We start from the raw sequence: 54,637 nt of genomic DNA, 5'->3' as shown, positions 1-54,637 counted from the left end.
AGCTGCGGGCCCTGCTGAGCTTCGTGCCGTGGGGCGAGAAGGGCCTTTCGCTCGACCTGATGCGCCGCGACCGGGACTCCGAGAACGGCCTGGTCGAGTTCATGGTGATCGAACTACTGGAGAAGGGCCGCAAGGAACTCCAGTTGGAGCGGGTTTCGCTGAACTTCGCGATGTTCCGCTCGGTTTTCGAGCGCGGTTCCCGACTCGGCGCCGGCCCGGTGCTGCGGTTGTGGCGCTCGATTCTCGGATTCTTCTCCCGGTGGTGGCAGATCGAGTCGCTCTACCGGGCGAACGCCAAGTACCGGCCGATCTGGGAGCCGCGCTACCTGCTCTTCGAGAAGAGCAGCGAGCTGCCCCGGATCGGCATCGCCAACGCCCGTGCGGAGGGCTTCATCACCGCACCCAGCCTCCCAGCGCTCTTCCGTCGCCGGCATCGGCGGCCCGCCGTCCAGGCGCCGCCGTCGGCGCCCGCGGCGGAAGGCGACGGGAAGGGGTAGCCCTCCGCCGGGGGGCGGAGGGGGACCGCGACAGCCGGTCCCTAGGGGGGAACCCGGGTTTGCCCCGTCCCGGAGCAGGGCAATGCCCCGACCTTTGAATGTGCGCCATCCCACCTGAGGATGACGCCCGACTCGGTATGGAGAGCGATTCGCTCGTTGTTGGAACTGCCTAGGCTTGAAAACGGCTCCAACTGAGCGGCACAGGATCGGGACCGGGCTCGATCCGACCACGATTCGTGAACAGAACAGAGAGGTCGTCGTGAATCAGAAGGCCCACGCGGGGGACGTGCGGCAGGGGCGGTCGGGGTTGGTCCGACGCGCCGTTGTCGCCGAGTGGGGAACCCTCTTCGGCACCGTCCGGGAGTCGCTGCGCACCAAGCGGCTCGCCGCCGTTCCGCTGGCGATCGGTGCGACGCTGCTCATCCTGCTCTTCGACGTCGCCCAGCACCTGCCGCACGGTCAGCACGTGGTGAACCAGCTCGGCGGGGTCAAGGCCGGGCAGCCGCTGGACCTGTCGCTGCTGCGCACCCCGCTGTCGCTCTTCGTGCCGGCGCTCGACCTGCCGGTGTGGGGCGCGCTGGTCCAGGTGCTGGTGGTGTTCGGGATCGCCGAAATCGTGCTGGGCCGCCGGGCCACCCTGGTGATCGCCTACGCCTGCACCCTGGCCGGCACCCTCTTCGCCCGGATCGGGGTCGCGCTCGGCCGCGACCACCTGCCGGGCCTGTCGCCGGCGATCGCGCACGTGCGGGACACCGGCCCGTCGGCCGCCGTGGTGGCGCTCATCCTCTGCGCGGCCTGGCGGACCCGGGCCCGGGCCACCGCGGTCGGAGTGTTCGCGGTGATGGCCGTCGAGGTGATCGCGATACCCAACCTGGCGGGCATGGAGCACATCGTGGCGCTCTGCACCGCGCTGCTGCTGGCCGTCGCGGGCGAGCTGACCGGCAACTACTGGTCCCGGGTGTGGAACGGCGTGGGCGCGGCCAACCTGTTCGCCGAGCAGCGGGCTGCCTGAGCCCGGCGCCGCCGGCCTGAGCCCGGTGCCGCCGACCGGCCGACCGCCGGCTGCACCGACCGGGCCGGCCGACCGCCGGCGGCACCGACCGGACCGGCTGCCGGCCGGTCAGTCGCGCGGCAGCGCCTGGTAGCCGCGCGGCAGCGACTGCTCGAACCAGACCACCTTGCCCACCGCCTTTCGGGCCGTGCCCCAGCGCTCGGCCAGCTGGCTCACCAGGTTGAGGCCCCGGCCGTTCTCGTCCATCGACTCGGCCGGCACCAGCGAGGGCAGGTTGTAGTTGTCGTCGCTGACCTCCACCAGCAGCTTGTCCACCCGGATGAGCTGCAGCTGCACGTAGTCCCTGGCCACCCGGACGGCGTTCGTCACCAGCTCGCTGACCAGCAGCTCGGTGGTGTCCCCGAGCGCGCCCAGCCCCCAGGCGGCCAGCCGCTCGCGGACCAGCAGCCGGGCCCGGCCCACCTCGGCGGTGTCCACGGCCAGTGTCCAGGTCGCCACCTCGGTCTCCGCCACCCCGTCGAACCGGGCCACCAGCAGCGCCACGTCGTCCTTGCGGTCGTCGCTGTGCAGCCGGTCCAGCACCGTGTCGCAGGCCTCCTCCGGGCTGCGCCGGGGATCGATCAGGTTGCCGCAGAGCGCGGCCAGCCCGGCTCCTATGTCGCCACCGCGCACCTCGACCAGCCCGTCGGTGCACATCACCAGCATCGAACCGTCGCTGACGTCGATCTTCTTGGCCACGAACGGCACCCCGCCGACGCCGATCGGCGCACCGGCCGGGATCTCCAGCAGCTCACCGGTGCCGTCCGGGTGCACCAGCACCGGCGGCACGTGCCCGGCGCTGGCCAGCTCGCAGGTGCGGTTGATCGGGTCGTAGACCGCGTAGAGGCAGGTCGCCAGGTGGTCGTCGCCCAGCTTGTGGGCCAGGTTGTCCAGGTGGCGCAGCAACTGCCCGGGCGGCAGGTCGAGCGCGGCCAGGGTCTGCATCGCGGTGCGGAACCGGCCCATCGCGGCGGCCGAGTGCAGCCCGTGCCCCATCACGTCGCCGACGACCAGCGCCACCCGGCTGCCGGGCAGCTGGATCGCGTCGAACCAGTCGCCGCCCACCTCGGCCCGGCGGTCGCCCGGCATGTAGCGGTGGGCGATCTGCACCCCGGGGATCTGCGGCGGCCGGCTCGGGATCATCGAGCGCTGCAGGGTGGTGGCCACCTTCGACTCGGCCCGGTGCAGTCGGGCGTTGTCCAGCGACAGCGCGGCCCGGGCGGCCAGCTCCAGCAGGGTGGCGGCGTCCGACTCGTCGAAGGGCGTGCGGTCCGGCAGCCGCAGCAGTTTGAGGATGCCCAGCACGGTGCCGCGCGCGGACAGCGGCAGCACCAGCATCGAGCGGCCGGAGACCACCGGTACCAGGCCCGGCCCGCCGCCCAGTGCCGCCGCGTAGTCCACCGCGATGTCCGCGCCGACCACCGGCACCAGCACCGCCTGGTTCTTCTGCAGGGCCATCCCGGGCGGGGTGGAGCGCGGCATCGCCAGCAGCGCGCCCTCGTCCAGCACGTGCCCCCACTGGTCGCCGGCCCGGTGGAAGCTGCGGGCCACCCGGCGCAGCATGGTGTCGTCGTCCGGCTGCTCCTCGGGCAGTTCGGCGTCCGAGATCAACCGGTCCAGCAGGTCCACGCAGGCGAAGTCGGCGACCCGGGGCACCAGCACCTGGCAGAGCTCGCGGGCGGTGGTGTCCAGGTCCAGGGTGGTGCCGACCTTGGAGCCGACCTCGTTCAGCAGGGTCAGCTGATCTCCCGCCTGACCGTTCGTCAGCAGCTGGGAGAGCTGCTCGGCGCCGGCCCGCGGGTGGCCGTTGGCGTCGGCCGGTGCCGCAGCGCCGCGCGGGGCCGGCACCGGCGAGGCCGGGTCGGGCCGGGGCTCGCCGCCCGGTTCCGGTACCACCCGCAGGGCGGGCGGGCCGCCCGCCGCGCTGACCCGCTGCTGCGGGGTCGGGTAGCGCCGGCCCAGCCCGGCGGCCAGCGCGGCCACCCCGGCGGTCTGCGGCTCGTAGGGGACCACCGGCAGCCGGGTGCCGGCGTCCACCCAGAGCGCGGGCACCCCGGCGGCGGCCACCTGGCGCAGCAGCAGCTGCTGCCGGGCGGGGCTGATCCGCGGCAGCAGCGGGGCGAGCGGCCCGGCACCGCCCGGGGTGGCCGGGCCCAGGGTGGCCGAGATCCAGTGGAAGGCTCCGCCGGCCTCCGACCGGGTGGCACCCCACTGGCCGCCCTCGGCGGCGGCGTAGGGCATCAGCTTCCGGCCGATCGCGATCCGCGGCCCGCGGGCCCGCAGCGGCCGGGCGTCGGCGGCGAGCACCAGCAGGCTGCGGCCGTCCGGCTCGACCAGTGGATAGGCCCACCAGAGCACCGAGCGGGCCCGGTCCTCCCGGTCGGTCACCGGCATCAGGCCGGCCCAGGCACCCGTTCCGGTCAGGTCGTCCAGGGTGTCGAAGGCGTCGCAGCGGCGGGCGGCCGGCAGCGGCGGCTCGCTCGCGATCCGCGGTTCGACGGCCGGCAGCAGGCCGCGGGCGGGAAGGCCCTGCACCGCCCCGGTGCGATGGCCGAAGAGCTCCTCGGCCGCCCGGGTCCAGAGCGCGATCCGGCCGTCCGGATCGATGAGCACGGCTGCCAGCCGCACCATGGCCACCACGCCGGCCGGCTGCTGCCCGGCCGCGCTCGACTCCGCGGTGGCTGGCGCCAACGCGCCCACGGCACCGGGGAGTTCGCTGGGTGTGTCCACTGTGGAGTTCGGGTCATCCGCCATGGGACTGCTATCGCTCCCGCCTGTCCGACCGCGCTGGGGCCGCCACCTGTGCGGCTGTCAGGTCTCCGCGTCGCTGTTGCCGCTCCCAGCGAAGCACGGACGGACCGGAGACCGGTACCGAAACCGCCAGATTGCTCAGTATCAGTTGCGTGTCACCCAGCGTGCGCCGTCTCGCACGGTCTGTCCATCGGTTCATGACCTGAAATCGCTGTACTCGGCGTCCCGCGCGCCCCCGGGTAGGCTCGGCCGGGTGGATGAGCGAGGCGCCGTGAGCGAGCGGTGGGGGTCCCCCCGGCCGGAGGCCGGGGGAGGGGCCGCCCCCGAGGGGTGCGCGTGGGCGGATGCCCCCGCCGAGCCGGGCCGGCGAAGCGTGGTCGCCGCCGGGGTGGGCGCATGAGTACTCCGGCGCAGTGGTTCGACCCCGAGCTGGCGCTCCTGGAGGAGCGCGTCGCGGCCACCGAACTGGCCTGGCTGACCCTGGACGTGGACGTGGCCACGCTGCGGGTGGAGATCGACAACTTCGCGTTGATCCACCACGAGCGGCTCGGCCCCCTCTACGCCCGGCTGGACGAGCTGGAGGCCCTGGTCGCGGAGGCCCGGGCGGCCCGCACCGGCGATCCGGAGGACCTCCGCCGGGCGGCCGAGGCCCGCCAGGTGGTGGACGAGCTGCCCGATCTGGACGCGCTGTTCGCCGACATCCGGGAGGCCGAGGCGGCCCGCTCCGAGCAGCGCCCGCCGGGCGGGCCGCAGTCCGGCGAGCCGCCCAGGGAGGACCCCCGGGCCGGCGAGCCGCCCAGGGAGGTCCCCGGGGCCGCCGGCTGGGGAAGGGTCCGCCCCGGCAAGGAGGCGCAGCGGCTCTACCGGGAGCTGGCCCGCGCCGCCCACCCCGACCTGAGCACCGACCCGGCCGAGCAGCGGCGCCGCTCGGAGTTCATCGCGCGGGCCAACGAGGCCTACGGCCGCGGCGACACCGAGGCGCTGCGGGTGCTCGCCGAGGAGTGGTCGACGGCACCCGAGGCCGCCCCGCACCCGCAGGCGCCGGAGCGCGGCCAGTGGCTGCGCCAGCGCCTGGAGTGGCTGGGCGCCCGGATCGGCGAACTGGCCGCCGAGCGGGTGCGGCTGGAGTCCAGCCCGATGGGCGCCCTGCTGGCGCTGGCCCCGGGCGAGCCGGAGCGGCTGCTCACCGAGCTGGCCGACCAGCTGCTGGCCACCGCCGCGGAACGGCAGCGCGAGCTGGAGCGGCTGCTCGGCGAAGCCGCCCCGGCCGGCGGTCACGCCAGGCACAATGGGCCCTTCCCCGACTTCCGTCCGGGTGGTCCCACATCGGCTCACCGGCCACCGTCACCACAGGAGACTCCGAGCATGTTCCAGCAGATCCCCACCGTCGTGGTCGAGACCGTTCCCGCCGGGGCGGCGCTGATCGACGTGCGCGAGCAGGACGAGTGGGACGCCGGGCACGCCGAGGGCGCGCTGCACCTGCCGATGAGCCAGTTCACCGCCCGGCTCGACGAGCTGCCGGACGGTCCGCTGTACGTGGTGTGCCGGGTCGGCGGCCGCTCTGCCCAGGTGGTGCAGTACCTGGTGGCGCAGGGCCGGGAGGCGTTCAACGTCGACGGCGGGATGTTCGCCTGGGAGCAGGCCGGCCGCCCGCTGGTGTCCGGCTCGGGCGACCAGGCGTACGTGCTCTGACCGGCCCGCGCGGGGCCGCAGCCGACCAGACCGGAGGGGGAGTCGATGGCGGAGCGGGGCGAGGTGCCGGAACCGGAATCGGAGCCCGAGCCGGAGCCCGAGCCGGGGCCCGGGCGCGGGGCCGGGGGCGAGTCGGGGCCCGGGGCTGGGCCGCGGGTCTGGTCGCTGCCCGCGCTGGTGGTGCTGTCCGCCGCCGCGATGGCGCTGCTGTCGGCCACCGCGGTGCTGCTGGGCGCGCTGCTGCTGACCAACGCGCCGCCGAACTCGCTCTCGCAGCGCTACCAGAGCCAGCTGAACGGGCTGGTCTATCCGGAGTTCGAGCAGAATTGGCGGCTGTTCGCGCCGGATCCGCTGCAGGACAACATCAACGTGCGGGTCAGGGCGCGTAGCGCGGCCGGCGACGGCGGCTGGGTCGACCTGACGGCGCAGGACATCGCCGCGATCCGCGGCAATCCGTTCCCCAGCCACGCCGAGCAGAACGAGCTGCGCCGGGCCTGGGACTTCTACGACACCACCCACGACGACCGGGAGATGCCGACCGCCGGGGTGCGCAGCTCGCTGGCCGACGAGTACCTCAAGCGGATCGCGCTGCAGCGGCTCGGCCGGACCTCGGGCGGGGCGCCGATCACCGGTGTCGAGCTGCGGGCCGACACCGTGCCGGTGGCCCCGCCGCCGTGGACCGCGGCGCCCCGGCCGGCCGCCGCCGGGCCGCAGTCGCGCGAGCTGCCCTGGTGGTCGGTGTCCGACCAGGATTACGCGGGGTTGTGATGAGCAGTCAGGAAGTCAGCCGCCAGGACACGGACGAGCGCCAGGAGCCGCTGTCCGGCACCCCGCGCCGGCCCGCCCAGGCCGGGCCACCCGCCGTGCCCGCACTCGCCATCGAGCCCCCCGCCGCCGTGCCCGCCACTGCTGCCGTGCCCCCCGCCCAGGCCGGGCCCCCCGCCACAGCCCTGCTCCCCGCCGCCGCCGGGCCCGCCACCGCTGCCCGGCCCGCCCCCGCCGCCGGACCGCCGCCGTTGTCCGCGGCAGCCCGGCCCGGGGTGGCCGCGCAGGCCGGCCAGGCCGCGGCGGCCGCCTTCGCCGCCTTCACCGGCCGCCCGATGGCCCGCTACCAGGCCGCCGTGGTGCGGATCGGCTTCGCCCTGGTGGTCCTGGTCCAACTGCTGCGCGAGTGGCCCGGGAGCCGCGAGCTGTACGGCGACCGGTCGCCCTGGAGCCTCGACATGGCCCGCCGGCTGGCGCAGCAGACCCATGCCTTCTCGGTGCTGGAGTGGCAGGACGGGTGCTGGTGGTTCGAGGCCTGTTACGCGCTGACCGTGCTGGCCGCGGTGCTGATGCTGCTCGGCTGGCGCACCAGGTTCAGCTCGGTCGCCTTCCTGGTGGGGGTGCTGTCGGTGCAGAACCGCGGCGTGCTGGTCGGCGACGGCGGCGACAACCTGGTCCATCTGATGGCGATCTACCTGGCCTTCACCCGGTGCGCCGAGGTCTGGTCGCTGGACGCCCGCCGCCGGGACCGGGGCGCGGCTCCCGGGGTGGGCGGGGTGCTGCTCTGGGGCGTGGCGGCGGGTCTGCTGGGCTGGGCGCAGTTGACCGGCCGGATCTCCTGGGCGTCGGCGGGCGGCTGGTCCGGCCCCGGGTGGGCCGCGCTGTTCTGGACGCTCTGGGCGGTGGCCGGCCTCTGGTGGGTCGTCAACCGCCGGTGGCCGGCCGGTGAGGGCCGGGCGGTGCTGGACGCGCTCGGCAGCATGGTGCACCACTGCGCGCTGTTCATGGTCGGTGCGCAGGTGGTGCTGGTCTATGCGACGGCCGGCCTCTACAAGGTGCAGGGCCCCCGCTGGCAGGACGGCACCGCGCTCTACTACCCGCTGCATCTGGACTACTTCACGCCCTGGCCGGGGCTGTCGGCGCTGCTCGGCTCCAGCGCGCTGCTGGTCTTCGCGTTCTCCTACGGCACGGTGCTGCTGCAGGTGGCGTTCCCGTTCACGCTGGTGAACCGCAGGCTGAAGAACGTGCTGCTGGCGGTGATGGTGCTGGAGCACCTGGGGATCGCGGTGCTGCTCGGCCTGCCGGTCTTCTCGCTGGCGATGATCGCGGCGGACGCGGTCTTCCTGCCCACCGGACTGCTGCTCTGGTTGGACCGAAGGGCGGGTGAGTGGCGGCCGGGCAGGCGGCCGCGCCCCGCCTAGACTGTCCGTTATGCCCTGGCTCGATGCGCTTCGTCACACGAGCCGGGCCGCTTTGGCGGTCGAGCGGCAGTTCAACGAGCCCAAGCGGGCGGCTCGCGGGGCGTTCGCGGTGGCACTGGTGGTCTTCCCGGTGCTGGCGATCGGCGGGCCGCGGCCGGCCACCTCGGCCGCGACGGGCGCCTTCATCGCCGGGATCGCCACCTTCCAGCGCAGCTTCCGGCCGCGGCCCTCGCTGGCCCTGGCCGCCGGGATCGGACTGGGCGTCAGCACCTTCGTGGGCTATCTGGCGGTCGGGGTGACCGGGCTGTTCCTGCTGCTGCTGGCCGTCTGGTCGTTCGCCGCCGGGCTGGCCTGGTCGATGGGCCCGACCGCCGGGGTGCTGGCCGCCAACACCGTCACGGTGATGCTGGTGGTGGTGCAGCTGCCGGTCAGCGTGTCGACCGCGCTCGGCCACGCGCTGCTCTGCTCGCTCGGCGGCGCGGTGCAGGCCCTGGTGATCATCGTGCTGCCGCTGCGCAGCTGGGGCGCCCACCGGGACGCGCTGGCCGACGCCTACGCCGAGCTGGCCCACTTCGCCCGTCGGCTGCGGCACGACCCGCGGGCCGTCCTGGACCCCGAGCCGCTGATGGAGGCCCGGCACGCCGAAGCCCTGACGCCCTGGCAGGAGCGCCGCCGGCCACCGGAGCTGCCCGGGCTGCGCGCCATCGCGGAGCGGATCCGGCCGGCCCTGGCGGGGATCGCCGCGGTGGAGTTCGGCCGGGTCATCGAGCCGCTGGAGCCCTGGTCGGCCCTCGGCGGGGAGGAGCCCCCGGAGCCGGCGGACGTGCCGGAGGATCCGGAGCTGGCCGAGGTGGAGGCCCGGCTGTCGGCCGCGGCCGAGGCGGAGAACGAGGCCGAGTACGACCGCTCCCGCGAGGTGCTGGCCGGCGCCGCGCAGATGCTGGACGCGCTGGCCCGGGCGATCCGCACCGGCGACCTGGTCGCCTATCCCCGATCGGCCCCCGCGACGCTGGCCCCGTCCGGTCGGCAGGCGCTGCGCGGCCCCGCACTGCGCGCCGCCCGACTGCTGACCACGCTGCTCGGCCGGGCCGCCGAGGAGCTGGAGCGCAGCCGGGAGACCCCGCTGACCGGACCGGTGGCCGGCCACGATGGCGTGCTGCGCCGGCCGGGGCTGGCCCGGATGGTGCCGGTGGCGGCCCGCACCGCCTGGCGGCAGATCCAGCTCGGCACCCCGGTGCTGCACCACGCGATGCGGCTGTCCGGCGTGGTCACCGCGGCCTACCTGCTGGCCAAGCTGACCGGGCTGCACCACAGCTACTGGGCGGCGATGACCGCCGCCATGGTGATCCGTCCGGACTTCCGCCAGACCTACAGCCGCGGCGTGGCCCGGGTGCTGGGCACCCTCACCGGCGTGGTGGTGGCCACCGCGGTGGTGGAGCTGGCCCACCCCGACCAGTGGGTCACCTGCGCCCTGGCGGTGCTCTTCATGAGCTTCGCCTACCTCCTGCTGCCCACCGGCTACGCGGTGATCACCACCTGCATCTCCGGCTACGCGGTCTTCCTGCTCAGCCTGGTGTCGGGCAGCGCGCTGGCCGACGCCTGGGAGCGGGTGGTGATGACGCTGCTCGGCGGTGCGGTGGCGCTGGTCGCCTACGCGCTCTTCCCGACCTGGGAGACGGTGCGGCTGCCGGAGCGCACCGCCGAGTGGATCGCGGCGGCGGGCCGCTACGCGGGGGCCGTGCTGGCCGGCTACGGCGATCCGGCGGGCCGGGACCCGCGCACCGTGCGGTCCGCCCTGCTGGCCCAACGGGAGGCCCGGGCGGACTTCCTGCAGGCCCGGGAGCGGGCCGCCGCCGAGCCGGTGGCGCTGGCCGACCGGCACCCCCGGCTGGGCCGCAAGCAGTTGGGCCGGGCCCGCGAGGCACTCGGCTACCTCGCCCGGGTGGCGCTGCTGATGGAGGCGCACCTGCCGGGACCGACGGCCGAACCGGTGCCGGGGGCGAGCGAGTTCGGCGCGCTGCTGACCGAGTCCACGGCGGCCGCCGGTGCCGCGGTGCTGACCGGTGACCCGGTCGACTTCACCTCGCTGCGGGCCGCCTACCAGGCCTGGGAGGACGCCGACATGCCGGCCACCGACCTGGAGTTGGAGTACAGCCACCGTGGCACCAGCGAGCAGCAGGACGTGGTCCGGTCGGGCTGCCGGCTGCTGCTGGCCGCCTTCGGCGAGCTGGAACGGGCGCTGCAGCCCCGTCCCTGAACCCGACGGGCGGTCAGGACGTCTCGGTGTGGGACATCCAGTGGAACAGTCCCATGCCGACCGAGGTGGCCAGGTTGAAGCTGGAGACCCGGGGGCGCATCGGGATCGCCAGCAGGCCGTCCGCCCCGGCCCGCAGCTCCTGGGAGACGCCGTGCCGCTCCGAACCGAACACCAGCAGCGCGTCGTCGGGCAGCACCACCGAGCGGATGTCGCTGCCCTCGGGGTCGAGCACGAACCGCGGGCCGGCCGGCAGCCGGTCGGCGGGCAGCCGGGCCACGTTGGTGGCGAAGTGCAACCCGGCACCGGCCCGGACCACGCCCGGGTGCCAGGGGTCGACGTCGCCGGTGGTCACCACCCCGGTGGCGCCGAAGCCGGCCGCCAGCCGGACCACGGCGCCGATGTTGCCCAGGTTGCGCGGGTTGTCCAGCACCACCACCGGGGCCCGGCGCGGCAGCGCGGCCAGCCGGTCGAGCACGGCGCCCTGGTCGGGGCGCACGGCGAGCGCGGCCACCCCGGTGGGGTGCGGCCGGGGCACCAGCTCGCGCAGCACGGCGGGCGGCACCGGGGTGGCGGCCGCCAGGATCCGCTCGGCCACGTCCGGCGCCAGCTTCTCCGCGAGCACGGCCAGCCCGGCGGCGTCGGCGGTGAGCACCTGGTGGACCTCACCGCCGAACCGCAGGGCGTGCTTGAGCGCGTGGAAGCCGTCGATCAGCAGGCTCTCCGGCCGCTCCGCCGCCGACCGCCAGCGGCGCACGGCGAGGTCGGGGTCCTGAGGTCCGGTCGTGCCCGCATCCATGGTCATGGCGAGAACTCTCGCACGACGCCGGCGCGGGGCCGTACCGGTGGCGGGGCCTCAGTAGTACCGGCGCATCAACTCGGTCGCCCATTCGGGTTGCGCGGTGGCGCCCAGCGGACCGAACTCGGCCATCCACGGCTTGAGGTCCAGCACCGGGGTGCCGGCCACCGCGTCGAGACCCTGGACGTGCACCCGCAGGCCGTCCACCTTCAGCAGGCGGCAGCGGGAGACGCCGAGCCGGTTGGGCCGGTTCTTGCCGCGCTGGGCGAAGATCCCCACCTCGGGCCAGTCCGGGTTGCCGCGCGGCCGGCGGGCGGTGGTCTCGATCTTCTCCGGCGCCACCTTGTGGAAGTGGAACACCACCTCCAGGTGCGAGAAGGCGTCCAGCCCGCGCAGCGCCTCCTCGGTGTACCGGTCGCCGTCCAGCTCGATCACGGCGGTCTCCCGGCCCCAGTCGTCGTCCGCCACCTCGGTGCGGCCGCCGACCACCGTTCCGATCGGGTGCAGCTCGACGGGTGCGTCCTGGCTCATCGTTCCCCCAACAGCTCGTCGTTGGGAGTGATCATGCCGCATCGCGGGCCGGATCAGTCCCATTCCCAGCGGATTCCGGTCTGGCCGGGCTGCTGGTCGGTGACCAGGGCGTGCACGCTGGCCGAGGCGCCGATCCAGAGCCGCTCGCGCACCCGGTCCCGGTCCTCGCCGCCGTCCCGCTCGTAGCGCTCGCAGTGCGCCGGCAGCGCGGCCGGATCGAAGTGCACCTGGAGCACGAACTCCCGCACCGGTACCGCGAACCTGCGCCCGTACAGCTGGGTCGGCTCGGACGGCGGCAGCTCCACCTCGTACTCGAAGACCGCCGCGTCGCCCAGCCCCAGCGGCCGGTCCAGCAGCAGCTCGGCGACCAGCAGCCCGATCCCCGGGCGGCGCCGCACCCGGCCGAGCCGGGCGTGCCGCACCGAGGTGATCTCCGGGCAGCCGGTCGCGTTGGCATCGGCCTGGTGCACCACCAGGCAGCGGGTCACCTCCTGCACGGTGGCCCGCACCACCTGGCGGGTGCGCAGCAGTTGACCCTGCCGCCGGGCGCTGACGAAGTACGAGTCGTGCACGCTGAGCCGCTCCAACTCGCCGATCGGCGGGGCGTCCAGCTCCTCGAAGACCTCGGCGACCTGCTGCTCCTCGGGCCAGACCGCGGAGACCGGCAGGCTGTCCGGGACCTGCTGGGCGACCCAGCGGCCACGCGGCCGGGGCGGGCCGAGCAGGCTGGACAACGTGGTGGTCTCCAGGCCGAGCAGCTCCTCCAGCAGGCCGACCGCACGGACCGAGGCGGCGCGCTCCGGCTGGCTGCGCCCGCGCCGCCAGTAACTGAGCGTGGTGACACTGACCCTGACGCCCTGCTGGGCCAGCTCGGTGCGGATCCGGTCGAGGCTCAGACCGCTGGCCTCGATGGCGTTGTGCAGCGTCTGGGCGAAGTTGCCCGCCGCCGTCGTGGCCGGGCAGGCCGAGGGGAACGGCCGCAGGCCGACCGGCGGAGCCGACTGGCCGCGCAGCAGCACCGAGGCCGTCGACTGCTGCTCCACCAGACGGAGGTGCCCGGCGTTCTGCTGGTATTGCGAGCCCATGCGAATAACCTTCCCCACCAGCCGCCCCGTGGCCCGGAGATTACGCGGCGGGACCGGCCCGATGGTGTTGTGGGGACACCACCGAGATGCAGGAACCTTACGCAGGCACCAGAGGCTACGTCATCCGCGGGCCCCTATGACAGTGGTCACGACAAACAATTTCACACCGTTTACAGCGGTCTACGAAAGTTGGAAACAAGAATGCAACAAACCCGCTGTTTCCGGGCAATGCCGGGAAACAGCGGGTTGTCTCACTACCTGGGATTATCCGGCGAACCGGTGCCTGCGCGCTACCAGGTGATGACGGGTTGTTGTCAGTTCACGTTCAGGTTCGCGTCGTCGATGACGAAGCTGGTCTGGTTGCTGGAGTCCTCGGTGCCGGTGAACTGCAGGGTGACGGTCTGGCCGGCGTAGGCGGACAGGTCGACGGTCTGCTGGGTGTAGCCGTTGGCGGCGTTCGCGTTCGACCAGGTCTTCAGCGTGGTGCCGTTGGCGGTCAGCTTCAGGGTGTCGTACGCGGTGCTGTCGGTCTCGGCGGTGTCGATGTGCAGCCAGAAGGTGAAGCTGCCCTTGCAGTTGGCCGGGATGGTGACCTTCTGCGAGAGGGTGTCGGTGTGGGTGGTGCCGTAGCCGTCCAGCCAGGCGAAGTAGCTGCCGCTGTGAGCGGACTCACCGGTGCTGTTGGTGATGACGCCGGGGGAGGCGGTCCACGGGGAGGTGCCGTTCTCGAAGCCGCCGTTGCCGATCAGCTGGCCCGGGGTGGTGCAGCCGCTGCCGGCGGTGGCCACGGTGAAGGTGAAGGTGGCGGTGCCGGTGGCGCCGGTGCCGTCCGTCGCGGTGACCGTGACGGTGCTGCTGCCCGCGGCGGTCGGGGTGCCGGAGATCAGGCCCGAGGAGCTGATCGACAGGCCGGCCGGCAGGCCGGTGGCCGAGTAGGTCAGGGTCTGGCCCGAAGCCGAGTCAGAGGCGTTGACCTGCAGCGAGACGGCGGTGCCGACGGTGCCGTTCTGGTTGCCCGGGCTGGTCACGGTCACGGTGTTGCCGCCGGTCGAGCCCGAGCCGCCCAGCAGCGCGGTGGTCAGCGCGTCGGCGACCGGGGAGCCCCAGCCGGTGACCTGGTCGTAGCCGGTCTTGGCCGAGAAGTCCTGGTTGGCACCGCTGGTGACGTCGTGGAAGGCGGTGCCGTAGGCCGAGGAGTTGGCGACCTGGTAGAGCGCGGGGTTGGCCTGGCCGAGGTTGGCCTTGCCGGCAGCCTTGGCCTTCTGGTTGAAGAGCGCGGTGTAGCCGGACCAGAGCGGGGCCGCGGCGCTGGTGCCGCCGTAGACCTGCCAGCCCGGAGCGGAGGTGCCCTGGGTGTAGATGGCGAAGCCGCTGTTGGGGTCGGCGTTGGACGAGACGTCCGGCACGGTGCGCATGGTGCCGCTGACGCCGGTGCCGGTCTGCCAGGACGGCTTGGCGAACTGGGTGGAGACGCCGCCGCCGGCGGTGCTCCAGGCGCTCTCCGAGCCGAAGCCGGTGCCGGAGAGCTGCAGGTTGGTGCCGCCGACGCCGGTCACGTTCGGGTCCGAGGCCGGGTAGTCGACCGCCTTGACGTTGGCACCGCTGGTCGAACGGGTGCAGTCGCGCGAGCCGTCGTCACCGGAGGCCGAGTAGGCCGACTGGCCCTGGGCGGCGGCCTGCTTGAAGGAGTTGGCGACCGTGTTCATCAACGAGGCGGTGGTGTCCGGCTCGCAGGAGCCCCAGGAGATCGAGATCACCGAGGCCTGGTTGTCCGACACGATCTTGGCGGCCATGTCGATCTCGCCCTGGTCGCTGTTGGGGGCCTCGTAGATCAGCTGGGTGGCCTTGGGGGCGACACCGCGGACGATCTCCGAGTCCAGCTCGACCTCGCCCTGGCCGTCGCCGGGGGCGCTGTCGTAGTTGGCGCCGTCCACCGAGACGGTCTGCACGGCCGGCCCGGTCAGGCCGTACTGGTTGTCGTAGGTGGTGAGGTTGGACGACTTGTAGCCGTCGAACTCCCAGAGCGCGACCTTGACGCCGGTGCCGTCGGCGCCGACCTTGTTGAGGTTGTAGGCGCCGTCGTACTGGCTCGGGCCGTAGCCGCTCGGAGTCGCGTTGGAGGACGCATTGGCGGGCTTGACCAGGCTCGGGGTGCGCACGGTGTGGTTGGACAGGCCGCCCATGCCGACCACCAGCGAGGCGATGTCCGCCGGCAGCGAGGCGGCGCCGTCGTTGGCGAAGAAGTCCTTCTTCTGCTGGTTGTCGAAGTAGGCGCTCTCGTGGGTGCCGAACGCCGCGGAGATCTGGGCGGAGGTGCCCTTCACGTCGACCACCTGGCGGTTGGCCGAGACGGTGGCGGTCAGGCCGTGCGACTTCAGGTAGTTGACCACGTGGTCGATGTCCGCCTGGGCGGGCGCGTACCGGTCGGCGAACTGCTGCGGGGTCAGGTAGTGGCCGTACAGCGCAGACTTGGGGTCGGAGACCTGGGCCAGGAAGGCGTCCAGGTCCGCGCTGTTGCGCAGCTTCAGGCCGACGGCGACCGAGAGCTGCTGGTTCGCCGGGACGTCGCCCTTCTTCTGCGAGTGGGCCACCGCCGGGGTGACGGTGTCCGGCAGTGCCACGCGCGGGGCCGCGGCGTTGGGGGTGGCGGCCTGGGCGGTGCTGATGCCCAGCGAGGCGACCGAGAGCGGCAGCAGGGCTATCGCGGCTGCGAGGGCGAGGGGGCGGGGACGCACGGGCTCCTCCTCCGGCCGGCGCTGTGGGGCGCCGGCAGACGTTCTTACGTGTGGGGTCGAAAACGCTTCTGATGAAGATCCCAGAAATTTCCTGGGAATTGAGCAATGATCAGGTAATGAACTGACAAATAACAGTCAAGTGTGGAAGCGCACGAATTCAACCGTGTGAAGCGGGTTCCATACAGTGAATGGGATTGGTATGGACAAGCGGACTGCCGGCTCCGGGTGGGAGCCGGTGGTTCGGGAGCGTCCGGTGGTGGTCGGCGGGCGGCTATTCCGCCGGGGCTGCCGGGGCCTGCGGGGCCGCCGGGCCGGCCGGGCCTCCCGGGATCGCCGGGCCGGCCGGGTGCACCGGGCAGCCGCCCCCGGCCCCGGCACCGGGGAAGGTGCCGAGCTCGGGGATCCGGAAGCCGGCCCGGTAGCTCTTGATCTCCGGGTTCTGCCTGCTCCAGTGCGGTCGGCGGCGCGGCGGCAGCGCCCGCACCACGCGGGCCCGCAGTCGCAGTGCGCCGGAGACCAGCGAGACGGTCAGCGGCGCCGGGTCCGGGTACCGGAAGGCCCGGCGCAGCGGCTCGTCGAGCAGCGCCCGGGCGGCCGCCGTGGCCGCGGAGCGCAGCGGTGCCGGGTACCAGGAGGCCATCAGCGCCAGCGTGGCGTCGGAGACCCGCCGGGCCCCCTCGTCCCAGCCGAAGTGCTCGGCCTCATAGGCGTCCAGGCACTCCTCGAACTCCTGGTGGGTGCGCGGGATGTCCTTGATGCCCATCAGCTCGCCGAGCCGGCGGTAGTAGGCGGCGGTGGCCCGCAGCTCGTGCTCGCTGAGCCGCCGCCAGCCGTACTCGGCGATCCACCGCTTGGGCATCACCACGAAGGTGCAGAGCACGTAGCGCATGTCCTCGTTGCTGATGTCGTAGCGCTGGTGCATCTGGTTGATCCGACGGATCGCCATCCGGCCGCGCGGGCTCTCGAAGCCGTGCTCCACCACCGCGCCCAGCAGCAGCGAGGTGTCGTCGTAGCGCTTCTGGGAGCGGTCGGTCAGCTCGGCCGTCCGGTCCAGCAGCCGCCCGATGCTCGGCACCGCGTAGGTGCGGTAGAGCGCCAGCTCCAGTGCCCTGGTGTGGTCCCACGGGAACTCGTAGGCCGAGCAGAGCCGGTAGATCTCCAGGTAGTCCCGCTCCGGGTCGAGGCGGCGGATCTGGCGCAGGCGGTCGAAGCGCTTCATATCGACGTATGGTCGCACAGCGCCGTCGTCGGGCTGAGCCGTGGTCAGCTCGCTGCCGGCCGCCGCCGGGACGGCTCACTGGTAGCCGTGGCCGGCGGGTGGCCGGCGCACTGCTCGGCGGGCCGGGCGGGGGGCCGGCTCACTGCTCGGCGGGCTGGGCGGGTGGCCGGCGCACTGCTCGGCGGGCTGGGCGGGTGGCCGGCGCACTGCTCGGCGGGCCGGGCGGGGGGCCGGCTCACTGCTCGGCGGGCTCGCCCACCCATCGCACCAGGGCCCGGCGCAGCTCCTCCCGGCTGGGGTCGGCCGCCGCCCAGGCCGCGTAGCCGTCCGGCCGCACCAGCAGCACGGTGGCCCGCAGCTTGCCGTGCGGGTCGGCCGGGGCCGCGTGCACCAGCCGCCCCTGCCAGGGCGCCGTGACCTCCGGCTGCAGCCCGCTGAAGACCGAGCCCGGTGCCCGCTCGTCGGCGGTCACCAGCACGAACTTCCCGCTCCGCAGGGCCTCGTGGAGCCGGGCCGGGGCGCCGGGGGCGTCCTGGGCCAGCCGCAGGTCCGGCACCCGCCGGCCGGCCAGCGGGTGCGAGCCGGGCTCGGCGCGGTAGTGGATCCCGATCCCGGAGACCATCCGGGCACCGCGCGCCACCAGCGGGTTGACCACCCCGCCCAGCCCGCCGACCACCGAGCGCACGGCCCGCACCGCGCCGGACTGCGCCAGCGCCATCCGGATCAGCCCGCCGGACAGCCGCAGCACCAGCTTGCCGACCGGGTGCCGCTCGTCCTGGTAGCTGTCCAGCAGGCTCTCCGGCGAGTGGCCCCGGACCACCGCGGCCAGCTTCCAGCCGAGGTTGGCGGCGTCCTGCAGCCCGGTGTTCATGCCCATCCCACCCGCCGGGGAGTGGCAGTGCGCGGCGTCGCCGGCGAGCAGCACCCGGCCGTCCCGGTAGCGCGGCGCCTGGCGTTCGTCGCTGTGGAACCGGGACAGCCAGCGGGCGTCGTGCAGCCCGTAGTCCTCACCCAGCGTCCGACGGGTCAGTTCGGCCAGTTCGTCCAGCGCCACCGGTGCGTCGTCCGGGAACTGGTGGTGGCGGTCCCAGGCGATCACCCGGTACCAGCCGTCCCCGAAGGGCACCATGAAGGCGAAGCCGTCAGCGGTGGCGCCGACCGTCATCAGCTCGTCCGGCGCCCGCTCCAGCCGGACGTCGGCCAGCACCACCGAGTTGACCACCGACTCGCCGGGGAACGGGATGCCGACCAGCTCGCGCACCGAGCTGTGCACCCCGTCGGCCCCCACCACGTAGCGGGTGCGGTGGGTCACCGTGCCGTCGGCGGTCTGCGCCTGCAGCGTCACCCCGTCGGCGTCCTGCCGCAGGCCGGTCACCCGGTGGCCCCGCAGCAGCACCGCGCCGGCCTTCAACGCCCGCTCCTCGAGCAGCCGTTCGGTGTGCGACTGCGGGGTCATCAGCACGAACGGGAACCGGCTGGGCAGCCGACCGAGGTCCAGCTCCAGGGAGTTGAACAGCCGCAGCCGGGTGACGGGGGTACCGGTGGCGATCAGCTCCTCGGCCAGCCCCCGGGCGTCCAACTGCTCCAGGGAGCGGGCGTGCACGGCGAACGCCCGGGTCAGGTTGGACTCCGCGGCGCGCTTCTCCAGCACCACCACCCTGACGCCCGCGGTCGCCAGATCCCCGGCCAGCAGCAGACCGGTGGGCCCGGCACCGACCACCGCGACCTCGGACTCCGACACCGTACTGGTCATGCGATCTCCCCGACTCTCGAAAGGGCAAGCTGCGGCGGGCCGTTCCCGGCCCGCTCTCAGCTTGCCACCCCCACGGGCCGGTTCGGCACTGTGCCGCACCACCGCCGGTCGGCACCCTTTCGAGGTGACGGCCGGCCACGGGCCCGGTGAGGGGTGCTACTGCGCCGGTTGCTTGACGGTGAAGTGGTAGTCGCGGCGGATCCGGCCGTTCTCGTCGAGCTGGAGGACGGCCCGGGCCGCCCAGGCGACCTCGCCGGCCGCCTCCAGCCGGATGGTGAAGACCACGCAGTCGTGGTGGCCGCGGGCGTCGTCGGCGGCGGTGACGGTGAAGGCGCCGGCGAACTGCCGGTACGCGTGCGAGACCCGCTGCTCCAACTCGGCGAGGCCGCTGAACCGGGCGCCCGCGTCGGCCAGATGGATCGCGCCGGGGGCCCAGAGCCCGGCCACGGCGACGGCGCGCCGGGCGGCGTCGGGCTCGGTCCAGACGGCGAGGTAGCGGGCCACCAGGTCGGCGATCTCGGCCTCGGTGAGCTCCAGGTCGAGCGGGGTCGTGGTCATGGGGCGTGCTCCGTTCGCTTCGGGCTTCGGTTGCCTGGCGAAAGGCTCGGTGCTGCGGCGGCGGGAGGGGCAAGGGCGGTGGGCCGGGGAAACCCTCCCTCGGGGGGAGACCCACAGAATGGGACCCATGGCGAGCTACCTCTCGATCGGCGACTTCTCCCGGGCGACCCACCTGACCGTCAAGACGCTGCGGCACTACCACCAGTCGGGGCTGCTGGAGCCGGCCGCCGTGGACCGGGCGACGGGCTACCGGCGGTACGAGGTGGAGCAGATCGGCACGGCGCGGGTGATCCGCCGGCTGCGGGAGCTGGACATGCCGCTGGAGGAGGTCCGGGCGCTGCTGATCGCGCCCGACCTGGCCGCCCGCAACGACCGGCTGACCGCTCATCTGGCGCGGATGGAAGCCGAGTCGGCCCGCGCGCAGGCTGCCGTCGAGGCCCTGCGGGACTTGCTCGCGCCCGCCGCCGAAGCCGAGTTGGAGCTGCGCGGCGTGCCGGACACCCCGGTGCTGGCGATCACCGAGACGGTGGCCGCCGAAGACGCCTGCCTCTGGCTCCAGGGCGCCCTGGGCGAGCTCCACGGTCTGCTGGCCGCCCAGGGTGCGACGCCGGACGGGCCGCCCGGCGGGGTCTACGGCGACGACTTCTTCGCCGAGCACCGCGGCTCCGTCACCGCCTACCTGCCGTGCGCGACCCCCGTCCGGCCGCTGGGCCGGGCCACGCCCGGCACGCTGCCCGCGGTCGACCTGGCCGTCATCGTCCACGCCGGCCCGCCCGTCGACACCGCCCGGACGTACGGGGTGCTCGCCACCCACGTGGCCCGCCACGCCCTGCCGGTCGACGGCCCGATCCGCGAGCACTACCTGGTCGGCCCCCGCGACACCGCGGACAGCACCCGCTGGCGCACCGAGATCGGCTGGCCGGTGTTCCGCACGGGGGCGGCATGAGCGGCGGGCCACCGGTGCGTCGTCCGGGCGGTCACCGCCGCGCCGGGCGAACGGGTCAGGCCGGGATCGGCTCGCCGAGGGCGTCCCGGGCCAGCACGCGGTAGACGGCGTTGACCGTCGGTTCGCTGACCAGGTGCTTGATGCGCTCGTAGCGCCGCTCCTCGACGGGGGCGATGCGCTCCATCCAGAGCGGGATGTCCTCGGGCTCGACGTCCTCCACGATGGCGAGGGTGCACAGCTCCCGGGGGTCCTCCAGGTTGGTCGCGCTGAGCACCACCCGCGGATCGCCGGGGACGACCTCGTCGGGAAGCCAGGCCGCGCGGAACCGCTCGTAGTCCACGCCCTCGTTCAGCCGCCGGACCATCACCGCGACGATCTTCATGGTTCTCGCCCCCTCCCCGGTGGCGCTCCCCGCCGCCGGCTTTTTCTTACGCCGTAAGAACTTGCTGGGACCAAGATTGTCTTACAGTGCAAGAAACAGCAAGGGGGTACCCATGGCCAATCGGCGTTCCCGCCCGCGTTCCGGGCTGACCAGGGAGAAGGTCCTCGACGCGGCGATCGCCTTCGTCGACGAGCACGGGCCGGCCGCCCTGTCGACGCGCAAGCTGGGCACCGCGCTCGGGGTGGAGGGCATGACGCTCTACTACTACGTCCCGAACAAGGCCGCGCTGCTCGACGGCATGGTGGAGCGGATCCTACAGTGGGCGATCGCCGAGGCGGGTCCGCTCGACTCGCCGGTCCCCTGGCCCGAGACCGTCCGGAACACCGCCACTGCCCTGCGCACGGTGCTGCGCCGGCACCCCGGCACGCTGGCGGTCATCGCCACCCGGCCGGCCGCCTCGCCGGCCGCCCTGCGGATCCTGGAGGACGGGCTGGCCGCCCTGTGCGCGCAGGACGTGCCGCTGGACCTGGCCATGGACGTGCTCAACGCGGCGGTCGTGTTCACCATCGGCCACACCCTGGCCGAGGTCGGCCGGACGCCGGGTGCCGACGCCGATGACACCGCCGCCCCGGACGTCACGGCCTATCCGCACGTCGCCCGGGCCTACACGACCGGTGCCGGCCTCGACTCCGAGCGCCGGTACGACCGCACCCTGCAGATGATCATCGACGGCCACGCCGCGCTCATCGGGTAGTGCGGCGCTGATCGGGTGAGCTCACTCGCCCGCACCGGCGCGGTCACCCCCGGACCCGTGGGAGCACCGGGCGTGGCGCCGGCGCCCGGAGGCACGCGCAGCTGAGCGGCCCGCCCGGCGTGGTGGTCAGCCGGGCGGGCCGCTGTTCGGGGGCGGGACGGGGATCAGGCCGGGCGGCGGACCTCGATGACGCGGAAGCGGTTGGCCACGAAGGCGGCGTCGGTGTAGGCGGCGTTGGCGGCAGGGTTGGCGCCGGTGCCGTGGAGGTCCGAGAAGGCGGCGGTCTGGTTGGGGTAGACCCCGCCGGTCAGGTTGAGGGAGAGGCAGACGCCGCTGTCCAGGCAGGCCTGGATCATGGCCTGCTCGACCTCGGCGGAGGTGGTGTAGCCGGTGGCGGTCATCGCGCCGTGCTCGCTGACGCTCTGGCGCAGCAGGTCGACGGCGTCGGCGGTGGACTCGGTGGCCACCGCGAAGTAGACCGGGCCGAAGCACTCGGTCAGGAAGTGCGAACGGTCGTCCGGCTTGTGCGCCTCGACCTTGACCAGGGCGGGGGTGCGCACCGTGGCGCCGGGGAACTCCGGGTGCTCGATCACCCGGGGCGCCAGCGCCAGGTCGCCGTACTCGCCGCCGGCCGCCGCCGCGCTGCGCTGCAGCACGGCCGGGTTGACCACGGCGCCGAGGATCGCGGTGGCCCGGGCGTCGTCGCCGAGCAGGCCCTCGATGGCGCGGGCCAGGTCGGCCACCACGTCGTCGTAGGCCTTGGGGCCCTGGTCGGTGGTGATGCCGGTGCGCGGGATGAGCAGGTTCTGCGGGGTGGTGCACATCTGGCCGGTGTAGAGCGAGAGGGCGAAGGCCAGGTTGTTCAGCATCCCCTTGTAGTCGTCGGTGGAGTCGATGACGACGGTGTTGACGCCGGCCTTCTCGGTGTAGACGAGGGCCTGCTTCGCGTTCTCCTCCAGCCAGGTGCCGAACTCGGTGGAGCCGGTGTAGTCGATGATCCGCACGTCGGGGTGGACGGCGAGGGCCTTGGCGATGCCCTGCCCGTCCCGCTCGACGGCCAGCGTGACCAGGTCGGGGTCGAAGCCGGCCTCGGTCAGCACCTCCCGGGCGATCCGCACGGTGAGCGCCAGCGGCAGCACGGCGCGCGGGTGCGGCTTGACCACCACCGGGTTGCCGGTGGCCAGCGAGGCGAACAGCCCGGGGTAGCCGTTCCAGGTCGGGAAGGTGTTGCAGCCGATCACCAGCGCGGTGCCGCGCGGCACGGTGATGAAGTCCTTGCTGAGCTTCAGCGGGTCGCGCTTGCCCTGCGGCTTGGTCCAGGAGGCGGTGCCGGGCAGCTTGGTCTGCTCGGCGTAGGCGTAGGCGACCGCCTCCAGGCCGCGGTCCTGGGCGTGCGGGCCACCGGCCTGGAACGCCATCGCGTAGGCCTGGCCGGTGGTGTGCATCACGGCCTGGGCCATCTCGTGCGAGCGCGCGTTGATCCGGGCCAGGATCTCCAGGCAGACCGCCGCCCGGGCGGCCGGCGAGGCGGCGGCCCAGCCGGGGCGGGCGGCCGCGGCGGCGGTGAGCAGGGCGTCCACGTCGGCGCGCGGGTAGCCGATGTTCAGCTCGACGCCGTACGGCGAGACCTCGGAGCCGGCCGTCTCGCCGGACTCCGGGTGGCCGGGCAGCGCGAAGGGCGTGCCGAGCAGCGCCTCGAAGGCGGCCTTGCCGTCGGCGGCGCCGGTTTCGCCGTAGGCCTTGAGGATCTCCGGGTACGGGGACCAGTAGTCCCGCTCGGCGAGCGCGGTCAGCGCCCGGGAGAGGGTGTCCTGGTGACGCTCGATCAGTTCGTCGACGGGGGCCATGCGGCGCTCCTCGGAAGACAGGAAGGGGCTGACCCTCCTCAGCGTAACCGAACGATCGGTCGGGTCAACAGCCCCCGCGCCGGATCCGACCGCGCGCCGTGGATACTCGGAGCATGGCCGAGAACCCCACCCGCACCACCTACACCGTCGACTCCTTGCTCGCGGTCACCGTGCAGGTCTTCAACGACCGCGGCTACGACGGCACTTCGATGGAGGACCTGTCGCGGGCGGCCGGGATCTCCAAGTCCTCGATCTACCACCACGTGCGCGGCAAGGAGGAGCTGCTGCGGCTCGCGGTGGGCCGGGCGCTGGACGGGCTGTTCGGCATCCTCGACGAGCCGGAGTCCGCGCAGGGCCGCCCGGTCGACCGGCTGGAGCACGTGGTGCGGCGGACGGCCGAGGTGCTGCTCACCGAGCTGCCCTACGTGACGCTGCTGCTGCGGGTGCGCGGCAACACCGGGACGGAGCTGTGGGCGCTGGAGCGGCGGCGGGACTTCGACCACCGGGTGGCCGAGCTGCTGCGGGACGCGGTGGCGGCCGGCGAGCTGCGGGCTGACGTGGAGCCGCGGCTGGCGACCCGGCTGCTCTTCGGCATGATCAACTCGATCGTGGAGTGGTACCGCCCGGACCACGGCGGCACCGACGGCATCGCGGACGCCGTGGTCCGGCTGGCCTTCGACGGCCTGCGGGCCTGACCGGAGCCGACGGCTTGCCGGCCCGCCCTGCGCGGACGGCTTGCGTCCTTGCTCGGCGCGGAGGCTTCCGGGCCTGGCCGGCGCCGACGGCTTGCGGGCCGGACCGGGTGCCGCGCGGGCGGCCTGCCGGTCCGGACCCGCCGGGAGTCACGCCGGCGGCACCCGGTCGGTCTCCTCGAAGACCAGCAGGGTCTGGGTGGAGAGCACGTCCGGGATCGACTGGATGCTGTTGAGCACCAGTTCCCGCAGCTCGCGGTTGTCGGCCGTGTGCACCAGCAGCAGCACGTCGAACTCCCCGCCGACCAGCGCGATGTGCGCGACCCCGGGCAGGTCGAGCAGCCGCTCCCGCACGGTCCGCCAGGAGTTCTGCACGATCTTCAGGGTGACGTAGGCGCAGGCGCTCAGTCCGGCCCGTTCGTGGTCGACCCGTGCGGTGAAGCCGCGGATCACCCCGTCCTCCATCATCCGGGCGATCCGGGCGTAGGCGTTGGCCCGGGAGACGTGCACCCGCTCGGCCACCGAGCGCACCGAGGCCCGGCCGTCCTGCTGGAGCAGCCGCAGGATCGAGCGGTCCACCCGGTCCAGGCCGCGTTCGACCGCCGACGGCGGTCCGGCCGACGGCGGTCCGGCCGGCGAGCCGCCGGCCGGCGACGGCACGGGCAGCACCGGTCGGGCGCCACCCGGTCCGACCATTTGTTCAGTGCTCATGTCCCCCAGCCCTCCGATGATGGACGTGCTGCTTTCAGCAGACTGCCGAGCAGGCCGATTGTCCAGCACCTTCACCGTGCTGTGGCCACAATGAAAAGACAACCGAACAATCGGTTGGGAGGCAATCCCCCGCTGCGCCCTGCTGCCCTCCCCACCCTTTGGAGGTGCCCGATGCCCGTTCTCGAACACCGGCCGACCGCGCCGGTGCCCAGCTGGCTCCCCGGTGCGACCGCACCGCGGACCGACCCGGCGCCCCTCCTGCCGGACCCGTCACCCGTCCGGATGCTCGGCACCGACGAGCTCAAGGACCAGGACCCGGCCCTGCTGCTGGACCTCTACCGGCGCCTGGTGGTGGGCCGCCGCTACAACCAGCAGGCCACCACCCTGACCAGGCAGGGCCGGCTGGCGGTCTACCCGTCCTCGACCGGCCAGGAGGCCTGCCAGGTGGCGGCCGCCATGGTGCTGCGGCAGGACGACTGGCTGTTCCCCAGCTACCGGGACACCCTCGCGGTGGTCGGCCGCGGCGTCGACCCGCTGGAGGCGCTGACCCTGCTGCGCGGCAACGCGCACACCGGCTACGACCCGCTGGCCACCCGCACCGCGCCGCTCTGCACCCCGCTGGCCACCCAGGCGCCGCACGCGGTGGGCCTGGCGCACGCGGCCCGGCTGGCCGGCGACCCGGTGGTGGCGCTGGCCATGATGGGCGACGGCGGCACCAGCGAGGGCGACTTCCACGAGGCGCTGAACTTCGCAGCCGTGCTGAACGCCCCGGTGGTCTTCCTGGTGCAGAACAACGGCTACGCCATCTCGGTGCCGCTGGCCAAGCAGTCCGCCGCGCCCAGCCTGGCGCACAAGGCGGTCGGCTACGGCATGCGCGGCCGCCTGGTGGACGGCAACGACGTGGTGGCGGTGCACCAGGTGCTGGCCGAGGCCATGGAGCAGGCCCGCACCGGCGGCGGCCCGACCCTGGTGGAGGCGCTGACCTACCGCCTGGACGCCCACACCAACGCCGACGACGCCACCCGCTACCGCGGCTCGGACGAGGTGACGGCCTGGCAGGAGCACGATCCGCTGCTGCTGATGGAGCGCCGACTGCGCGACCTCGGCCTGCTGGACGACGCGGCCGCGGCCGAGGCGAGCGAGGCGGCCGAGACCCTGGCGGCCCGGATGCGCGCCGAGTTCCACGCCGAGCCGGTGCTCGACCCGATGTCCCTCTTCCAGCATGTCTACGCCCACCCCACCCCGCAACTCCTGGAGCAGCAGCACCAGTTGGCGGCCGAGCTGGCCGCGGAGGCCGAGCGGTGACAACCATGACCCCGACCCGTACCGTCACCATGGCCCAGGCGCTCAACACCGCACTGCGCGACGCGATGCGCGAGGACGCCTCGGTCCACCTGCTCGGCGAGGACGTCGGCCGGCTCGGCGGCGTGTTCCGGATCACCGACGGCCTGGCCGCCGAGTTCGGCGAGCAGCGCTGCCTGGACACCCCGCTGGCCGAGGCCGGCATCCTGGGCACCGCGATCGGGATGGCCATGTACGGCCTGCGTCCGGTGGTGGAGATGCAGTTCGACGCGTTCGCCTACCCGGCGATGGAGCAGCTGATCTCCCACGTGGCCAAGATGCGCAACCGCACGGCCGGCCGGCTGCCGCTGCCGATCACCGTGCGGATCCCCTACGGCGGCGGCATCGGCGGGGTGGAGCACCACAGCGACTCCTCCGAGGCGTACTACGTCGCCACCCCCGGCCTGCACGTGGTCACCCCGGCCACCGCCGCGGATGCCTACGGCCTGCTGCGCGCCTCGATCGCCTCCGACGACCCGGTGGTCTTCCTGGAGCCCAAGCGGCTCTACTGGTCCAAGGCCGACCTGGACACCACCGGCGCGGTGGAGCCGATCGGCCGGGCGGTGCTGCGCCGGCCGGGCCGCTCGGCGGTGCTGATCACCTACGGTCCGTCGCTGCCGGTCTGCCTGGAGGCGGCCGAGGCGGCGGTCGCGGAGGGCTGGGACCTGGCGGTGCTGGACCTGCGCTCGCTGGTGCCGTTCGACGACGCCACGGTGGAGAACGTGGTCCGCTCGGTGGGCCGGGCCGTGGTGGTGCACGAGTCCACCGGCTTCGGCGGCATGGGCGCGGAGATCGCGGCCCGGGTCTCCGAGCGGTGCTTCCACCACCTGGCGGCGCCGGTGCTGCGGGTGACCGGGTTCGACATCCCGTACCCGGCACCGATGCTGGAGCACCATCACCTGCCGGGCGTGGACCGGATCCTGGACGCGGTCGCCAAGCTGCAGTGGGAGGACTGACCGTGATGCCGATCGTGCGCGAGTTCACGCTGCCCGACCTGGGCGAGGGACTGACCGGTGCCGAGGTGGTGCGCTGGATGGTCGAGGTCGGCGAGGTGATCGCCGTCGACCAGCCGGTGGTGGAGGTGGAGACCGCCAAGGCGGTGGTCGAGGTGCCCTGCCCGTACGGCGGGGTGGTGACCGCGCGGTTCGGCGAGGTCGGCGAGGAACGCGCGGTCGGGCAGCCGCTGGTCACGGTGGCGGTGGCACCGGAGCCGGGCACCGAGGTGCCGGCGGCCGACGCCCCGACCGAGACCCCGGCCGAGCGGCCGCTGGTCGGGTACGGCGTGGCGGAGGGCGGCAAGGGTGCTCGCCGCCGCCGGGTCGGAGTACCGGCCGCAACCACGGCCGCGCCGGAGCCCGTGGCGGCCGCGCCCGTGGCACCGGCGGCAGCCGCGCCCGTGGCACCGGCGGCACCTGCGGCCGCCGCGCCCGCCGTGGTCGCCGTGATCTCCCCGCTGGTGCGCCGACTGGCCCGCGAGCACGGCATCGAGCTGGCAGCGGTCACCGGAAGTGGCCCGGACGGGCTGATCATGCGCGCCGACGTGGAGCGCGCGATCCAGGCCGGGCAGGCTCCGGCCCCGGCGGCCGCTCCCGTGGCCGCGGCTGCTGCCGCCGGTGAGGTGATCCCGCTGCGCGGCCTGCGCCGCACGGTGGCCGAGAAGCTCACCCGCAGCCACCACGAGATCCCCGCCGCCACCTGCTGGGTGGACGCCGACGCGACCGAACTGCTCGCCGTCCGTGCCCAGATGAACCAGGGTGACGCCCCCAAGGTCAGTCTGCTGGCCCTGCTGGGCCGGATCTGCGTGGCCGCGCTGGCCCGTTACCCGGAGCTCAACGCCGGCGTGGACCTGGACGAACAGGGCCGCGCGGTGGCGCTGCGCCGGCACTCCGCCGTGCACCTGGGCTTCGCGGCGCAGAGCGAGCGCGGCCTGGTGGTGCCGGTGGTGCGCGACGCCCAGCTGCTCAGTACCGAGCAACTCGGCGCTGAGCTCAGCCGGTTGACCGCCGCCGCGCGGGCCGGTTCGCTCACCCCGGCCGAGCTGACCGGCGGCACCTTCACGCTGAACAACTACGGCGTCTTCGGCGTCGACGGCTCCACGCCGATCATCAACCACCCCGAGGCGGCGATGCTCGGAGTCGGCCGGATCGTCGCCAAACCATGGGTGCACGACGGCGAGTTGGCTGTCCGTCAGGTCACGCAGCTGTCGTTCACCTTCGACCACCGGGTCTGCGACGGCGGCACCTCGGGCGGGTTCCTGCGGTTCGTCGCGGACTGCGTCGAGCGGCCGGGGATGTTGCTGCGGCAGCTCTGACTGCTGCCGCAGCTCCGAGCGGAGTGCGGGGATGAGGCTGCGGCGGCGCTCCATGATGACCGCCGTCGCAGCCGAACTGATCAGGGGACGGCGTCAGGGGCGCCAGCGCTGGGCGATGGTGGTGATCGCGCCGCTCCTGTTGACGGTGATCACGTACTGGTTGCGGCACGAGGCCGGATACTGAACGGCGCCGGGGTTGCCCTTGCAGAGGTGAACGCGCTGCAGGAGGTCGGCCACACTGACCTCCTGACCCGAGGCGCGGTTGAGCAGGAAGGCCTTGGCGCCGCGGGCGAACTTGAAGTTCTTGGGCTTGCCCACCGGAATGAACACGCCATCGTCGTAGCCGCACGGGTCGAACTTGGTGTTCTGGCCGATCAGCGACTTGCCGGAAGCACTCACGTCGATGGCCTGCACGACCCGCATGTGGTTCGCGTTGCCCCCGCAGTCGGCCGCCGACGGCGCCGCCGACGCGGTGGTGGCGCCGAGCGCGGTCAGGGTGAGGGCCGCACTGGCCACACCGGCGGCGACGAACCCGAAGTGACGAGATATCAAGAAGACTCCCTGGAAAGGATTCAAGGCGTCCATGGCGGATCGCCTCACTTCCCTACAACGCCGCGAACGGCCGCTCGCGTTGCACCCCAGGGCGGTCCGGCAGTGCCTGGTCAGCCACCGGGCCCGCCCGTACGGCCCGCCCCTACGGCCCGCCCGGGTGCCGGCTCGCGGTGGTCAGGCGGTGCTACCGGGATGCCCGTCAGGGCCGTCCGCGCCGAGGCCGGCGCCCAGGCCGGCGAGCAGGCGCAGCCCGTCCTCAGCCGGGCTGCCGGGGGCCGCGGACAGCACCAGCAGCTCCATGCCCGATTCGTCCGGCAGGGCGAAGTTCTCATGGTGCAGTTCCAGCAGCCCGACCAGCGGGTGCCGGTACGCCTTGCGCCCATGGGTGCGGGCGCGCACGTCCGCGCGGGCCCAGAGGACGCGGAACCGCTCGCTGCCCATCGCCAACTCGCCGATGAGCGAGGCCAGGCGGGGGTCGTCGGGGTACTTGCCGGCGGCCAGCCGCAGGTGCCCGACCACATCGAGGGTGCAGTTCTCCCAGTCCGCGTAGAGGCCGCGCTCGGCCTCCTCGAGGAAGATGTGCCGGGCGGTGTTCAGGCCCGGGATCGGCCGGCCGTAGAGGAGCCCGGCGAGGCGGTTCCCGGCGAGCACGTCCATGCGGTGGTCCGTGATCAGCGCGGGTGCGTCGGTGACCAGGCCGAGGACGCGCAGCAGCTCCGGCCGGATCCGCCCGCCCGGCGCCTTCGCCCGGCGGCGCCGCTGCCGGGCGAGCCGGTCGAGGTGCCCGCGTTCGGTCTCGTCGAGGCCGAGCACGCGGGCGAGCGCGTCGACGACCTGCTCTGAGGGCTGGGTCGCGCGCCCCTGCTCCAGGCGCACGTAGTAGTCGACGCTGACCCCGGACAGGTGCGCGACCTCTTCGCGGCGCAGCCCCTCGACCCGGCGGCGGCTGTCGGCGGGGATGCCGACGGCGGCCGGGTCGACCCGGGAGCGCCGGGTCCGCAGGAAGCCCGCGAGATCGTCCATGCCGTCAGTATGGCCTCGGTCGGCGCCCGCGAGGGTGGTCCTGCCGTTACCAGGAAGTCCCGTCCGACGGAAGGGGGGCCCCTGAACGCCGGGCGCCGCGGCGTCCAGGATCGGAGGCATCCGATCCGAAGGAGTTCCGATGAAGACGCTGATCGTCTACGCCCACCCGGAGCCGATGTCGCTCAACGGCTCACTGAAGGACCTCGCGGTCTCCACCCTGGAGGCCGCCGGGCACGAGGTGCGGGTGAGCGACCTCTACGCGATGAACTGGAAGGCGGTCGTGGACGCCGCGGACTACGGCCCCGAGGCGTCGAGCCCGCTGAAGGTCGCCGTGGACTCGGGCCGGGCGTTCGACGCCGGGACGCTCACCGCCGACGTCCGGGCCGAGCAGGAGAAACTGCTCTGGGCCGACACGATCATCTTCCAGTTCCCGCTGTGGTGGTACACGATGCCCGCGATCCTCAAGGGCTGGGTGGACCGGGTGTTCACCTACCACTTCGCCTACGGCGTCGGCGAGCACAGCGACACCAAGTACGGCGAGCGCTTCGGCGAAGGCACCCTCGCGGGCAGGAAGGCCCTGTTGTCGGTGACCACCGGCGGCCCGGAGTCGCACTACGCCGCCCGCGGGATCAACGGCCCCATCGAGGACCTGCTCTTCCCCATCCAGCACGGCATCCTCTACTACCCGGGCATCGAGGTGCTGCCGCCGTTCCTGCTGCACGGCACCGACCGGATGACCGGCGAGGACTACGCGGACGCCGCCAAGGCCTGGGAGCAGCGCCTGCTCACCCTGGAAACCACCGAGCCGATCGCGTTCCGGCGGCAGAACTTCGGCGACTACGAGATCCCCTCGCTGCAACTGAGGGAGGGCCTCGAGCCCACGGGCCGCACGGGTTTCGGGCTGCACGTGCGCGGCTGACCTCCGGCGGCCCGGTCCGGTGTCGGTGCCGCAGCCGCTGATCCCCCTCAGCGCCGGTCGTGCAGTGCTGCGACCCCTTCGCAGTGGTGGGGCCGGGGCGCCAGGTCAGGCTGCACCTTCCAGCAGCAGGCCACCTCGACCAGCAGGAGCAGCGGGGCGAGGAAGAGCAGCAAGGCCAGCAACGGATCCAGCCGTCCGGCCACCCGGCGTCCGGCCCGGGTCGCGGACCTGAGGAGCAGGGCGGCGGTCACCGTGGTGGAGAGGCCGATCGCGGGAGCGGCCCAGGTCGCTACCTGTCCCAGTGCCGGCATGCCCGGGCTGTTGACGCAGGACGCCAGCACGTGGATCACGTAGCGCTGGTCGGCCCAGGTGGCGCTGAAGGCGCTCAGCAGGCCCAGCGGAGCCGCCAGGAGGGCGGTCCGCGCCGTCCAGCGCCACCAGGTGGGGGCCGGTGGCGCCGTTGGGGCGGCTTCGTCGATCGCTGGTGAGGGCTGTCGGTCGGTCATGTCAGTACCAGTCCGGATTCACCCGGACGAAGTGCAGCTTCTGGTGACCTCGTCCCTCTTGGAAGGCGTCGATGCGGCCGTTGATGCTGCCGTTCTTCATGTCGCCGCTGTGCTGCGTGTAACGGATGTCGCCGTCGGGGGTGACCGCGGTCACGACCGCGGTGTGGTGGATCGCGCCCTTGTGGTCCTGGGTGTCCTGGTCCGAGTCCTCCTCGTAGTAGACGAGGTCGCCGGGCTTCACCGCGTCGGGCGGGATCTCCTGGCCGCCGTGCGCCATCATGAAGTCGTGCATGTTCTGGGCCCCGCCCCAGGCGTGGGTGTGCTGGGGCAGGATCGCGTCCAGGCCGAACCCGGAGTCGTCCGTGCCACCGCGGAACCAGCCGCTGTCGTCCAGGGTGTTCCACCCCTTGTACTGGACACCGCCCTGGTGGAGCGCCTCGGAGGCGAAGTTGGTGCAGTTGTCGCTGTCCATGTCGCTGCTGTCGTCGTTCCAGTGGTCCAGCGCCCACTGGACGACCTTCACCCGGTCGTACTTGGCCCCCGGGCCGCCGCGCAGGTTCTGCTTGACGTCGTCGGGGATGCCGTTGAGATTGGCCAGTGCGACCGGGCTGGACAGTTCCAACTGCTGCTGCTGGTCGATGTCGAGGCCGTTCCACCAGTCGGCGACCAGCTTCGGGTCGTCACCGCTGGGGATGCCCCCGTTGTACATGTCCAGTTCGGTCTGGGACGCCTCGCCCTGGAGGGAGTCGAGGGCCTTGTTCGGACTGGTTTCACAGGTTGCCCCGGCGAGCTTGCGCAGTTCGGCCGCGGCCTTCTGATCCGCCTGGGTGGCCTCGCGCAGCGCCTCCTGCAGGAGTGCGTTGATCTCGCGCACCGCATCGGCCGCGTCGGGCGCGCTGCTGACGGCGTCGGAGCGCACCTGCCCGGCTGCCTCGTCGATGGTGAAGCCGTGTGACGAAGCCATGGCGAAGGCGTTGACCAGGGTCGTCTTGGCCCGGATGACCTCGGCGGTGAGACCGTCGAGCACCATCGCCACCCCGCGCATGATGTCGGCACCGGCCTCCAGGATGTCGGCCTGCTGCGCGAGCTTCGGGCCCGCGAGCCGGCCGACCCGGTCCTGCCAGTTCTGCTTGACCGGGTTCACGCCGTTGTCATGGATGTCGTTGACGGCTTGCCAGCACTCCTTGGCCAGCGCTGTCCAGCCGTCGGCGGCAGCCTTGAGGTTGATGCTGTTCGCCTGCTTGAGGCTCGCGATGTCCACGCTCACTGCCCCTTCGCGTTGAGGTCGGCGAGCGCCTGCTGGAAGCGTCGCGCCGCTTCCTGGTTGACCGCGTCATAGGAGTCCGCGGAGGCGTGCAGCTGATCGGCGTAGGTCTGCAGTTGCTGCGTCACCGAGACGATGTGGGCCTGCCAGCCCTGGGCGCAGTCGTTCAGCGCCGCACCGGACTCCCACCCGCTCAGGTCGCCGGCTGCGGTGAAGCTCGCGTCCAGCCAGTGCCCCGGGGCCGCGGCCGTCTGGGCAGCCGTGGTCTGGAGCGCGCCGGACGCCTGACGCAGCGTCGGTGGGTGCACCTGGATGTCGGCCATCGAATCCCCCTCGGTCGACCGTAATCGATCTTCGAGCCTACTACTCACACCGTCCCCACCTCGCCGCCAACACGCGACCGCCTTCCTCCCCGTTGGGGGAAGGCAGGAGCCTGGCCCCGGGAGCCGGAGAGCGCGAGCGGGAGACGGTCGCCAGGGGCGGCGGCGCGATGATCAAGCCGGCCTAGGTGCCGGGCCTCAGCGGCGGCTACCGACGAGGCGCCGGCCGAGCCGGGCGGCGAGGTCCTGGAGCAGGTGCTCGGCTTGCTGGCGGGTGAGGGCGAGGGCGAGCTGCTCGCCGGGGCCGACGTGGATGTCGAGGTCGACGGCGGCGCGGAGCTGGATGGCGGTGTCGGGCGCGGATTCGACGTCGAGGTGGGCGACGGTGGTCCGCTCGACGCGGGCCGGGCCGGTGCCGAGCGGGCTCAGGACTCGCACGGGCTGCCCTTCGCTTCCGCGTCGGTGGGGAGGTTGAGGAGGTTGAGGAGGTTGAGGAGCGTGCTGACCGGGGCGTTACCGAAGTTCACCAGCACCCGCCCGTTGGCCGTGCCGTTGGTCCGAGCGGATCCCCAGAGCAGGCCCGAGCTGCTGCCGCGCTCCTGGAGTCGGCGGATCAGCCGGTCGACCTGCGCTTCGGTGTAGGCGTGCGCCTCGGGGGAGTCCGACGCGATCGGCTCGCGGCGGGCGGTCACGCGGCCGAGTCCAGCTCGAACCAGACGCGCTTGCCGCCGCGCTTGTGCGGTGCGGTGCCGAACCGGTGGGTGAGCGAGCGGACCAGGTGCAGGCCCCGGCCGGACAGTTCGAAGGGGTCGGCGGCGCGGGTGCGCTGCTCGGGCAGGGCGGGGCTGTCGTCGGCGACGGAGACCCGGAGCGTGCGGAGCGCCTGGTCGGCGAGGAGCACGACGACCACGACGGGCGCGGAACTGCCGCCGTGCTTCCAGGCGTTGACGAACAGCTCGTGGAGGGCGAGTTCGGCGTCGCGGACGAGCTCGTCGGCCCACTCGGCGGCGGCCAGCAGGTCGCGCAACTCCTCCCGGGCGGCCGACCAGTCGGGCGGCTCGGGGGACTTGGCGGATCCGGTGGGCTGGGAGAGTTCGGTGGATCGGGCGAGTCCGGCGGATCCGGGCACGTCGGGGCAGGAGTTCATGGGGAACCTCCGTGAGGCTGTGGTGATGGTGCGGTGACCGGCGGAGTGCGTCGCCGTGAGCCAGGCCAGGGCGGGACTGGTTGAGGTCGCGTGTGGCTGCTCTGCGGTGCGGGGCAGCAGGCGCCTACTGCCCTGGTGAAAGGTGTTACTGACGACCCGTCGGATCGGTATGGCAACGACCCTAGCGCGCAGCCATGGAAAATTTTCCATGGATTCGAGATGTTCACCCTCACGTGTCAGCGCCCACGACCTACGTGGACCGGTGCGCAGCCCACGCGGCAGACTGGGGACACCCTGTTGTGGAAGGAAGCCATGGCCCGCACGAACCCGACACTGCGTCAGCGTCGTTTGGGCGCAGAGCTGCGAAGGATGCGGGAGCAGGCCGGCTTCGGGGGAAGTGAGCTCGGCCGTGCGGTCGGGATGAACCCGGCCCAGGTGACGCAGATGGAGTCAGGGAAGATCGGCATCAGTGTGGAGCGGCTGCGCACGATCGCTGCGACCTGCATGTGTGTCAACGAGGCTCTCATCGAGGCGCTTGCCGAGATCATCACGGAGCGAGGCAAGAGCGGTTGGTGGGAGGAGTACCGCGATGTCCTCGCGACGGACTTCCTTGAGGTCGCGGAGCTTGAGAGCAGCGCACGGACGCTGACCGGGTACACCACCTCGTTCATCCCTGGCCTGCTCCAGACCGGTGCCTACTCATCCGCGCTGTTCGCTCAGACCTACCCACCGCTGCCACACCATGAGATCGACCTCAGAACGGCCTTTCGCATGCAGCGTCAGCGCGTAGTGAGGTCGGGAGCGATGCCCTACACGGTATTCGTCCATGAAGCAGCCCTCCACATGCAGTTCGGGGGCCCAAAGGTCCTCACGGAACAGCTTGCGGCGCTCGTCATAGACTCTGAGCTTCCGAACGTATCTCTTCGAGTGGTGCCGTTCAGCGCCGGTGTCGTTCCGAGCCCCAGCGAGAACTTCACCTTCGCGGCTGGGCCGATCCCGGAGCTGGACACTGCGCAGATGGACACTGGCCACGGGAACCAATACTTCGATGCCCCAGCCCACCTTGCGAGGTTCCGTGCCCTCATCTCCCAGATGGATGCCACGGCTCTATCGGAGGAGGACGCGCGAGAGTTGATCTGGTCTGTGAAAGAAGAGATGGAGCACAAGAATGGCTAGTTCGGGATGGCAGAAGTCCAGCTACTCTGCCGCGAACGACAACTGCGTCGAAGTCCGTACCGCTGACGGCCTGGTCGAACTCCGTGAGTCCGACGAGGGCGACGTCATCGTCCGCACCACCCCGGTCAAGTTCGCCAAGTTCCTCCAGGGCGTCAAGGCCGGCGAGTTCGACCACTTCGCCGACTTCGCCAGCTGACTCGGTCGGTGACCTCTGCGCTCTCGGAGCGGGGGACATCGGTTCGAACCCGACCGGGGAGGGCACAGTGTGCGCCCCGGATGCTGCAGCTCGGGCCTGCTGGAAGCTTCGCCACCGGCCCCGGGCGACTCGTCCGGGGCCGTCTGTGCGAGCGGGCATGCGACTTCACGGAGGACTGCCCGTTCGGTCCTGTCGGCCTACGCTGGCGAGACGATGGCGTATGGAAGGCCATGGAGGACGAAAGGTCCGGATGAGCAGCAAGAACTTCACCAGCTGGACAGAAACCAAGGCCAAGGCGCGTGCGCTTCGTGAGGCTGCGGGCACCCAGCGGACACCAGCTGGTGGCGGGGTCCCCGCCGGGTGATCTCGAAATGAGTGAGGGCCTTACCCACATTCGTGGCCCCTGGCGACGTCGCAGACCTTCCGATGCACCACACGCAGCGGCTCCGACTCCGGAACTTCCTGGAGCACCAGGCGACCTCGTACCTGGGATAGCCGGCCAGTGGGTGATCCGGGTCTGCCGGCAGTCGGTGCTCACATGCCGGACGGTACCTCGGCGCTGAACGCTCGATACGGCGTGGCGAAGTGCCAAGCTGCATCCCGTACTTGGCAGGCGCGGGCCACCTGCACCGGGTCGGTGACCAGTTCCACGCCGGTCAGGTCGTCGTCGGCGTCGAAGTGCAGCAGGGCGATCACACGCGAGTCGAACAACCAGGTGTCCTCGTTCGGCAGGCTCAGACGTTCGGCGTCGGAACGCCAGAGGTACCGGATGTCCTCACCGACGGCACAGTTGCGTTCGGCGTTGTCGAGCAGGTACCGCTGCCCCGGGGTGGGCGGGTTGTCCATGATCCTCACCCGCTCGAACCGCTTGCCCGAGGCCACCTGCTCACGCCGTGAACGGCACCAGGGGTCTTCCAGGTCCCATCCGACCGGCTGCCCTGCGGTGAACCGGCGGTAGGTCTCCGTCTGTTCGTCAGAGCGGTACCCGGCGGCGGGTCTCCAGGCGGAAGGCCGTGTGCTGGAAGCTCGCGAACATGTCGGCGAACTCGTCGAAGCTGATCACGACTGACTCGCGGTCCACGTCGCGCGGCGAGAAATCAGCGAGCAGCACGCGGGGCACGATGACGAACCCCTCGCCGGGCTTGATGTCGCGGAGCTGGGCCACCTCGTCGGGGTCGGTCACCGCAACACCCTGGACCAGCACTTCCCCGGTCTCCACGTCTTCATAGAGCTTTGGGCATCCGTTGTTCCTGGAGTTGCTTCCGATGTACCGCAGTCGTCGACTCACAGCAGCTCCCCTCGCCGTCGGACAGGCGGGATCAGGATGCCCTGGGATCGCCTCCAGTGAGCGCCGATTCTCGAATATCCGCCCGAGGTGACGAAGCCCAGCTCGGCAGGGCAACGCCAGCGTCCGCACCACGCCGGTCAAGTTCGCCAAGTTTCGCCAGGGCGTCAAGGCCGGCGAGTTCGACCACTTCGCCGACTTCGCCAGCTGACCGGCCAACGGCCGCCCCGCACGCGAAGGGACCCCCGCCGGGTGGCCCGGCCGGTCTGAGGGTCAGCTGATGACGTTGTCAGGGTCGTCCAGCCAGACGTCCTGTTGCCCATCGGTGCGCACCGTCACCCCGAAACGGGTCAGCTCGGGCATGCCCTGCTCCGTCCACCACTGCCGGGCCGCCTCCACTTCGTTCCAGAGCCTGCGGGGACCGAGTTGGTAGACCGTGTCCGGTTCCGTCCAGCGGGCGTACCTGATGGAAGCCCAGGAGCCGGCACCATCGGAGAGCTGCATCCGGACCGTCCCCGCCGGGTCTTCTTCGTCCCAGGTGTGTGCGTACCGCACTCCGGGCAACCGAATACCGATGCCGAACGCCGCGTGCACGTTCTCGATGGCGAGATCAGGATTCATCCCTGACGGGCCTCGATGCTCTGGTGCGCTCTCTGGACGGGTGACCCGGTGTGGGCGCTGGGCCCGCATCCACATGAAGTTGACGTTCTCCACGAACCGTCCGTGTGACGGCTCGCCTGGCTCGCCGACCTGCAAGCGCAGCAATCCGGCGTTGGCGTACATGGTGCCCCACGGGGTGACGATGGTCCCACCGGGCCGAGTCTGGGCCACCCACGCGGCCGGTACTTTGTGCACCGCAGCAGTGGAGTGAATCGCGTCGTACGGTGCCGACTTGTCCCAGCCGGCCAGGCCGTCAGCCACGACAGTCGTCGGGAAGAGTTCCTGTGCATTCAGCGCGAGCAGGGCCTCTGCGGCTATCGCCTTGTCCACCTCGACCGTGGTCACGCTGTCTCCGCCGAGGCGTGCTGCGAGGAGCCCGGCCGTCCAGCCGGTGCCGGTGCCGATGTCCAGCACCCTGTCACCCGGGGAGACGTGGAGCTGACGCAGCATCGTGGCCACCAGGGACGGCAGTGATGCCGAAGACGTTGCCACCCCGGGTCCGTCGTCGATCCCGTCGTCCAACTGTGTGACGACAACTGAGTTGGCGTTGACCAGGCCCTCCCAACGCTCCGGGTCGGCAGTCCGGTCAAGACGGACGTGACCGTTGCGGCTGCCCGGCGCCCGGACCCACACCTTGTCGGGGATGAACGCAGAGCGCGGGGCGCGCTCGAACGCGCCCAGCCACTCCCCGCCCAGGTGACCCGATTCGCTCAGCTCGTCGAGCAACTGCGCGTATCGATCCATGAGTTGGCTACTCACTCACTTCTTGTTCGGGTCGGTCTCGGGCCCAGGGACGGGCCGGGTCCACTGACCGTCCTGCTCCTGCGGGGACGGGTTCTGGTCGCCCTGCTCTCCGCCCTGGCCATCGCCGTGCTTGCCCACTGCGAACTCCTGTCATGAGACGGTCTCGGTCACCTACTTGGTGGATACCAAGGTCCGACAGCCGCCCGGGACGATGGAACCTCATGCGAAGGACCTTCCGGGGCGTCCCTCGTGCGGTAGAACGTCCCTGGCAAATGACCGGTGTCGGTGGGGAGACAGTCACGATGCCGAACGAGAGACTGAAGAGCATTATGGTGTCGGGTGGTTGGACTTACACCTCCCTGGCAGAGAAGGCCGGCGTGGACACCAAGTCGGTGGAACGATGGGCCAACCAGAACAGGACGCCCCGGTTGGTGGCAGCCCGCCTGGCTGCCGAAGCGCTGGGAGAGGACATGTTCACACTGTGGCCGAGCCTGCGGCGGCCCCGCGCTGCACGAGCGATAAGCCCTGAGGTGGTGGCGCTGTACGAGCAGCGGGCTGACTTGCCGGTGTCCGCCTTCGTGGGCTTGTTCGGTCAGGCTACTGAGCGCATCGACGTTCTGGTCTACGCGGCGGTCTTCCTCCACGAAGCGTTCCCCCGGCTCAACGATCTCCTTCGGGAGCGTGCTGCCAAGGGTTGCACCGTGCGGATCGCACTCGGCGACGCCGAGAGCGAGAACGTCAGGCAGCGCGGGCGGGAGGAGAAGTTCGGCCACGGCATCGAGTCGCGATGCCGGCTTGCCCTCCTGCACTACGGCCCGCTGCTCGGCACGTCAGGCATTGAAGTCCGCACCCACGGAACCACCTTGTACAACAGCCTCTACCGGGCAGACGACCAGATGCTGGTGAACGCGCACGTCTGGGGGGTCAACGCCTTCGGTGCCCCTGTCTGGCACCTACGACGAACCGGAACGGGGACACTGTTCGACACCTATGCTGCGAGCTTCGACGACGTGTGGAACGCCGCCCGACCCGTTGAGGAGAGCTGACCACGTGCCCCGGACCGAGTACTACGACGATCCCGACGCACCCGAGCCGAACCGGCTGGTGGTGGCGGCGTCCGCCGTGGTGACGGACGGCGAAGGGCGCATCCTGCTCCAGCGGCGGGCCGACAACGGCCTGTACGCACTGCCCGGCGGGACGATGGACCTCGGTGAATCCCTTCCGGGCACGGCTGTTCGGGAGGTCCGCGAGGAAACCGGTCTTGAGGTCGAGATCACCGGACTGGTCGGCACGTACACCGACCCCCGGCACGTGATCGCCTACTCTGACGGCGAGGTCCGGCAGCAGTTCAACGTCTGCTTCACCGCGCGCGTCATCGGCGGGGAACTCCGGATCTCCGACGAGTCCACCGATCTCAAGTTCGTGGCCCCGGCAGACATCGCAGACCTTCCGATGCACCACACCCAGCAGTTGAGGCTGCGGCACTTCCTGGAGCACCGGGCGACCCCGTACCTGGGATAGACCGCCAATGGGCGGTGGTTCGGCTGCCCGCCCGGCGTGCTGAGGGGGACCTCAGCGTGCCGTGCGGGAAACAGCGATCACCTGTTCCGGACCGTAGCCAGGCTGTTGTCAGCTCGCGTTGCTGATGGAGCCCGGAGCGCCCTTCAGCTCGTCGCTGAGGTCCTGGGTGTCGCCGGCCGGCGGCGCGGTGACGGTGACCGGGGTGGTGCTGTAGTCGGAGTAGTCGACCGTCATGCCGAGCCGGCTGGTGGCCGTCGGCGGCGTGGACTCGTGGATGCGGACCGGGAGGCTCTGGTCGTTGACCCACAGGTCGACGTCCATCGTGGTGATGCCGAGCTTGGCGGACTGGGAGAGCAGGGACTTGATCGACGAATCCTGGGTGGCCGCGAGCTTGGTGAAGTCGACCGTGCCGGAGTAGTGCGTCGCTTGGACACCGTCCACGGTCTCCTGGCCCACGCGCTTGATGTCGGGCGAGGAGGTGAACAGCTTCAGCTGCGTCGCCGGGTCGTTGTTGGAGCTGTTGTTCATCTGGTCGGCCAACGCCTGGCCCGCGGCGCCGAGCGCGGTGAGGTCCATCTTCAGCCAGTGCTTGCCACCGAGCTTGGCGGCCGCTGCGTCGCCCATGTTCTCGTAGATGGTGGTGCCGTTCATCAGCATGTGGATCGAGCCGTCGCCGCCGAGTTGCGCGGCGAGCTGCGGCACGGTCATCGTCATGTCCATCGCCATCGGCTTCCAGGACATGGCGCCGGAGCCGGTGGTGCTGAAGTCCTGCCCCTGGGCGTTGATGTTCTCGGACAGCTTCATCCTGACCGAGGCGTAGTGCGAGGTGGCCTTGGTGCTCTTCGACATGGCATCCGCCACGGTGACCATCGGCACGGAGGTGGCGCTCGTGGTGCCGGAGGCGTTGGAAGCGTTGGAGGCGGTCTTGGGACCGCCACAAGCGGCCAGTCCGGCCGCCGCCAGGACCGTGGCAGCGGCCACGAGAGTACGAGTGTGACGCATGGATCCCCCTGTTTGCGAACCGTCCGAACGCTGACGCTACACCCGCCCCACGGTGGCGCACCGGCCGGCAGCCGCTCCGTTGCCGGAGCTGGTACCGGCCCGTTACGCACGTAGGGGCGGCGCAGTTCGCGGGTCCGGCTCGAAGGGCGGCGTCACCGTCCGACGGGCGGGATCAGGGTGCTCTGGGATCGCCCCGCAGTGAGCGCCGATTCTCGAGTGTTCTCCCGGGTCGACCAGCGGCCCGGCTCGTGCGAAGCCAATGAGGTGAGGCGCTGATACCGGATCCATCGCGTCGCCGAGGGCCACTGCGGCGGCCGGTAAATCCGAACGCCCGTCTGCCGCGCCGAGTACAGTGATTCTCGCCCGCTGGTGCGACGACAACGCGTACTTCCTGGTTCAACTCCTGGTAGGCCCACTCCATGGGCCTATTGCCCAAGCTGGTTGGGCATTCGCGTCGTCAACTTGACCTCGGCGGGCACCGATCGTCCTGCACCTCCCGGTGCGCTGCCCCTGGCTACTCCTTGCCAATGAACCGACCGGTGTCGACATTGATCCCGGGAGGCAGCAACTCCTGCCCGGCAGGGGGAAACCACGTGTTGCTCGTCTCCCAGTCGAGCTGCGGCGCGTCGGGGTAGGCATTGGGGGTTGACGGCTCCGACGGCCTCCCTCGGCGGCCGGCACGCCGTTAGGCTGCCCGCATGCTGATCGCCTGGTGGATCCTCGTCTTCGCTGCAATCTGCGGGAACCTGGGGTTCTGGCTGCGTCGCCTTGGCCGTGCCCGCCGCAGGTTCATGGCCGAGCACCCGGCCGAGTGGGCCCGGATGGGCAGCCGGGAACAGGGCAGCCCGGGCCCGGAATCCGGGCGGATACTCCTGTGGCACGCGTTCACGTTCCTCCTGCTGATCGCCGTCGGCGGGGTCGGGGCTGCCGGTATCTCCGGCAGGCTCTGACGGAACAGCCGGCCACGCACCCAGACCTTCGGCCGAGCAAGGTGCGTGTCGGATCAAGTGCTTCCAGCGGCGATCAGGCGTGTGGTCGAACGTCGCTGGCGATCAGTCTGGGCTCCTTGGTGGCACAGGACGACCGCCTGCGCTCTCCGGTCCCGGAGGACGGTCGGCGCCCTACCGCCGGGCCAGCCAGGTCGTGATCTCTTCCACCACCGCGGGCTCGACGTGCCCCGGTTGGGCGTACTCGGCCGCAGTGGCGGGGCCGCTGCCGGGGAAGAACAGGTGGTCGGCGTCCTGGTGGATCCGGATCGCCACATCGGGACGCGCTGCCAGTGCGGCCTGCCACCGCGTCAGGTCGTCGGCGACGGTCACCTGGTAGTCCCGCCCGCCCTGGAGGATCAGCATCGGGCAGGCCAGTGCGGCCGCCGTGGACACCGGGTCGTAGGCGCGCAGGTCGAGCCAGTACGCGGCGGAGAAGCCGAGCGGCAGCAGCTCGGACGGGGTGTCAGGCGTGAGGTCGGCGCTCGCCACCAGCGCGGCCTGCCGGGTCAGCGCTGCCAGCGCCTCGTTGGTGCTCGGACCGGGGGCGAGCGCCGCGAGATGGCGGGCCACCCGGACGGCCGCCTCGTGCATCGGCTCGGCGTCCGCGGCGAGCAGCACCAGCCCTGCGATCGAGGGGTCGGCGGCGGCGATCCGGGGCGCCACCTTGCCGCCCATGCTGTGGCCGACCAGGTGGATCCGGTCCGGGGCCACTTCGGGTTGCTGCCGCAGCAGTCGGACGGCGGCGAGCGCATGCGGCAGGTACTCGTCGGCCATGGTGAAGTCCGGCGGCAGGCGCTCCGGATGCACGAAGGTCGCCTTGTCGAAGCGCAGCACGGCCACCTGCCGGGAGGCGAGCCCCCAGGCGAGGTCCTTGAGCGGTTTGTTCGGGCCGCTGCTCTCGTCCCGGTCGAACGCACCGCCGCCGCTGAGCAGCACCGCGGCGGGCCACGGTCCGGGCCCTGCGGGCAGGCTCAGCGTGCCGGGCACGGCGAGCGGACCGGTGCCGAGGAGCACCTCCCGCTCGGTGAACCGCTCCGGATCCGCGTAGCCGGGCGGCTGCCACCCGGCGCCGCCGTCCGGGTCGAGACGCAGGCCGTGCAGCAGGCCGTCCCCGCCGACCGAAGTGACCACGGTGAAGCCGCCGTTCACACAGGTCACCGGGATGCGCACCCGCACCAGGTCGGCCTCGCCGGGCTCGCTCACCGGCTCCCCGAACGCAGCGATCCCGCCGCGTCCGGCGACCTCGGCGGCCCATGCGAGCCGCAGCGCCTCGACGGAGACCGCGGCGCGCAGCGGTGGCGCGAACAGCTCCACGGTCCCGGCGAAGTCCTCCGCCCGCAGCAGCGCGGCGAACTCCCGCGTCACCAACTCCCTTGGCGCGTCCATTCTCATGCTTGAGAAAGGTAGCAGCTGTGAGAACATTTGGCCATGGACTCACTGGAGCTGCTCGCCCACCCCATCCGGCTGCGGATCGTGCATGCGATGGGCGGAGGGCGGCTGCTGACCACCGCTGAGCTCTGCGCACGGATCCCGGAAGCCTCCAAGGCCACCGTCTACCGGCACATCGATCTGCTCGTGGCCGGCGGGATCATGGAGGTGGCCGAGGAGCGGCGGGTGCGGGGCGCGGTGGAGCGGCACTACCGCCTGCGCCAGGACCGGGCGCTGATCGGCCCCGAGGCGGTCCGCTCGGCCACCACCGAGGACCATCGGCGTGCCTTCGCGACCGCGATGACCGCCCTGCTGGCCGAGTTCAACGCCTACCTCGACCGCCCGCAGGCCGACCCGGTGGCCGACCAGGTGGGTTACCGGCAGCACGCGCTCTGGCTGAGTCCGGTGGAGCTGGACGAACTGATCGGCGAAATGCGTGCGGCCATCGCGCCCAGGCTGGCCAACCGGCCGAGCCCGGAGCGGGCGCAGTACCTGCTGAGCCCGATCCACTTCCCGCTGGATACGCCGCCCCGGTAGGCGGGGCAGCCGGCGACCGGGGCCGACCAGGACATGGTCGGGCGAGCGGCCGGACCGCTCTTCGCGACCGGATCCGCCCGTCGCCGATGGCGTGCGGGGGTCCGTGGTCCTCACCGCTCGGACCGGCTTGCCCGGGCCGCCTGCTCATGTCGCGACCGACCAGTGCGCCACCTGGAACCAGCGCGGCCCGGCGCGCGAAGGGGCGACTTTAGCGCGCCGTGCGGCCGTCCGTCCGGTGTTTGAGCGATTTGTCGGATCAGCTTTCCGGCCGGTGCCACGCTACCCACGGCGTTGCTGGGACGACCGGAGGCGAAACGATTCTCTTGAGTACGCGTCAGGTGGCAGGGAAGTCGCTCGCCGCGCTGCTGGTCCGCTCCGCCCGGGGCTCGGCGGCGGCCACGGCGGTGCCTGGCATGGCGGTGCCGGGCATGGCGGGGGCGGACGGCGGGGTGCCGGGTGCCGGGGTGCCGAGGCTGGTCGTGCCGCCCAAACCCGTTGACCCGCCACGGGTGCCGGCGCCACCGGCGGAAACGATTCAGCCGGAGCCGGTCCCCGCGAGCGCGCCACTCGGGTCGGTCCCTGTGAGCCCGCCACTCGAGCCGGTCCCCGCGACCCGGCAGCCCGAGCCGGTCCCTGTGAGCCCGCCACTCGAGCCGGTCCCCGCGACCCGGCAGCCCGAGCCCACCCCCGAGCGCCCCGCCATCGAGCCGCTGTTCAGCTGGGCGCCCGGCCTCAACTGGGCGGGGCCCGGCGACCATTGGGCCCAGGCTTGGGAGGCCGAGCAGCACCCCGTCCCCGCCCCGTCCCCGCCGGCCGCGCCCGTCCCGGGCAGCGCCGTCGACCTGCCGCCCACCCCGCGCGACCTGGAGCTGATCGCCGCCACCCTGGCCGCGGTCGAACCGGTCGCCGACCGCGCGACCGCGCACTTCTACGCGCTGCTCTTCCTGCACTACCCGCAGCTGCGCTCGCTCTTCCCGGCCGCCATGGACCTGCAGCGCGACCGGCTGTTCCGCGCCCTGCTCCAGGCGGCCGGCGGCGTCGGCGACCCGGTCGGCCTGGCCGCCCAGCTGGGCGCCCTGGGCCGCGGCCACCGCAAGTACGGCACCCTGGCCGCGCACTACGGCCCGGTCGGCGAGTGCCTGCTGGCGGCGCTGGCCAGGTACGCGGGCGGTCACTGGGATGCCGAGGCGGAGCTGGCCTGGCGCCGGGCCTACCGGATGGTCTCCCAGATCATGATCGACGCCGCCGAGCAGGCGGCCCGCACCGCACCGCCCTGGTGGCAGGGCGAGGTGGTCTCGCACCAGGTGCGCGGCCGGGACGTCGTCGTGCTCACCGTCCGCCCCGACCAGCCCTACCCCTACCGGGCCGGCCAGTACGCCACCCTGGAGACCCCCTGGTGGCCCCGGGTCTGGCGGAGCTACTCGTTCGCCACCGCCCCCCGCCCCGACGGCCTGCTGACCTTCCACGTCCGGGCGGTGCAGGCCGGCTGGGTGAGCAACGCCCTGCTGCGCCGGGCCCGCCCGGGCGACGTGCTGCGGCTCGGCCCGCCCGCCGGGCGGATGGTGCTGGACCACGCCGATCCGGCCCCGCTGCTCTGCGTGGGCGGTGGCACCGGGATCGCGCCGGTCTCCGCGCTGGTCGAGGAGGTCGCCGAGCACGGCGCCGCCGGCCGCACCGTCGAGGTGCTCTACGGCGCCCGCCGTGCCGACGACCTCTACCAGCTCGAAGCACTGCGCCAACTGGAGCGCAGGCACCCGTGGTTGACCGTCCGCCCGGTGCTCTCCGAGCCGGGCGGACGGGCGGGGGAGCCGGCCGGGCTGCTCAGCGACGTGGCCGCGCAGCTCGGCCCGTGGGACGGCCACCGCGCCTTCCTGGCCGGCCCGGCGGCGATGGTGCGCCGGGCGGCGGCGGCGCTGGCCCGCTCGGGGGTGCGCCCGGAACTGATCCGGCACGACCTGCCCGAGGAGTAGGGGCGGCCGTGCGGCGGCTCACAGGTCGGGCGCCAGCAGGGCCAGGACGCCCTCGATGTTGGCGGCGAGGTAGGCGCGCAGCGAGGGCGGGACCAGGTTGACCGCGGTGACGCCCTCGCGGGTGAACGGCAGCCGGACGATCTCGTACTCGCCGTGCGGCTCGTCGACCTCCGGGCCGTGCCGCCGGGCCGGGTCCATGCCGACCAGCCGGCAGGCGAAGAAGTGCTGCACCTTGACCCCGTGCGGGTGCGCCAGGGTGCCGTCCTCGTGGTGGGAGTGGGCGACGGTGTCGACGAAGGCCGGCACCACGTCGGCCACCTTGCCGCCGAGCTCCTCGTCCACCTCGCGGTGCAGCGCCTCGGTGACGGTGCGGTCCCCGGGCTCCACGCCGCCGCCGGGGGTGATCCAGTACGGATCGCAACCGGGCCTGGTGCGCTTGATCACGATCAGCGCGGCGGGACCGTGCCGCGGGTCGCCGGCGGGCAGGTCGAGGAGGATCGCGCGGGCGGTGCGTTTGACCACCGGCCGCGGCGTCGGCGTCGGCCCGGTGACCGTGGCCGTCCCCGGCATCCCCGGCGTGGTCCCTGGAGCCACCGACCTCACCTCCGCGAGCGTTGTGCGGGAGCATCCCGCAGCTCACGGCGGACGAAACCCGAACGGGCGGACGAAATGGAGCGATGGCTTCCGGTGCGGCGCCGGACCGGGCACATGGAAGGTCCGGGACCACCACGGGCACGTCGGAGGGAAACCGTGGTTCACGCGACCGTCGAAGAGAGGTACTGGCGCATGCAGAGCACGGTCCGGGGACAGGTCGTGATGAGCCTGGTGGTGTCCGACCGGCTGTCCTTCCGCCTGGTGGCCGACCTGGAGTACGCCGCGGCCGACCCCTACGCCGTCCGGCTCACCTTCCACCTGCCCGGGGACGCCCCGGTGAGCTGGGTGTTCGGCAGGGAGCTGTTGGTCGACGGGCTGCACGGGCCCAGCGGTGAGGGGGACGTGCGGGTGCGGCCGGTGGCGGGCACCGGCCGGGTGCCGGAGATCGCCATCCTGCTGCGGGCGCCGGAGGGCGACGCGCTGCTGCGCTGTGCGGCGCCACCGGTGAGCGGCTTCCTGGACCGGGCCGGCCGCCTGGTGCCGATCGGCGAGGAGCCGACGGCGGCCTCGCTGGACGCGGCGCTGGCCGCGATCCTCAGCCGTGGCCTGGAGAGCCAGGGCTGATCCGCCCGCGCTGGGGCCCGCCTCCGAACGGTTCGGTGGGGAGGCGGGCCCCACTGTGGGCGGAGCAGCGTCAGTCCCGCTCGTCGCCCAGCGCCAGGTGCAGCCCCCAGGCGACCACGCTGATGATCAGCGAGCCGAACAGCGCCGGCAGGAAGCCGTTCACATGGAAGTTCAGCTTCAGCTGGTCGGAGGCGGCCGAGGTCAGCCAGAGCATCAGCGCGTTGATCACGAAGGTGAACAGGCCGAGGGTCAGGATGAACAGCGGGAACGAGAAGAACTTCACCAGCGGCTTGATCAACCAGTTCACCACCCCGAAGATCAGCGCGACGGCGATCACCGTCAGCGCCTGCTTGCCCCAGGTGCCGCCGGACAGGGTTATCCCCTTGACGACCCAGGCGGCCACCCAGATGGCGGCGGCGTTGACCAGTGTCTTCAGAACGAAGTGCTTCATGCTCCCGCATGGTGACAGGCTCGGGCGGTCGACGGAAGCACCTGGCAGGGAGCGGGGCGATGAAGGTTTTCCGACTGGATCAGCTGGACGCGGAGCGGGCCGCCGAACAGGGCGCCTACCTGCGCTTCCTCAAGGAGCGCACGATGTCGGTGGGCCTGTACGCGCTGGCGCCGGGAGAGGCGGACCCGCAGAGCGCCCACCAGCAGGACGAGCTCTACCAGGTGGTCAGCGGGCGGGCCTACCTCACCGTGGGCGACGAGACCGCGACGGTCGGTCGGGGCAGCGTGGTCTTCGTCCCGGCCGGGGTGCCGCACCGGTTCCACCACGTCACCGAGGAGCTGCGGGTGCTGGTGGTCTTCTCACCGCCGGAGCCGTGAGGCGGCTCACCTAGGCTTCGGGGCATGACCCAGACCCTGACCGAGCAGCTGTGGGCCGCCGTCGAGCCGGTCTACGCCGAGATCCTCGACCACCCGTTCCTGGCCGGCCTGACCGACGGCACGCTGCCCCGCCCGGCCTTCCGCCACTTCGTGGTGCAGGACTCCCACTACCTGCGGGACTACGCCAGGGCGCTGGCGGTCTGCGCGGCCAAGGCACCGGGCGAGGCCGAGGTGCGGGCCTTCGCCGACGACGCGATCGGCGCGCTCGCCGCCGAGCAGGGCATGCACGCCGAGTTCCTCACCGCCTTCGGCGAGAGCGCCGAGCAGGCCGCCGCCGAGCCGGTGCTGCCCACCACCCGGGCCTACACCAGCTACCTGTTGGCCACCGTCTACGGCGGCTCGTTCGCCGAGGCGGTGGCCGCCGTACTGCCCTGCTACTGGGTCTACGCCCGGGTCGGCGAGCACCTGCTGGTCCGCTCCTCCCCCGACCCGCTCTACGCCCGCTGGATCGCCACCTACGGCGACGAGGCGTTCCAGTCCGTGGTGCGCAGGGTGCTGGCGCTCACCGACCGGCTCGGCGAGCAGCTCTCGGAAGCGGAGCGGGGGCGGGTGTTCGAGCACTTCACCACCACCACCCGCTACGAGTGGATGTTCTGGGACGCGGCCTGGCGGGGCGAGCGGTGGCCGGTGTGACCGAACCGGCCCGCAGGTAGGGGCTGACCCGAGGAGTGCCCCTCAGGGCTTTATCCGGGTTTCCTCGGGGACGGAATCGCTCGTCACCGCTGCTCGGCCCTCCTACGATCGAACTATCGAAAAGCGGACAGGGTGCGGCACCGCAGAGCCGACCCGAACGGGAGAAGAGGTAACCGACATGGCTGGGATCTGGAAGTCGCTGCCGGGGTTCGTGCGCAACATCGTGGTGCCGATCATCCTGCTGGTGATCGCTTTCAACATCATCGGTGCGGTGTTCGGCCTGATCGGTGCACTGGTGGGATTCGTGATCAAGGCCCTGGTGGTGGTCGGCATCGCGGCCGCGGTGGTGATCCTGGTGAAGAAGGCCGCCCGGAGCTGACCCTTCCCGCACCCTCCGCTCAAGCGCCCGTCCCCGGTTGGGGGCGGGCGCTCGGCGTTCGCGGCGGGCCGCGGCCGTGACGTGCCGCGGCTGTGACCGGTCACGGTCGGGACGAGCCGAGGCTGTGACGGGCCGGGGCTGTGACCGGTCACGGCTGTGACGGGCCGGGGCTGTGACGTGTCGTCGGCCCGGGCCGTGACAGTTGTCACGAGGAGCCCGGCACGAATGACACTGACGCCCGGTCAGGTCCTGCTGCCACTCTTGATCACGTCAAGGGACGCACGGGGGAAGGACCACTCAGATGAGCACCGCAGAACTGCCGGCCGGCTCCACCAAGACCCGCAATCCGCTGGTCGACGCGCTGCTGCCGCTGGCCGTCGACGTCGCGCTGCCGCTGGGCACCTACTACGCGGCGCGGGCGTTCGGCGTCGGGCTGGTTCCGGCACTGATCGTCTCCAGCGTGGTCCCGGCCGTGCGCACCGTCTACGGCCTGGTGCGCTCGCACCGGGCCGGGGCCGGGAGCAGGACCGGTGGAGGCCTGGCACCGCTGATCCTGGCGGTGAACGTGGTGGGCCTGGTGAGCACCTTCATCACCGGCGACCCCCGATTGATGATCGCCAAGGACGGGCTGGTCAGCAGCGCGATCGGGATCGGCATCCTGGTCTCGGTGGTGCGCGGCCGGCCGGTGATGAGCGCGGGCCTGCGGCCCTTCCTGACCAAGGGCGAAGCCGCGCGGGAAGCCGCCTGGGAGGCCTTGCGGACCGGTTCCGGGCAGGTCGGCACCGCCGGCTCGGCCGCGTTCCGCCGCAGCGAGCTGGCCTACTCGGTGGTCTGGGGCGTGGCCCTGGTGCTGGAGTGCGTGATCCGGGTGGTCGGCGCCTACACCCTGCCGCTGGCCACCATGGTCTGGCTGCCCACCGTGCTGCTGATCGGAGCGATCGTGGTGGCGATCGTGATCAGCGGCCCGTTCACCGAGCGCATGAAGAAGCTGGTGGACCAGCAGGTCGAGAACGGGGAGTGAGCACGGTGACCGGCATGACGATGCGGGGCCGCGGAATCAACTACGACACCGGGTTCGCCCCGATGGGAGACCTCTCCAGGCCCCGGTTCGAGCCCGCCGAGGTCCGTGCGGAGCTGCGGGTGATCGCCGAGGAGCTGCACTGCACGGCGGTGCGGATCTCCGGAGGCGTGCCGGAGCGGATCGAGCTCGCGGCCGAGGCCGCCGCCGCACACGGTCTGGAGGTCTGGTTCGCGCCGTTCCCGTGCGACCTGACCCCTGAGCAGCTGATCCCCTTCTTCCGGGACTGCGCGGGACGGGCCGAGCGGATCCGCCGCTCGGGCGCCGAGGTGGTGCTCGTCCTGGGGTGCGAACTCAGCCTCTTCGCCGAGGGGTTCATCCCCGGCGACGGCTTCGCCGGCCGGCTGGCCGCGCTGACCGCACCCGACCGGACGCCGCTGGCCGGCACCGGGGAGCGGATGAACGCCTTCTTCGCCGAACTGCTGCCGAAGGTGCGGGCGGAGTTCGGCGGCCGGATCAGCTACGCCTCGGGCGTCTGGGAGCAGCCGGACTGGTCGGGGTTCGACCTCGTCGGGGTGGACGCCTACCGGGACGCGCACAACGCCGACCACTTCCACCACCTGCTGGAGCGCGCCTTCGCGCACGGCAAGCCGGTGGCGGTCACCGAGTTCGGCTGCTGCGCCTATCAGGGCGCGGGTGCCCGGGGCGGGATGGGCTGGGCGGTCGCGGACTTCGAGGCCGAGCCGCCGCGCATCACGGAGCCCCTGGTCCGGGACGAGCAGGAGCAGGTGCGGTACCTGCGGGAGCTGCTCGCGGACTTCGAGGCAGCGGGGGTCGACTCGGCGTTCTGGTTCACCTTCGCGGCCTTCGGGGCTCCGCACCGGCCCGAGGACCCGGCCCACGACATGGACCTCGGCAGCTACGGGGTGGTGGCGATGCTGCCCGGGGGCGGCTGGCGGCCGAAGGCCGTCTTCGGCGCGCTGGCCGAGGCCTACCGGCGCTGACTGCGGGTCGGGGCCTACCGGCGCTGACTGCGGGTCGGGGCCGGTTCCCCGGACCACCAGAAGCCGAACGCGGCCGCGCTCGGTCCCTCCGGGGGGAGGGACCGGTCGCGGCCGCGTTCTCCTCGTGCCTCACGGCCGGTCAGTTCACTGGGCGTCCTGCAGCGGGATCGACTGCGACGCGGGCTTGGCCGGCTTGGCCTCCTTGGCCTCCTCGCCGGCGCCCGGGTTCATCGCACCGAGCAGCTGCCGGGCCAGCCCGAGGCCGGTGCCGCCCATGGTGAGCGCCTTGGCGAACATCTCGCCCATGCCCTCGGCGCCGTTGAGCAGCACCATGTGCTCCACGTTGCCGAACGCGTCGGCCCCGGCCCGGACGATCTCCGGCCAGTTCTCGGCGAGCTGCTGGGCGACCACGGCCTCCTGGTTCTCCGCCAGTGCGGCGGCCCGGGCCTTGATCGCCTCGGCCTCGGCCAGACCGAGGGCCCGGGCCGCCTCGGCGGCGGCCAGGCCCTTGGCCTCGGCGGCGGCGGCCTCGGCCTGACCGGTCGCCCGGGTGGCCTCGGCGCTGGCCAGACCACGGGCCTTGGTGGCCTCGGCCTCGGCCTGCGCGGCGATCTTGACCCGGTTGGCCTCGGCGCCGGCCTTCAGCTCGGTCTCCTTGGCCTGCGCCTGGGCGGACGAGATCCGGGCGTCGCGCTCGGCCTCGGCGTGGGTGCGGACCTCGTAGGCGCGGGCGTCGGCCGGCTTGCGGACCTCGGCCTGCAGCTGCTGCTCCTTGCGCAGACCCTCCAGCTCGGCGACCTTGGTCTCCTGGACCACGACCTCCTGCCGGGCGGCGGCCTCGGCGAGCGGGCCGGCCTGCAGCGCGCGGGCCGCGGCGGTGTCCATCTCGGCCTGGTAACCGGCCTGTTGGATGCCGGAGTTGCGGGTCGCCTCGGCCTTGCGGGCGAACGCCTCCTGCTCGGCCTCGGTGGCCACCCGGTCGGCTTCGGCGGCCGCGATGCGGGCGTCCCGCTGCACGGCGGCGGCGTGCGGCGCGGCCAGGTTCTTGATGTAGCCGGTCGGGTCCAGGATCTCCTGGATCTGCAGCGAGTCGATGATCAGGCCGAGCTTCTCCATCTCGGAGCCGGAGGCCGCCCGGGTCTCACCGGTGAGCCGCTCGCGGTCGCGGATCATTTCCTCGACCGTCAACCCGCCGACGATGGAGCGCAGATGACCGGCGAACACGTTGTGCACCCGCTGGCCCATGTACTTCTGCTGGTCCAGGAAGCGCCGGGCGGCATTGGCGATGGACACCGTGTCGTCGCCGACCTTGAATATCACCACGCCCTTGACCTGCACCGGGATGCCCTGCCTGGTCACGCACTCGACGTCCAGCTCGGCCTCGTTGAGGTCCAGCGACAGCTTGCGCACGGTCTGGATGCCCGGAGTCACCAAGGTCCCGCGGCCCGTGACGATCCGGAACCCGAGTCCTTCTCCGACACCCTCGGTGCGGTGCTTGGACCCGGAGATGATCAGTGCCTCGTTCGGCTCGGCGACTCGCCAGCAGAGCTTGAAGAGCACGATCAGAAGAATGACGGCGGCGACGGCCGCCCCCGCGATGATGCCGATCAACATCGGCTGCTTCCCCCTTCAGGGCGCACCGCTCCGTGGCTGCTCTCGGTTGTGCAGGATTGCGCGGAACGCGGTGGCGAGTGCAGATTCTGCGCTCGATCCATTCCGTTGGGAACACCGGGTCGGCGTGTCGCCGATGTTGTCACCCAGAGGTGACAAAGTGCGGACACTCCGCCCGCGCACCGCGCCCGCCGACCGGCGCCGCGTCAGCCCACCGTCGGCGCCACGAAGACGGTCCGCGGCGGCTGGTACTCGACCACCACCACCGGGGTGCCGACCGGCAGCGGATCGCCCGGCACCGCCAGGTGCGCGAGGAAGGCCTCGGTGCCCACCCGCTCCGGCACGTGCACCATCACCTCGCCGACCAGCCCCTGGCCGACCTTGCCCGTGACTCGTCCGGTGTACCCGATCACCGTTGCGCACCCCCTGTCGCCGCACCTCCGCCGTCCCTCGGCGAACCCCAAGTCTGCCCCCGCGCACTGACGGCTGCCCAGGGTCGCGCACGCCTCGCCGGGCCGGACCCCCCTCTGGACGCTCCGCCGCGGCGCCGGTTACCGTGTGGAGGTCTTCAGGCAGGCACTTCCGCCTGCCGAACGGGAGCTCGGAGCACCGGGCTGAGAGGGCGCTGAACGGTCCGTCGACGGACGGGCCGACCGCTGCGCCGACCGCAGGAACCTGACCGGGTAATGCCGGCGTAGGGAGTAGAAGGTCTGATGACCAGTTTGGATGACGCACGCCCGGCCACCGCCGAGGACCGGACCGCGGTCAGCAGCGCCGCCACCGGGTATCCCACCCCGGCCTGGCGCAAGGCCTACCGCCAGGGGTCCCGCCCCGACCTGCGGGTGCCCTACCGCGAGGTCCACCTCACCAACGGCGCCACCGTGCCGCTCTACGACACCTCCGGGCCGTACACCGACCCCGACCACCAGCCCGACGTGCGCCGCGGCCTGCCCGCACTGCGCGACTCCTGGATCCGCCAGCGCGGCGACGTCGAGGAGTACGACGGGCGCGAGCGGCGCCCCGAGGACGACGGGATCAAGCACACCTCACCGCGCGGCGGCGACCTGCGCAACCTCGACGCGGTCTTCCCGGGCCGCCCGCGCCGCCCGCTGCGCGCCCGCGACGGGGTGGCGGTGACCCAACTCGGCTACGCCAAGCGCGGGATCATCACCCCCGAGATGGAGTTCGTGGCGCTGCGCGAGGGCCTGGAGCCGGAGTTCGTCCGCGACGCGGTGGCCCGCGGCCGCGCCGTGATCCCGGTGAACGTCAACCACCCCGAGGTGGAGCCGGCCATCATCGGCACCGACTTCCTGGTGAAGATCAACGCCAACATCGGCAACTCGGCGGTCACTTCGTCCATCGAGGAGGAGGTGGAGAAGATGACCTGGGCCACCCGCTGGGGCGCCGACACCGTCATGGACCTCTCCACCGGCCGCAACATCCACACCACCCGCGAGTGGATCCTGCGCAACTCCCCGGTGCCGATCGGCACCGTGCCGCTCTACCAGGCGCTGGAGAAGGTGGACGGCCGGGCCGAGCAACTGAGTTGGGAGGTGTACCGGGACACCGTCATCGAGCAGTGCGAACAGGGCGTCGACTACATGACGGTGCACGCCGGCGTGCTGCTGCGCTACGTCCCGCTGACCGCCCGCCGCAAGACCGGCATCGTCTCGCGCGGCGGCTCCATCATGGCCGCCTGGTGCCTGGCGCACCATCAGGAGAACTTCCTCTACACCAACTTCGAGGAACTCTGCGACATCCTGCGCGCCTACGACGTCACCTTCTCGCTGGGCGACGGGCTGCGCCCGGGCTCGACGGCGGACGCCAACGACGAGGCGCAGTTCGCCGAGCTGCAGACCCTCGGCGAGCTCGGCCGGATCGCCCGCGGGCGCGACGTCCAGGTGATGATCGAGGGCCCCGGCCACGTCGCGATGAACAAGATCAAGGAGAACATGGATCTCCAGAAGGAGATCTGCGACGAGGCGCCCTTCTACACCCTGGGCCCCCTGACCACCGATGTGGCGCCCGGCTACGACCACATCACCTCGGGCATCGGCGCGGCGATGATCGCCTGGTGGGGCACCGCGATGCTCTGCTACGTCACGCCCAAGGAGCACCTGGGCCTGCCCAACCGGGACGACGTCAAGACCGGTGTGATCACCTACAAGATCGCCGCCCACGCCGCCGACCTCGCCAAGGGCCACCCCGGCGCCTCCGCCTGGGACGACGCCCTCTCCGACGCCCGCTTCGAGTTCCGCTGGGAGGACCAGTTCAACCTGGCCCTCGACCCGGAGACCGCGCGCGCCTTCCACGACGAGACGCTGCCCGCCGAGCCGGCGAAGACGGCGCACTTCTGCTCGATGTGCGGCCCGAAGTTCTGCTCGATGAAGATTAGTAAAAGCATCAATGAGAAGTTCGGCAACGGCCAGGCCTCGCCGGAGTACGACGAGACGGCCGTCGAGGGCATGAAGGCCATGTCCGAGGAGTTCAAGGCCCAGGGCAACCGGGTCTACCTGCCGCTGGCGGACTGACCTCGTCCATCAGTCGGCGGG

The 54,637-nt window shown here is 72.3% G+C and carries 56 protein-coding genes and 2 pseudogenes (1 of these 58 cut by a window edge); 28 read left to right on the top strand and 30 right to left on the bottom strand.

Annotation, left to right across the window (positions count from 1 at the left end; translation table 11 throughout):
* Positions 1–497: the 3' end of a phosphatidylglycerol lysyltransferase domain-containing protein gene (locus LN042_RS13000; RefSeq protein ID WP_372495724.1), read on the top strand. Its footprint begins 1,339 nt before the window's first position; only the last 497 of its 1,836 coding nucleotides appear in the window; its start codon lies off the left edge, out of view; the stop codon is at positions 495–497.
* A 259-nt stretch (positions 498–756) separates the two neighbouring features.
* Complete coding sequence (locus LN042_RS12995) at positions 757–1,509, top strand: hypothetical protein (protein WP_230051323.1); 753 nt, start codon at positions 757–759, stop codon at positions 1,507–1,509.
* A gap of 108 nt (positions 1,510–1,617) precedes the next feature.
* Here LN042_RS12995 and LN042_RS12990 read toward each other — a convergent pair whose 3' ends face one another.
* On the bottom strand, positions 1,618–4,302 hold the full coding sequence (locus tag LN042_RS12990) for an ATP-binding SpoIIE family protein phosphatase (protein ID WP_230051322.1): 2,685 nt from the start codon (positions 4,300–4,302) through the stop codon (positions 1,618–1,620).
* Positions 4,303–4,695: 393 nt separating this feature from the next.
* Between LN042_RS12990 and LN042_RS37250 the strand changes: the two genes are divergently transcribed.
* Genes LN042_RS37250 through LN042_RS12970 form a run of 4 tightly spaced genes read left to right on the top strand, consistent with a single transcriptional unit; the run spans position 4,696 to position 10,434 of the window.
* Positions 4,696–5,991 (top strand): rhodanese-like domain-containing protein, encoded by a 1,296-nt coding sequence (locus tag LN042_RS37250; RefSeq protein WP_283843704.1) that lies wholly within the window; start codon positions 4,696–4,698, stop codon positions 5,989–5,991.
* 45 nt (positions 5,992–6,036) lie between these two features.
* Positions 6,037–6,759, top strand: coding sequence for a DUF5819 family protein (locus LN042_RS12980; protein ID WP_230051321.1), 723 nt, complete (start codon positions 6,037–6,039; stop codon positions 6,757–6,759).
* Positions 6,759–8,177, top strand: coding sequence for an HTTM domain-containing protein (locus tag LN042_RS12975; RefSeq protein ID WP_230051320.1), 1,419 nt, complete (start codon positions 6,759–6,761; stop codon positions 8,175–8,177). Before LN042_RS12980 ends, LN042_RS12975 begins: the two co-directional genes overlap by 1 nt.
* A 10-nt stretch (positions 8,178–8,187) precedes the next feature.
* On the top strand, positions 8,188–10,434 hold the full coding sequence (locus tag LN042_RS12970; protein ID WP_230051319.1) for an FUSC family protein: 2,247 nt from the start codon (positions 8,188–8,190) through the stop codon (positions 10,432–10,434).
* A 13-nt stretch (positions 10,435–10,447) separates the two neighbouring features.
* On the opposite strand, the gene LN042_RS12965 is transcribed toward LN042_RS12970, so the two are convergent.
* The 7 genes from LN042_RS12965 to LN042_RS12935 all read right to left on the bottom strand — a co-directional run bounded on the left by LN042_RS12965 (position 10,448) and on the right by LN042_RS12935 (position 19,111).
* Positions 10,448–11,236 carry a TrmH family RNA methyltransferase gene (locus tag LN042_RS12965; protein ID WP_230051318.1) on the bottom strand — a complete coding sequence of 263 codons (789 nt, stop codon included), beginning with the start codon at positions 11,234–11,236 and terminating at the stop codon, positions 10,448–10,450.
* A gap of 51 nt (positions 11,237–11,287) precedes the next feature.
* On the bottom strand, positions 11,288–11,761 hold the full coding sequence (locus LN042_RS12960) for an SAM-dependent methyltransferase (RefSeq protein WP_230051317.1): 474 nt from the start codon (positions 11,759–11,761) through the stop codon (positions 11,288–11,290).
* 53 nt (positions 11,762–11,814) lie between these two features.
* Positions 11,815–12,846 (bottom strand): hypothetical protein, encoded by a 1,032-nt coding sequence (locus LN042_RS12955; protein WP_230051316.1) that lies wholly within the window; start codon positions 12,844–12,846, stop codon positions 11,815–11,817.
* Positions 12,847–13,160: 314 nt separating this feature from the next.
* Positions 13,161–15,581, bottom strand: a complete 2,421-nt coding sequence (locus tag LN042_RS12950) for a protease pro-enzyme activation domain-containing protein (RefSeq protein WP_230051315.1) — start codon at positions 15,579–15,581, stop codon at positions 13,161–13,163.
* 271 nt (positions 15,582–15,852) lie between these two features.
* On the bottom strand, positions 15,853–16,800 hold the full coding sequence (locus LN042_RS12945) for an oxygenase MpaB family protein (protein WP_230051314.1): 948 nt from the start codon (positions 16,798–16,800) through the stop codon (positions 15,853–15,855).
* Positions 16,801–17,035: 235 nt separating this feature from the next.
* Positions 17,036–18,553, bottom strand: a complete 1,518-nt coding sequence (locus LN042_RS12940; protein ID WP_230051313.1) for an FAD-dependent monooxygenase — start codon at positions 18,551–18,553, stop codon at positions 17,036–17,038.
* A gap of 156 nt (positions 18,554–18,709) precedes the next feature.
* Entirely contained in the window at positions 18,710–19,111 is a 402-nt protein-coding gene (locus tag LN042_RS12935) for a hypothetical protein (protein WP_230051312.1), read from the bottom strand.
* 127 nt (positions 19,112–19,238) lie between these two features.
* Here LN042_RS12935 and LN042_RS12930 point away from each other — a divergent pair, with 127 nt between their 5' ends.
* Entirely contained in the window at positions 19,239–20,057 is an 819-nt protein-coding gene (locus tag LN042_RS12930; RefSeq protein WP_230051311.1) for a MerR family transcriptional regulator, read from the top strand.
* A gap of 55 nt (positions 20,058–20,112) precedes the next feature.
* Here LN042_RS12930 and LN042_RS12925 read toward each other — a convergent pair whose 3' ends face one another.
* Positions 20,113–20,439, bottom strand: coding sequence for a hypothetical protein (locus tag LN042_RS12925; RefSeq protein ID WP_230051310.1), 327 nt, complete (start codon positions 20,437–20,439; stop codon positions 20,113–20,115).
* A 112-nt stretch (positions 20,440–20,551) separates the two neighbouring features.
* Here LN042_RS12925 and LN042_RS12920 point away from each other — a divergent pair, with 112 nt between their 5' ends.
* The gene (locus tag LN042_RS12920) at positions 20,552–21,193 is read left to right on the top strand and encodes a TetR/AcrR family transcriptional regulator C-terminal domain-containing protein (protein ID WP_230051309.1); all 642 of its coding nucleotides are present in this window, start codon (positions 20,552–20,554) and stop codon (positions 21,191–21,193) included.
* A 164-nt stretch (positions 21,194–21,357) separates the two neighbouring features.
* Here LN042_RS12920 and paaN read toward each other — a convergent pair whose 3' ends face one another.
* Entirely contained in the window at positions 21,358–23,040 is a 1,683-nt protein-coding gene (gene paaN / locus LN042_RS12915) for a phenylacetic acid degradation protein PaaN (protein WP_230051308.1), read from the bottom strand.
* Between the two features lie 113 nt (positions 23,041–23,153).
* Here paaN and LN042_RS12910 point away from each other — a divergent pair, with 113 nt between their 5' ends.
* The gene (locus LN042_RS12910; protein ID WP_230051307.1) at positions 23,154–23,735 is read left to right on the top strand and encodes a TetR/AcrR family transcriptional regulator; all 582 of its coding nucleotides are present in this window, start codon (positions 23,154–23,156) and stop codon (positions 23,733–23,735) included.
* A gap of 147 nt (positions 23,736–23,882) precedes the next feature.
* On the opposite strand, the gene LN042_RS12905 is transcribed toward LN042_RS12910, so the two are convergent.
* On the bottom strand, positions 23,883–24,443 hold the full coding sequence (locus LN042_RS12905; RefSeq protein WP_230051306.1) for an Lrp/AsnC family transcriptional regulator: 561 nt from the start codon (positions 24,441–24,443) through the stop codon (positions 23,883–23,885).
* Positions 24,444–24,614: 171 nt separating this feature from the next.
* Between LN042_RS12905 and pdhA the strand changes: the two genes are divergently transcribed.
* The 3 genes from pdhA to LN042_RS12890 are packed head-to-tail and all read left to right on the top strand — an operon-like array spanning position 24,615 to position 28,095.
* Complete coding sequence (gene pdhA, locus LN042_RS12900; RefSeq protein WP_230051305.1) at positions 24,615–25,748, top strand: pyruvate dehydrogenase (acetyl-transferring) E1 component subunit alpha; 1,134 nt, start codon at positions 24,615–24,617, stop codon at positions 25,746–25,748.
* Between the two features lie 5 nt (positions 25,749–25,753).
* Positions 25,754–26,740 (top strand): alpha-ketoacid dehydrogenase subunit beta, encoded by a 987-nt coding sequence (locus LN042_RS12895; RefSeq protein ID WP_230051304.1) that lies wholly within the window; start codon positions 25,754–25,756, stop codon positions 26,738–26,740.
* A gap of 5 nt (positions 26,741–26,745) precedes the next feature.
* The gene (locus LN042_RS12890; RefSeq protein WP_230051303.1) at positions 26,746–28,095 is read left to right on the top strand and encodes a dihydrolipoamide acetyltransferase family protein; all 1,350 of its coding nucleotides are present in this window, start codon (positions 26,746–26,748) and stop codon (positions 28,093–28,095) included.
* A gap of 93 nt (positions 28,096–28,188) precedes the next feature.
* Here the strand turns inward: LN042_RS12890 and LN042_RS12885 are convergent, their stop codons facing one another.
* Together LN042_RS12885 and LN042_RS12880 are read right to left on the bottom strand one after the other, a co-directional pair.
* Positions 28,189–28,680, bottom strand: a complete 492-nt coding sequence (locus LN042_RS12885; protein ID WP_230051302.1) for a hypothetical protein — start codon at positions 28,678–28,680, stop codon at positions 28,189–28,191.
* 141 nt (positions 28,681–28,821) lie between these two features.
* Positions 28,822–29,670 carry a helix-turn-helix transcriptional regulator gene (locus tag LN042_RS12880; RefSeq protein ID WP_230051301.1) on the bottom strand — a complete coding sequence of 283 codons (849 nt, stop codon included), beginning with the start codon at positions 29,668–29,670 and terminating at the stop codon, positions 28,822–28,824.
* A 139-nt stretch (positions 29,671–29,809) separates the two neighbouring features.
* Here LN042_RS12880 and LN042_RS12875 point away from each other — a divergent pair, with 139 nt between their 5' ends.
* A complete protein-coding gene (locus tag LN042_RS12875; protein WP_230051300.1) occupies positions 29,810–30,589 on the top strand; it encodes an NAD(P)H-dependent oxidoreductase in 780 nt (259 codons plus the stop codon).
* A gap of 47 nt (positions 30,590–30,636) precedes the next feature.
* On the opposite strand, the gene LN042_RS12870 is transcribed toward LN042_RS12875, so the two are convergent.
* From LN042_RS12870 to LN042_RS12845, 6 genes are all read right to left on the bottom strand, one after another.
* Complete coding sequence (locus tag LN042_RS12870) at positions 30,637–31,095, bottom strand: hypothetical protein (protein WP_230051299.1); 459 nt, start codon at positions 31,093–31,095, stop codon at positions 30,637–30,639.
* Between the two features lies 1 nt (position 31,096).
* The gene (locus LN042_RS37710) at positions 31,097–32,356 is read right to left on the bottom strand and encodes an amidase domain-containing protein (RefSeq protein ID WP_230051298.1); all 1,260 of its coding nucleotides are present in this window, start codon (positions 32,354–32,356) and stop codon (positions 31,097–31,099) included.
* A gap of 2 nt (positions 32,357–32,358) precedes the next feature.
* Positions 32,359–32,682 (bottom strand): hypothetical protein, encoded by a 324-nt coding sequence (locus tag LN042_RS12860; RefSeq protein WP_230051297.1) that lies wholly within the window; start codon positions 32,680–32,682, stop codon positions 32,359–32,361.
* Between the two features lie 195 nt (positions 32,683–32,877).
* On the bottom strand, positions 32,878–33,117 hold the full coding sequence (locus LN042_RS12855; protein ID WP_230051296.1) for a hypothetical protein: 240 nt from the start codon (positions 33,115–33,117) through the stop codon (positions 32,878–32,880).
* A complete protein-coding gene (locus tag LN042_RS12850) occupies positions 33,105–33,371 on the bottom strand; it encodes a hypothetical protein (RefSeq protein WP_230051295.1) in 267 nt (88 codons plus the stop codon). Before LN042_RS12850 ends, LN042_RS12855 begins: the two co-directional genes overlap by 13 nt.
* Complete coding sequence (locus LN042_RS12845; protein WP_230051294.1) at positions 33,368–33,826, bottom strand: ATP-binding protein; 459 nt, start codon at positions 33,824–33,826, stop codon at positions 33,368–33,370. Before LN042_RS12845 ends, LN042_RS12850 begins: the two co-directional genes overlap by 4 nt.
* A gap of 219 nt (positions 33,827–34,045) precedes the next feature.
* Between LN042_RS12845 and LN042_RS12840 the strand changes: the two genes are divergently transcribed.
* The 3 genes and pseudogenes from LN042_RS12840 to LN042_RS12830 form a co-directional block, all read left to right on the top strand.
* Entirely contained in the window at positions 34,046–35,002 is a 957-nt protein-coding gene (locus LN042_RS12840) for a helix-turn-helix domain-containing protein (protein WP_308191805.1), read from the top strand.
* Complete coding sequence (locus LN042_RS12835) at positions 34,995–35,198, top strand: DUF397 domain-containing protein (RefSeq protein WP_230051292.1); 204 nt, start codon at positions 34,995–34,997, stop codon at positions 35,196–35,198. Before LN042_RS12840 ends, LN042_RS12835 begins: the two co-directional genes overlap by 8 nt.
* 393 nt (positions 35,199–35,591) lie before the next feature.
* A pseudogene (locus LN042_RS12830) lies at positions 35,592–35,693 on the top strand (DNA mismatch repair protein MutT); the annotation flags it as partial.
* Between the two features lie 39 nt (positions 35,694–35,732).
* Here LN042_RS12830 and LN042_RS37705 read toward each other — a convergent pair.
* The 4 genes and pseudogenes from LN042_RS37705 to LN042_RS37245 form a co-directional block, all read right to left on the bottom strand.
* Positions 35,733–36,128: pseudogene (locus LN042_RS37705) on the bottom strand (DUF6879 family protein); the annotation flags it as partial.
* Positions 36,129–36,171: 43 nt separating this feature from the next.
* A complete protein-coding gene (locus tag LN042_RS37700; protein ID WP_308191803.1) occupies positions 36,172–36,381 on the bottom strand; it encodes a hypothetical protein in 210 nt (69 codons plus the stop codon).
* 375 nt (positions 36,382–36,756) lie between these two features.
* Positions 36,757–37,887, bottom strand: coding sequence for a methyltransferase domain-containing protein (locus LN042_RS12820; RefSeq protein ID WP_230051291.1), 1,131 nt, complete (start codon positions 37,885–37,887; stop codon positions 36,757–36,759).
* A gap of 15 nt (positions 37,888–37,902) precedes the next feature.
* Positions 37,903–38,025 carry a hypothetical protein gene (locus LN042_RS37245; RefSeq protein ID WP_280706688.1) on the bottom strand — a complete coding sequence of 41 codons (123 nt, stop codon included), beginning with the start codon at positions 38,023–38,025 and terminating at the stop codon, positions 37,903–37,905.
* 164 nt (positions 38,026–38,189) lie between these two features.
* Between LN042_RS37245 and LN042_RS12815 the strand changes: the two genes are divergently transcribed.
* Together LN042_RS12815 and LN042_RS12810 are read left to right on the top strand one after the other, a co-directional pair.
* Positions 38,190–38,933 (top strand): helix-turn-helix domain-containing protein, encoded by a 744-nt coding sequence (locus LN042_RS12815; protein WP_230051290.1) that lies wholly within the window; start codon positions 38,190–38,192, stop codon positions 38,931–38,933.
* 4 nt (positions 38,934–38,937) lie between these two features.
* Positions 38,938–39,408, top strand: a complete 471-nt coding sequence (locus tag LN042_RS12810) for an NUDIX domain-containing protein (RefSeq protein WP_230051289.1) — start codon at positions 38,938–38,940, stop codon at positions 39,406–39,408.
* 108 nt (positions 39,409–39,516) lie between these two features.
* Here the strand turns inward: LN042_RS12810 and LN042_RS12805 are convergent, their stop codons facing one another.
* Entirely contained in the window at positions 39,517–40,389 is an 873-nt protein-coding gene (locus tag LN042_RS12805; protein WP_230051288.1) for an SCO4651 family lipoprotein, read from the bottom strand.
* Positions 40,390–41,108: 719 nt separating this feature from the next.
* On the opposite strand from LN042_RS12805, the gene LN042_RS12800 reads away from it, so the two are divergent.
* Entirely contained in the window at positions 41,109–41,360 is a 252-nt protein-coding gene (locus tag LN042_RS12800) for a hypothetical protein (protein WP_230051287.1), read from the top strand.
* Between the two features lie 171 nt (positions 41,361–41,531).
* Here LN042_RS12800 and LN042_RS12795 read toward each other — a convergent pair whose 3' ends face one another.
* Positions 41,532–42,791, bottom strand: coding sequence for an alpha/beta hydrolase family protein (locus LN042_RS12795; protein WP_230051286.1), 1,260 nt, complete (start codon positions 42,789–42,791; stop codon positions 41,532–41,534).
* 36 nt (positions 42,792–42,827) lie between these two features.
* Here LN042_RS12795 and LN042_RS12790 point away from each other — a divergent pair, with 36 nt between their 5' ends.
* Complete coding sequence (locus LN042_RS12790) at positions 42,828–43,364, top strand: helix-turn-helix domain-containing protein (protein WP_230051285.1); 537 nt, start codon at positions 42,828–42,830, stop codon at positions 43,362–43,364.
* Positions 43,365–43,698: 334 nt separating this feature from the next.
* Here LN042_RS12790 and LN042_RS12785 read toward each other — a convergent pair whose 3' ends face one another.
* On the bottom strand, positions 43,699–43,854 hold the full coding sequence (locus LN042_RS12785) for a hypothetical protein (protein ID WP_230051284.1): 156 nt from the start codon (positions 43,852–43,854) through the stop codon (positions 43,699–43,701).
* A gap of 145 nt (positions 43,855–43,999) precedes the next feature.
* Between LN042_RS12785 and LN042_RS12780 the strand changes: the two genes are divergently transcribed.
* Positions 44,000–45,334: a globin domain-containing protein gene (locus LN042_RS12780; RefSeq protein ID WP_230051283.1), complete on the top strand. Its 1,335-nt coding sequence runs from the start codon at positions 44,000–44,002 to the stop codon at positions 45,332–45,334.
* A gap of 18 nt (positions 45,335–45,352) precedes the next feature.
* Here LN042_RS12780 and LN042_RS12775 read toward each other — a convergent pair whose 3' ends face one another.
* Entirely contained in the window at positions 45,353–45,904 is a 552-nt protein-coding gene (locus LN042_RS12775; protein ID WP_230051405.1) for an NUDIX domain-containing protein, read from the bottom strand.
* A 216-nt stretch (positions 45,905–46,120) separates the two neighbouring features.
* On the opposite strand from LN042_RS12775, the gene LN042_RS12770 reads away from it, so the two are divergent.
* Positions 46,121–46,552 (top strand): SsgA family sporulation/cell division regulator, encoded by a 432-nt coding sequence (locus LN042_RS12770; RefSeq protein WP_230051282.1) that lies wholly within the window; start codon positions 46,121–46,123, stop codon positions 46,550–46,552.
* Between the two features lie 70 nt (positions 46,553–46,622).
* Here the strand turns inward: LN042_RS12770 and LN042_RS12765 are convergent, their stop codons facing one another.
* Complete coding sequence (locus LN042_RS12765) at positions 46,623–47,003, bottom strand: phage holin family protein (protein WP_230051281.1); 381 nt, start codon at positions 47,001–47,003, stop codon at positions 46,623–46,625.
* A gap of 59 nt (positions 47,004–47,062) precedes the next feature.
* On the opposite strand from LN042_RS12765, the gene LN042_RS12760 reads away from it, so the two are divergent.
* The 5 genes from LN042_RS12760 (at position 47,063) to LN042_RS12740 (ending at position 50,474) form a co-directional block, all read left to right on the top strand.
* A complete protein-coding gene (locus LN042_RS12760) occupies positions 47,063–47,380 on the top strand; it encodes a cupin domain-containing protein (RefSeq protein ID WP_230051280.1) in 318 nt (105 codons plus the stop codon).
* Positions 47,381–47,404: 24 nt separating this feature from the next.
* Positions 47,405–48,073, top strand: coding sequence for a thiaminase II (gene tenA, locus LN042_RS12755; protein ID WP_230051279.1), 669 nt, complete (start codon positions 47,405–47,407; stop codon positions 48,071–48,073).
* 178 nt (positions 48,074–48,251) lie between these two features.
* Positions 48,252–48,452 carry a DUF5326 family protein gene (locus tag LN042_RS12750; RefSeq protein WP_230051278.1) on the top strand — a complete coding sequence of 67 codons (201 nt, stop codon included), beginning with the start codon at positions 48,252–48,254 and terminating at the stop codon, positions 48,450–48,452.
* 301 nt (positions 48,453–48,753) lie between these two features.
* A complete protein-coding gene (locus LN042_RS12745) occupies positions 48,754–49,473 on the top strand; it encodes a VC0807 family protein (protein ID WP_230051277.1) in 720 nt (239 codons plus the stop codon).
* A gap of 14 nt (positions 49,474–49,487) precedes the next feature.
* A complete protein-coding gene (locus LN042_RS12740) occupies positions 49,488–50,474 on the top strand; it encodes a glycoside hydrolase family 113 protein (protein ID WP_308191802.1) in 987 nt (328 codons plus the stop codon).
* A gap of 144 nt (positions 50,475–50,618) precedes the next feature.
* On the opposite strand, the gene LN042_RS12735 is transcribed toward LN042_RS12740, so the two are convergent.
* The gene (locus tag LN042_RS12735; protein ID WP_230051276.1) at positions 50,619–52,088 is read right to left on the bottom strand and encodes an SPFH domain-containing protein; all 1,470 of its coding nucleotides are present in this window, start codon (positions 52,086–52,088) and stop codon (positions 50,619–50,621) included.
* A gap of 203 nt (positions 52,089–52,291) precedes the next feature.
* Complete coding sequence (locus LN042_RS12730) at positions 52,292–52,498, bottom strand: NfeD C-terminal domain-containing protein (protein WP_230051275.1); 207 nt, start codon at positions 52,496–52,498, stop codon at positions 52,292–52,294.
* Between the two features lie 300 nt (positions 52,499–52,798).
* Between LN042_RS12730 and thiC the strand changes: the two genes are divergently transcribed.
* A complete protein-coding gene (gene thiC, locus LN042_RS12725) occupies positions 52,799–54,616 on the top strand; it encodes a phosphomethylpyrimidine synthase ThiC (RefSeq protein WP_230051274.1) in 1,818 nt (605 codons plus the stop codon).
* Positions 54,617–54,637 lie beyond the last annotated feature (21 nt).

It is taken from the genome of Kitasatospora humi, assembly GCF_020907985.1.
In the GTDB taxonomy this organism is placed as follows: domain Bacteria; phylum Actinomycetota; class Actinomycetes; order Streptomycetales; family Streptomycetaceae; genus Kitasatospora; species Kitasatospora humi.
The sequence above is the reverse complement of the archived record's forward strand: the minus strand, read 5'-3'. Positions and strand labels throughout refer to the sequence as shown.

What these genes read in the sequence shown, in the direction of transcription:
- LN042_RS12990 (WP_230051322.1), bottom strand. Translation starts at nt 4,302, where the DNA reads ATGGCGGATGACCCGAACTCCACAGTGGACACACCCAGCGAACTCCCC.
- LN042_RS37250 (WP_283843704.1), top strand. Translation starts at nt 4,696, where the DNA reads ATGAGTACTCCGGCGCAGTGGTTCGACCCCGAGCTGGCGCTCCTGGAG.
- LN042_RS12980 (WP_230051321.1), top strand. Translation starts at nt 6,037, where the DNA reads ATGGCGGAGCGGGGCGAGGTGCCGGAACCGGAATCGGAGCCCGAGCCG.
- LN042_RS12975 (WP_230051320.1), top strand. Translation starts at nt 6,759, where the DNA reads ATGAGCAGTCAGGAAGTCAGCCGCCAGGACACGGACGAGCGCCAGGAG.
- LN042_RS12970 (WP_230051319.1), top strand. Translation starts at nt 8,188, where the DNA reads ATGCCCTGGCTCGATGCGCTTCGTCACACGAGCCGGGCCGCTTTGGCG.
- LN042_RS12965 (WP_230051318.1), bottom strand. Translation starts at nt 11,236, where the DNA reads ATGACCATGGATGCGGGCACGACCGGACCTCAGGACCCCGACCTCGCC.
- LN042_RS12960 (WP_230051317.1), bottom strand. Translation starts at nt 11,761, where the DNA reads ATGAGCCAGGACGCACCCGTCGAGCTGCACCCGATCGGAACGGTGGTC.
- LN042_RS12955 (WP_230051316.1), bottom strand. Translation starts at nt 12,846, where the DNA reads ATGGGCTCGCAATACCAGCAGAACGCCGGGCACCTCCGTCTGGTGGAG.
- LN042_RS12945 (WP_230051314.1), bottom strand. Translation starts at nt 16,800, where the DNA reads ATGAAGCGCTTCGACCGCCTGCGCCAGATCCGCCGCCTCGACCCGGAG.
- LN042_RS12940 (WP_230051313.1), bottom strand. Translation starts at nt 18,553, where the DNA reads ATGACCAGTACGGTGTCGGAGTCCGAGGTCGCGGTGGTCGGTGCCGGG.
- LN042_RS12935 (WP_230051312.1), bottom strand. Translation starts at nt 19,111, where the DNA reads ATGACCACGACCCCGCTCGACCTGGAGCTCACCGAGGCCGAGATCGCC.
- LN042_RS12930 (WP_230051311.1), top strand. Translation starts at nt 19,239, where the DNA reads ATGGCGAGCTACCTCTCGATCGGCGACTTCTCCCGGGCGACCCACCTG.
- LN042_RS12925 (WP_230051310.1), bottom strand. Translation starts at nt 20,439, where the DNA reads ATGAAGATCGTCGCGGTGATGGTCCGGCGGCTGAACGAGGGCGTGGAC.
- LN042_RS12920 (WP_230051309.1), top strand. Translation starts at nt 20,552, where the DNA reads ATGGCCAATCGGCGTTCCCGCCCGCGTTCCGGGCTGACCAGGGAGAAG.
- paaN (WP_230051308.1), bottom strand. Translation starts at nt 23,040, where the DNA reads ATGGCCCCCGTCGACGAACTGATCGAGCGTCACCAGGACACCCTCTCC.
- LN042_RS12910 (WP_230051307.1), top strand. Translation starts at nt 23,154, where the DNA reads ATGGCCGAGAACCCCACCCGCACCACCTACACCGTCGACTCCTTGCTC.
- LN042_RS12905 (WP_230051306.1), bottom strand. Translation starts at nt 24,443, where the DNA reads ATGAGCACTGAACAAATGGTCGGACCGGGTGGCGCCCGACCGGTGCTG.
- pdhA (WP_230051305.1), top strand. Translation starts at nt 24,615, where the DNA reads ATGCCCGTTCTCGAACACCGGCCGACCGCGCCGGTGCCCAGCTGGCTC.
- LN042_RS12895 (WP_230051304.1), top strand. Translation starts at nt 25,754, where the DNA reads ATGACCCCGACCCGTACCGTCACCATGGCCCAGGCGCTCAACACCGCA.
- LN042_RS12890 (WP_230051303.1), top strand. Translation starts at nt 26,746, where the DNA reads ATGCCGATCGTGCGCGAGTTCACGCTGCCCGACCTGGGCGAGGGACTG.
- LN042_RS12885 (WP_230051302.1), bottom strand. Translation starts at nt 28,680, where the DNA reads ATGGACGCCTTGAATCCTTTCCAGGGAGTCTTCTTGATATCTCGTCAC.
- LN042_RS12880 (WP_230051301.1), bottom strand. Translation starts at nt 29,670, where the DNA reads ATGGACGATCTCGCGGGCTTCCTGCGGACCCGGCGCTCCCGGGTCGAC.
- LN042_RS12875 (WP_230051300.1), top strand. Translation starts at nt 29,810, where the DNA reads ATGAAGACGCTGATCGTCTACGCCCACCCGGAGCCGATGTCGCTCAAC.
- LN042_RS12870 (WP_230051299.1), bottom strand. Translation starts at nt 31,095, where the DNA reads ATGACCGACCGACAGCCCTCACCAGCGATCGACGAAGCCGCCCCAACG.
- LN042_RS12860 (WP_230051297.1), bottom strand. Translation starts at nt 32,682, where the DNA reads ATGGCCGACATCCAGGTGCACCCACCGACGCTGCGTCAGGCGTCCGGC.
- LN042_RS12845 (WP_230051294.1), bottom strand. Translation starts at nt 33,826, where the DNA reads ATGAACTCCTGCCCCGACGTGCCCGGATCCGCCGGACTCGCCCGATCC.
- LN042_RS12840 (WP_308191805.1), top strand. Translation starts at nt 34,046, where the DNA reads ATGTTCACCCTCACGTGTCAGCGCCCACGACCTACGTGGACCGGTGCG.
- LN042_RS12835 (WP_230051292.1), top strand. Translation starts at nt 34,995, where the DNA reads ATGGCTAGTTCGGGATGGCAGAAGTCCAGCTACTCTGCCGCGAACGAC.
- LN042_RS12820 (WP_230051291.1), bottom strand. Translation starts at nt 37,887, where the DNA reads ATGGATCGATACGCGCAGTTGCTCGACGAGCTGAGCGAATCGGGTCAC.
- LN042_RS12815 (WP_230051290.1), top strand. Translation starts at nt 38,190, where the DNA reads ATGCCGAACGAGAGACTGAAGAGCATTATGGTGTCGGGTGGTTGGACT.
- LN042_RS12800 (WP_230051287.1), top strand. Translation starts at nt 41,109, where the DNA reads ATGCTGATCGCCTGGTGGATCCTCGTCTTCGCTGCAATCTGCGGGAAC.
- LN042_RS12795 (WP_230051286.1), bottom strand. Translation starts at nt 42,791, where the DNA reads ATGAGAATGGACGCGCCAAGGGAGTTGGTGACGCGGGAGTTCGCCGCG.
- LN042_RS12790 (WP_230051285.1), top strand. Translation starts at nt 42,828, where the DNA reads ATGGACTCACTGGAGCTGCTCGCCCACCCCATCCGGCTGCGGATCGTG.
- LN042_RS12775 (WP_230051405.1), bottom strand. Translation starts at nt 45,904, where the DNA reads ATGCCGGGGACGGCCACGGTCACCGGGCCGACGCCGACGCCGCGGCCG.
- LN042_RS12770 (WP_230051282.1), top strand. Translation starts at nt 46,121, where the DNA reads ATGCAGAGCACGGTCCGGGGACAGGTCGTGATGAGCCTGGTGGTGTCC.
- LN042_RS12765 (WP_230051281.1), bottom strand. Translation starts at nt 47,003, where the DNA reads ATGAAGCACTTCGTTCTGAAGACACTGGTCAACGCCGCCGCCATCTGG.
- LN042_RS12760 (WP_230051280.1), top strand. Translation starts at nt 47,063, where the DNA reads ATGAAGGTTTTCCGACTGGATCAGCTGGACGCGGAGCGGGCCGCCGAA.
- tenA (WP_230051279.1), top strand. Translation starts at nt 47,405, where the DNA reads ATGACCCAGACCCTGACCGAGCAGCTGTGGGCCGCCGTCGAGCCGGTC.
- LN042_RS12750 (WP_230051278.1), top strand. Translation starts at nt 48,252, where the DNA reads ATGGCTGGGATCTGGAAGTCGCTGCCGGGGTTCGTGCGCAACATCGTG.
- LN042_RS12745 (WP_230051277.1), top strand. Translation starts at nt 48,754, where the DNA reads ATGAGCACCGCAGAACTGCCGGCCGGCTCCACCAAGACCCGCAATCCG.
- LN042_RS12740 (WP_308191802.1), top strand. Translation starts at nt 49,488, where the DNA reads ATGACGATGCGGGGCCGCGGAATCAACTACGACACCGGGTTCGCCCCG.
- LN042_RS12735 (WP_230051276.1), bottom strand. Translation starts at nt 52,088, where the DNA reads ATGTTGATCGGCATCATCGCGGGGGCGGCCGTCGCCGCCGTCATTCTT.
- thiC (WP_230051274.1), top strand. Translation starts at nt 52,799, where the DNA reads ATGACCAGTTTGGATGACGCACGCCCGGCCACCGCCGAGGACCGGACC.